Annotated in this window: 55 protein-coding genes (1 of these 55 running past the window's edge); 17 read left to right on the top strand and 38 right to left on the bottom strand. The window is 58.9% G+C overall.

The features are described from left to right. The 26 genes from HFD92_RS03835 to HFD92_RS03960 form a co-directional block, all read right to left on the bottom strand. Positions 1–911: type VI secretion system Vgr family protein (locus HFD92_RS03835; protein WP_167428353.1), on the bottom strand; the 911-nt coding region annotated here is incomplete at its 3' end. 16 nt (positions 912–927) lie between these two features. Further along, positions 928–2430: a serine/threonine-protein kinase gene (locus HFD92_RS03840; protein ID WP_167428354.1), complete on the bottom strand. Its 1503-nt coding sequence runs from the start codon at positions 2428–2430 to the stop codon at positions 928–930. Positions 2431–2457: 27 nt separating this feature from the next. Next, the gene (gene tssH, locus HFD92_RS03845) at positions 2458–5067 is read right to left on the bottom strand and encodes a type VI secretion system ATPase TssH (protein ID WP_167428355.1); all 2610 of its coding nucleotides are present in this window, start codon (positions 5065–5067) and stop codon (positions 2458–2460) included. A gap of 54 nt (positions 5068–5121) precedes the next feature. Then, positions 5122–6168: a type VI secretion system baseplate subunit TssG gene (gene tssG / locus HFD92_RS03850; protein ID WP_009090735.1), complete on the bottom strand. Its 1047-nt coding sequence runs from the start codon at positions 6166–6168 to the stop codon at positions 5122–5124. Further along, positions 6165–8036, bottom strand: coding sequence for a type VI secretion system baseplate subunit TssF (gene tssF, locus HFD92_RS03855; RefSeq protein WP_167428356.1), 1872 nt, complete (start codon positions 8034–8036; stop codon positions 6165–6167). Before tssF ends, tssG begins: the two co-directional genes overlap by 4 nt. A gap of 2 nt (positions 8037–8038) precedes the next feature. Further along, positions 8039–8614 (bottom strand): type VI secretion system baseplate subunit TssE, encoded by a 576-nt coding sequence (tssE, locus tag HFD92_RS03860; RefSeq protein ID WP_009090738.1) that lies wholly within the window; start codon positions 8612–8614, stop codon positions 8039–8041. Then, positions 8604–9431 (bottom strand): type VI secretion system accessory protein TagJ, encoded by an 828-nt coding sequence (locus HFD92_RS03865; RefSeq protein ID WP_167428357.1) that lies wholly within the window; start codon positions 9429–9431, stop codon positions 8604–8606. The genes tssE and HFD92_RS03865 overlap by 11 nt, the downstream gene beginning before the upstream one ends. A 16-nt stretch (positions 9432–9447) precedes the next feature. Then, positions 9448–10428 carry a hypothetical protein gene (locus HFD92_RS03870; RefSeq protein ID WP_140028380.1) on the bottom strand — a complete coding sequence of 327 codons (981 nt, stop codon included), beginning with the start codon at positions 10426–10428 and terminating at the stop codon, positions 9448–9450. Between the two features lie 10 nt (positions 10429–10438). Beyond that, positions 10439–11230, bottom strand: coding sequence for a PP2C family serine/threonine-protein phosphatase (locus tag HFD92_RS03875; RefSeq protein ID WP_046101647.1), 792 nt, complete (start codon positions 11228–11230; stop codon positions 10439–10441). Continuing rightward, positions 11227–13098, bottom strand: a complete 1872-nt coding sequence (gene tagH, locus HFD92_RS03880; protein WP_167428358.1) for a type VI secretion system-associated FHA domain protein TagH — start codon at positions 13096–13098, stop codon at positions 11227–11229. Before tagH ends, HFD92_RS03875 begins: the two co-directional genes overlap by 4 nt. Positions 13099–13264: 166 nt before the next feature. Beyond that, entirely contained in the window at positions 13265–13861 is a 597-nt protein-coding gene (locus HFD92_RS03885; protein WP_167428359.1) for a hypothetical protein, read from the bottom strand. 54 nt (positions 13862–13915) lie between these two features. Beyond that, the gene (locus HFD92_RS03890) at positions 13916–14290 is read right to left on the bottom strand and encodes a T6SS amidase immunity protein Tai4 family protein (protein WP_167428360.1); all 375 of its coding nucleotides are present in this window, start codon (positions 14288–14290) and stop codon (positions 13916–13918) included. 173 nt (positions 14291–14463) lie between these two features. Then, on the bottom strand, positions 14464–14883 hold the full coding sequence (locus tag HFD92_RS03895) for a hypothetical protein (RefSeq protein ID WP_167428361.1): 420 nt from the start codon (positions 14881–14883) through the stop codon (positions 14464–14466). A gap of 14 nt (positions 14884–14897) precedes the next feature. Beyond that, entirely contained in the window at positions 14898–15293 is a 396-nt protein-coding gene (locus HFD92_RS03900; protein ID WP_255461694.1) for a lysozyme inhibitor LprI family protein, read from the bottom strand. Positions 15294–15309: 16 nt separating this feature from the next. Further along, positions 15310–15723 carry a hypothetical protein gene (locus HFD92_RS03905; protein WP_058958466.1) on the bottom strand — a complete coding sequence of 138 codons (414 nt, stop codon included), beginning with the start codon at positions 15721–15723 and terminating at the stop codon, positions 15310–15312. A 97-nt stretch (positions 15724–15820) separates the two neighbouring features. Then, positions 15821–16303 (bottom strand): type VI secretion system tube protein Hcp, encoded by a 483-nt coding sequence (locus HFD92_RS03910; protein WP_009090751.1) that lies wholly within the window; start codon positions 16301–16303, stop codon positions 15821–15823. A 662-nt stretch (positions 16304–16965) separates the two neighbouring features. Next, positions 16966–18465 carry a type VI secretion system contractile sheath large subunit gene (tssC, locus tag HFD92_RS03915; protein WP_009090753.1) on the bottom strand — a complete coding sequence of 500 codons (1500 nt, stop codon included), beginning with the start codon at positions 18463–18465 and terminating at the stop codon, positions 16966–16968. Further along, positions 18462–18995: a type VI secretion system contractile sheath small subunit gene (tssB, locus tag HFD92_RS03920; protein WP_009090754.1), complete on the bottom strand. Its 534-nt coding sequence runs from the start codon at positions 18993–18995 to the stop codon at positions 18462–18464. The genes tssC and tssB overlap by 4 nt, the downstream gene beginning before the upstream one ends. Before the next feature lie 79 nt (positions 18996–19074). Continuing rightward, positions 19075–20097, bottom strand: a complete 1023-nt coding sequence (tssA, locus tag HFD92_RS03925) for a type VI secretion system protein TssA (RefSeq protein ID WP_167428363.1) — start codon at positions 20095–20097, stop codon at positions 19075–19077. A 10-nt stretch (positions 20098–20107) separates the two neighbouring features. After that, positions 20108–20824 (bottom strand): type VI secretion system-associated protein TagF, encoded by a 717-nt coding sequence (gene tagF / locus HFD92_RS03930; RefSeq protein ID WP_009090756.1) that lies wholly within the window; start codon positions 20822–20824, stop codon positions 20108–20110. A 14-nt stretch (positions 20825–20838) separates the two neighbouring features. Further along, positions 20839–24468: a type VI secretion system membrane subunit TssM gene (gene tssM / locus HFD92_RS03935; RefSeq protein WP_167428364.1), complete on the bottom strand. Its 3630-nt coding sequence runs from the start codon at positions 24466–24468 to the stop codon at positions 20839–20841. A gap of 3 nt (positions 24469–24471) precedes the next feature. Then, complete coding sequence (locus HFD92_RS03940; RefSeq protein ID WP_046101641.1) at positions 24472–25710, bottom strand: DotU family type VI secretion system protein; 1239 nt, start codon at positions 25708–25710, stop codon at positions 24472–24474. 17 nt (positions 25711–25727) lie between these two features. Beyond that, positions 25728–27068, bottom strand: a complete 1341-nt coding sequence (gene tssK, locus HFD92_RS03945) for a type VI secretion system baseplate subunit TssK (protein ID WP_009090759.1) — start codon at positions 27066–27068, stop codon at positions 25728–25730. A gap of 5 nt (positions 27069–27073) precedes the next feature. Further along, the gene (gene tssJ, locus HFD92_RS03950; protein ID WP_009090760.1) at positions 27074–27568 is read right to left on the bottom strand and encodes a type VI secretion system lipoprotein TssJ; all 495 of its coding nucleotides are present in this window, start codon (positions 27566–27568) and stop codon (positions 27074–27076) included. A gap of 23 nt (positions 27569–27591) precedes the next feature. Continuing rightward, complete coding sequence (locus HFD92_RS03955; protein WP_167428365.1) at positions 27592–28185, bottom strand: SH3 domain-containing protein; 594 nt, start codon at positions 28183–28185, stop codon at positions 27592–27594. 1067 nt (positions 28186–29252) lie between these two features. Further along, entirely contained in the window at positions 29253–30773 is a 1521-nt protein-coding gene (locus HFD92_RS03960) for an aldehyde dehydrogenase family protein (protein ID WP_009090762.1), read from the bottom strand. Positions 30774–31005: 232 nt separating this feature from the next. Between HFD92_RS03960 and HFD92_RS03965 the strand changes: the two genes are divergently transcribed. After that, positions 31006–31569, top strand: a complete 564-nt coding sequence (locus HFD92_RS03965) for a class I SAM-dependent methyltransferase (protein WP_009090764.1) — start codon at positions 31006–31008, stop codon at positions 31567–31569. Here HFD92_RS03965 and HFD92_RS03970 read toward each other — a convergent pair. After that, positions 31557–32279 (bottom strand): glutamine amidotransferase, encoded by a 723-nt coding sequence (locus HFD92_RS03970; RefSeq protein ID WP_167428366.1) that lies wholly within the window; start codon positions 32277–32279, stop codon positions 31557–31559. The two genes, HFD92_RS03965 and HFD92_RS03970, sit on opposite strands and share 13 nt — an antisense overlap. 163 nt (positions 32280–32442) lie before the next feature. On the opposite strand from HFD92_RS03970, the gene HFD92_RS03975 reads away from it, so the two are divergent. The 4 genes from HFD92_RS03975 to HFD92_RS03990 all read left to right on the top strand — a co-directional run bounded on the left by HFD92_RS03975 (position 32443) and on the right by HFD92_RS03990 (position 35581). Then, on the top strand, positions 32443–33327 hold the full coding sequence (locus tag HFD92_RS03975) for a DMT family transporter (protein WP_167428367.1): 885 nt from the start codon (positions 32443–32445) through the stop codon (positions 33325–33327). A gap of 43 nt (positions 33328–33370) precedes the next feature. Then, positions 33371–34750 carry a CoA transferase gene (locus HFD92_RS03980; RefSeq protein WP_167428368.1) on the top strand — a complete coding sequence of 460 codons (1380 nt, stop codon included), beginning with the start codon at positions 33371–33373 and terminating at the stop codon, positions 34748–34750. Positions 34751–34874: 124 nt separating this feature from the next. Further along, positions 34875–35135 (top strand): type II toxin-antitoxin system RelE/ParE family toxin, encoded by a 261-nt coding sequence (locus tag HFD92_RS03985; protein ID WP_154928059.1) that lies wholly within the window; start codon positions 34875–34877, stop codon positions 35133–35135. A gap of 80 nt (positions 35136–35215) precedes the next feature. After that, on the top strand, positions 35216–35581 hold the full coding sequence (locus HFD92_RS03990; protein ID WP_046101636.1) for a helix-turn-helix domain-containing protein: 366 nt from the start codon (positions 35216–35218) through the stop codon (positions 35579–35581). Between the two features lie 81 nt (positions 35582–35662). Here the strand turns inward: HFD92_RS03990 and HFD92_RS03995 are convergent, their stop codons facing one another. From HFD92_RS03995 to ghrA, 3 genes are read right to left on the bottom strand one after another with little or no spacing between them, the layout of a single operon-like run. Then, a complete protein-coding gene (locus HFD92_RS03995) occupies positions 35663–36229 on the bottom strand; it encodes a molecular chaperone (protein WP_111209097.1) in 567 nt (188 codons plus the stop codon). A 28-nt stretch (positions 36230–36257) separates the two neighbouring features. Beyond that, the gene (locus tag HFD92_RS04000) at positions 36258–36995 is read right to left on the bottom strand and encodes a phosphatase (protein WP_111209085.1); all 738 of its coding nucleotides are present in this window, start codon (positions 36993–36995) and stop codon (positions 36258–36260) included. 39 nt (positions 36996–37034) lie between these two features. Further along, a complete protein-coding gene (gene ghrA / locus HFD92_RS04005; RefSeq protein WP_167428369.1) occupies positions 37035–37976 on the bottom strand; it encodes a glyoxylate/hydroxypyruvate reductase GhrA in 942 nt (313 codons plus the stop codon). Between the two features lie 210 nt (positions 37977–38186). Between ghrA and treA the strand changes: the two genes are divergently transcribed. The 3 genes from treA (at position 38187) to HFD92_RS04020 (ending at position 43111) form a co-directional block, all read left to right on the top strand. After that, positions 38187–39872, top strand: a complete 1686-nt coding sequence (treA, locus tag HFD92_RS04010) for an alpha,alpha-trehalase TreA (RefSeq protein WP_058958366.1) — start codon at positions 38187–38189, stop codon at positions 39870–39872. A 193-nt stretch (positions 39873–40065) separates the two neighbouring features. Next, on the top strand, positions 40066–42165 hold the full coding sequence (locus tag HFD92_RS04015) for a TonB-dependent siderophore receptor (RefSeq protein WP_111209083.1): 2100 nt from the start codon (positions 40066–40068) through the stop codon (positions 42163–42165). 262 nt (positions 42166–42427) lie between these two features. Further along, positions 42428–43111 carry a class I SAM-dependent methyltransferase gene (locus HFD92_RS04020; RefSeq protein ID WP_167428370.1) on the top strand — a complete coding sequence of 228 codons (684 nt, stop codon included), beginning with the start codon at positions 42428–42430 and terminating at the stop codon, positions 43109–43111. 88 nt (positions 43112–43199) lie between these two features. Here HFD92_RS04020 and HFD92_RS04025 read toward each other — a convergent pair whose 3' ends face one another. Further along, positions 43200–43448 (bottom strand): GlsB/YeaQ/YmgE family stress response membrane protein, encoded by a 249-nt coding sequence (locus tag HFD92_RS04025; RefSeq protein ID WP_009090782.1) that lies wholly within the window; start codon positions 43446–43448, stop codon positions 43200–43202. A 208-nt stretch (positions 43449–43656) separates the two neighbouring features. Here HFD92_RS04025 and HFD92_RS04030 point away from each other — a divergent pair, with 208 nt between their 5' ends. After that, on the top strand, positions 43657–44391 hold the full coding sequence (locus HFD92_RS04030) for a flagellar brake protein (RefSeq protein ID WP_033736567.1): 735 nt from the start codon (positions 43657–43659) through the stop codon (positions 44389–44391). A 96-nt stretch (positions 44392–44487) separates the two neighbouring features. Then, positions 44488–45618: a mechanosensitive ion channel family protein gene (locus HFD92_RS04035; RefSeq protein ID WP_167428371.1), complete on the top strand. Its 1131-nt coding sequence runs from the start codon at positions 44488–44490 to the stop codon at positions 45616–45618. 65 nt (positions 45619–45683) lie between these two features. Here HFD92_RS04035 and HFD92_RS04040 read toward each other — a convergent pair whose 3' ends face one another. From HFD92_RS04040 to HFD92_RS04050, 3 genes are read right to left on the bottom strand one after another with little or no spacing between them, the layout of a single operon-like run. Next, positions 45684–47171: an FGGY family carbohydrate kinase gene (locus HFD92_RS04040; protein WP_167428372.1), complete on the bottom strand. Its 1488-nt coding sequence runs from the start codon at positions 47169–47171 to the stop codon at positions 45684–45686. Positions 47172–47173: 2 nt separating this feature from the next. Continuing rightward, positions 47174–48118: a transketolase family protein gene (locus HFD92_RS04045; protein ID WP_009090787.1), complete on the bottom strand. Its 945-nt coding sequence runs from the start codon at positions 48116–48118 to the stop codon at positions 47174–47176. Next, the gene (locus HFD92_RS04050) at positions 48111–48941 is read right to left on the bottom strand and encodes a transketolase (RefSeq protein WP_009090788.1); all 831 of its coding nucleotides are present in this window, start codon (positions 48939–48941) and stop codon (positions 48111–48113) included. The genes HFD92_RS04045 and HFD92_RS04050 overlap by 8 nt, the downstream gene beginning before the upstream one ends. A 398-nt stretch (positions 48942–49339) precedes the next feature. Here HFD92_RS04050 and HFD92_RS04055 point away from each other — a divergent pair, with 398 nt between their 5' ends. After that, positions 49340–50290: a sugar-binding transcriptional regulator gene (locus tag HFD92_RS04055; protein ID WP_167428373.1), complete on the top strand. Its 951-nt coding sequence runs from the start codon at positions 49340–49342 to the stop codon at positions 50288–50290. A 36-nt stretch (positions 50291–50326) separates the two neighbouring features. On the opposite strand, the gene emtA is transcribed toward HFD92_RS04055, so the two are convergent. Next, entirely contained in the window at positions 50327–50956 is a 630-nt protein-coding gene (emtA, locus tag HFD92_RS04060) for a membrane-bound lytic murein transglycosylase EmtA (protein ID WP_167428374.1), read from the bottom strand. Between the two features lie 166 nt (positions 50957–51122). On the opposite strand from emtA, the gene ldcA reads away from it, so the two are divergent. Then, positions 51123–52046, top strand: coding sequence for a muramoyltetrapeptide carboxypeptidase (gene ldcA, locus HFD92_RS04065; RefSeq protein WP_185185189.1), 924 nt, complete (start codon positions 51123–51125; stop codon positions 52044–52046). Between the two features lie 22 nt (positions 52047–52068). Next, positions 52069–52731, top strand: coding sequence for an MBL fold metallo-hydrolase (locus HFD92_RS04070; RefSeq protein WP_058957480.1), 663 nt, complete (start codon positions 52069–52071; stop codon positions 52729–52731). On the opposite strand, the gene HFD92_RS04075 is transcribed toward HFD92_RS04070, so the two are convergent. The 3 genes from HFD92_RS04075 to HFD92_RS04085 all read right to left on the bottom strand — a co-directional run bounded on the left by HFD92_RS04075 (position 52732) and on the right by HFD92_RS04085 (position 53920). Continuing rightward, positions 52732–53145: an N-acetyltransferase gene (locus tag HFD92_RS04075; RefSeq protein ID WP_167428376.1), complete on the bottom strand. Its 414-nt coding sequence runs from the start codon at positions 53143–53145 to the stop codon at positions 52732–52734. Between the two features lie 21 nt (positions 53146–53166). Continuing rightward, positions 53167–53550, bottom strand: a complete 384-nt coding sequence (locus HFD92_RS04080; protein ID WP_167428377.1) for a hypothetical protein — start codon at positions 53548–53550, stop codon at positions 53167–53169. 190 nt (positions 53551–53740) lie between these two features. Next, entirely contained in the window at positions 53741–53920 is a 180-nt protein-coding gene (locus HFD92_RS04085) for a hypothetical protein (protein ID WP_009090798.1), read from the bottom strand. Positions 53921–54134: 214 nt separating this feature from the next. On the opposite strand from HFD92_RS04085, the gene HFD92_RS04090 reads away from it, so the two are divergent. From HFD92_RS04090 to HFD92_RS04105, 4 genes are all read left to right on the top strand, one after another. After that, the gene (locus HFD92_RS04090; protein ID WP_009090800.1) at positions 54135–54464 is read left to right on the top strand and encodes a hypothetical protein; all 330 of its coding nucleotides are present in this window, start codon (positions 54135–54137) and stop codon (positions 54462–54464) included. A 61-nt stretch (positions 54465–54525) separates the two neighbouring features. After that, positions 54526–55083 (top strand): hypothetical protein, encoded by a 558-nt coding sequence (locus tag HFD92_RS04095; RefSeq protein ID WP_140028352.1) that lies wholly within the window; start codon positions 54526–54528, stop codon positions 55081–55083. A 23-nt stretch (positions 55084–55106) separates the two neighbouring features. After that, positions 55107–56117, top strand: coding sequence for a Ppx/GppA phosphatase family protein (locus tag HFD92_RS04100; RefSeq protein WP_009090803.1), 1011 nt, complete (start codon positions 55107–55109; stop codon positions 56115–56117). A gap of 156 nt (positions 56118–56273) precedes the next feature. Beyond that, a protein-coding gene (locus tag HFD92_RS04105; RefSeq protein ID WP_046101619.1) for a YqjD family protein crosses the window boundary here: on the top strand, positions 56274–56363 show its 5' portion. Its footprint extends 159 nt past the window's final position; only the first 90 of its 249 coding nucleotides appear in the window; its start codon is at positions 56274–56276; its stop codon lies off the right edge, out of view.

Raw genomic sequence — 56363 nt, forward strand, 5'->3', positions numbered from 1 at the left:
AAGGTGTACCCCGGCGCGATGCCGGTGGCCGTGCCCGACCCGCTGACGCGGTGGTGCTCCGCCTGCCACACCTCCTGACGGATGCGCGCGTAGGACTCGCCGTGGCTGTGGTCCACAAAGTGTCCCGGCCAGTCGTAGACGTCCACCGCGCCCGGCACCGGCGACGCCGGGTTCTGCCGCGCCTGCAGCATCCACGCGTTCGGCTTGCGGAAGTCGTAGTCGTCGGTGCTGTACATCCCCGGCGTCACGCTCTCCGACAGCGACCACTGGCTGATGCCCTCCTCCGTCACCACGCCCCCCGACGGCGTGACGTGGTAGGCGATTGTCCCGTAGCCCGGAAACGCCTGGTGCTGGTCCGGCGCGTCGCACAGCACCAGCGTGTGTTTGTCCGCCTCGTGGCGGAAGAAGTAGTACATCCCCTCCAGCTCCATCAGGCGGCTGATGAAGTCCAGGCTGCTCTCCTGATACTGCACGCAGTACTCCCACACCCGGTAGCTGCCCGCCAGCCGCGTCTCGACGCTCACCCCGTACTCCTTCAGCAGCGTCTGCACTATCTGCGGCACCGTCTGGCTCTGGAAGATGCGCAGGTTGCGGTCCCGCTTCATCGGCCACAGGTCCGGCTCCACCGTCAGCTCATAGCACGCGTAGCGCGTGCCGTTCAGCTCCTGGCTGCGCACCGCCACCCGGGTGATTTTACCGTTGAGGTAGCGCGGGCTCAGCGCGCTCATCAGGCCGTCGGTCGGCAGCGTGAACGTCACCGGCTGGCCCAGCAGGGCGTGACGGTCGATGCGCGCGTCGGTGGAGAGCAGCTCGGCGGTGAGCACAAACGGGTGCGACAGCGCCTCGGTGCCCTTGAGCGTGTGGAACAGCAGGCCGTCCGCCGGCAGCTGTGCGGTAATGCGTGAGAACATAAGTAATCCCTGACTATTAACTGTGTGGATCAAGCAACCAGACGCCTTCTTCGCTGACGTTCAGCGTCTGCTGACGGGTGCCGCTCTGGCCACTGATGGCAAAGGTGTAGTTGCCCGGCGCCAGCTGCAGTGTGGCAAAGCCATTGACCGCAGGCACCAGCGCCTGCGGCTGACCGTTCACCTGAACCCGTTCACCCTGCTGCAGGCGAATGTAGACCTGCGCCACCGGGGCGGCTGGCGGGGCCGGTTGAGGATCGGGTTCACGTGCGGCGGTCTGCGCTGGCGCGGTTGTCTGAGCCGGGGTGCTGGCAACGCTATCCGGCGGGGTCTCAGCCTGCGTCGGTGGCGCAGCCACCGGCTGATTAACCGGCGCGACGGTGACAGCAGGTGCGCTGTTTTGCGCGGTCTCCGCCGGGGCCGTCTGTTCATCACCACGCGACATCAGCAGACCGGCGCACAGCCCGACCAGCACGCCCGCGGCCACCAGGCCCGGCAGGGCAAAGCGGTGGCCCAGCAGCGTTTTCAGTCGCGAGTCGGGGCTGACCGCCTCCTCTTCTTCGATCGGCACCAGCATGGTGCCCGGCCCGCTCATTTTTGCGCTGAGCAGCGGCTCCGGTTCACGTTCCGGCAGCGCCATCAGCGCCGCAAAGTCATCAATGCTCTGCGGACGATCTTCCGGTTTCAGCGCCAGCGCACGATCGACAGCGCTGAGCAGCGCAGAGGAGTACCCCGCCAGACGACGCTGCACCAGCGGCTGGTAGTTATCTTCGATGCTGCGCACCACGCTCACCGGCGGCGGCGCGCCCGTGATCAGCGTGTGCAACACCGCGCCCAGCGCGTAGATATCGGTCCATGCGCCCTGCTCGCTCTCATCGTTGTCGCTGTACTGCTCAATCGGCGCATAGCCGGGACGCAGCATGGTCTCGCTCTCATCGGAGAGGTTGCCGATGGTTTTACGCGCTGACCCGAAGTCCAGCAGGATCGGCTCACCGCTGCTCTGGATCTGGATGTTATCCAGCGAGATGTCACGGTGCAGATAGCCCGCTTCATGGATGGTTTTAATCGCCCCCAGCAGCGGTGGCAGCAGGCGGCGGATCCAGGATTCATTCACCGACTGCGGCTGACGTTCACGGAAGGTCGAGAGCGTGGTGCCGCTGTAGAACACCGTGCCCATATAGGCGGTGTCGTTCTGCACCCAGAACCGCAGCACGTGCAGCAGGTTGGGATGATTGAAGCGAGCCAGCAGCCGCGCCTCCTGGATGAAACTGTTCAGCCCGGCGTGAAAGGTTTTGCTGAAACGCTCACTGCGCAGCACCAGGTTGAGATCATCGCTGCGCACCGCCAGCGAGGCGGGCATGAACTCTTTGATGGCGATATCGCGTTCCAGCTGGTGGTCCCAGGCGCGATAGACGATGCCAAAGCCGCCACCGCCGATGACCTCTTTAATCTCAAACTCATTGAAGCGGTAACCCAGCGGCAGGGCATTGGGGACATTCAGGGGTTGATCATGTTCCGACATATTCGAAAACTCTCTGATGACTAGGCTTTAAACAGCGAACTGGCAGACAAATTCGCCCTGCTCACAGCGCACGGCAACGCGGCGATAGCGTTCATCGCGGGCGTGGGCGCTGAGCAGTATCTGGCTCATCTGCGGTAACAGCGTGTTGGTGAGGATGGCGTCGACCATGCGTCCGCCCGACTCCACTTCGGTGCAGCGCTGCACGATCTGATTCACCACCGACTCGTCGATCTCCGCCTCAATGCCGTGATTGTCGGCGAGACGACGCACAATGCGCGCCAGCTGCAGCCGCACAATTTCCGCGAGCATGTCATCGCTGAGCGGGTAGTACGGCACCACCAGCAGACGACCCAGCAGCGCAGGCGGGAACACCTCCAGCAGCGGTTTACGCAGGGCTGCGCTGAGGGCGTCGGGATCGGGCATCAGTTCCGGATCGGCGCACATCGCGCTGATAAGCTGCGTGCCAACATTCGAGGTCAGAATGATGATGGTATTGCGGAAGTCGATGTGACGCCCTTCGCCATCCTCCATCCAGCCCTTGTCGAACACCTGGAAGAAGAGCTCATGCACATCGGGATGAGCTTTCTCAATCTCATCCAGTAGTACCACGCTGTAGGGGCGACGGCGCACCGCTTCGGTCAGCACGCCACCTTCGCCGTAACCCACATAGCCCGGCGGGGCCCCTTTGAGCGTCGAAACGGTGTGCGCCTCCTGAAACTCGCTCATATTAATGGTGATGATGTTCTGCTCGCCGCCATACAGCGACTCGGCGAGCGCCAGCGCGGTCTCGGTTTTGCCCACGCCCGACGGCCCGCACAGCATAAAGACGCCTGCCGGTTTGTTGGGGTTATCGAGGCGCGCGCGCGTGGTGCGAACCCGCTTCGCGATCAGCTCCAGACCGTGACGCTGACCGATAACGCGCTGGTTCAGGGTGTCCGCCAGATTGAGTACGGCGTCGATCTCATTCTTCACCATCCGGCCCAGCGGAATGCCGGTCCAGTCAGAGACCACAGCGGCGACCACGCCCGCATCGACGGCGGCGAAGAGCAGCGGCGTGTCACCCTGCAGCGCAGTCAGCTGCTGCTGTGTGGCATCGCGCTGTTCACGCAGCGCCGCATCCTCTTCGGTGGCACAGCGGGCGCGCAGCGCAATCAGCGTCTCGACCAGTTCGCGCTCCTGCAGCCAGCGCTGTTGCAGCGCATCATGTTCCGCTTCCAGCGCCGCACGCTCTCCGGCAATCGCCTGCTGGCGGGTCACATCACCGAGGCCGACGCGGATTTCACGTTCCACAATCTCCGCTTCAATCTCCAGCGCGGCCAGACGGTGCAGACAATCCTCCAGTGCCGCGGGCTGCGCGCCCTGACTGACCGCCACGCGCGCACAGGCCGTATCCAGCAGCGCCACGGCTTTATCAGGTAACTGACGCGCCGGGATGTAGCGATGCGAGAGTTTCACCGCTGCGCTGACCGCATCATCCAGCAGCAGCACCCGGTGATGCTTCTCCAGTGCGCTGACGGTGCTGCGCAGCATCAGAATCGCTCTGGCCTCATCTGGCTCCTGCACCTGCACGGTCTGGAAGCGTCGGGTCAGCGCCGGATCTTTCTCGATATACTTTTTATATTCCGCCCAGGTGGTCGCGCCGATGGTGCGCAGCTGGCCACGCGCCAGCGCCGGTTTCAGCAGGTTGGCGGCGTCGCCGGTGCCCTGCTGCCCCCCCGCGCCGACCAGGGTGTGGATCTCATCCACAAACAGCACAATCGGCGTCGGGCTGGACTGCACCTCATTGATCAGCGCCTGCAGTCGCGCCTCAAACTCCCCTTTCATCCCGGCACCGGCCTGCAGCAGACCGATATCCAGCAGCCAGAGCTGCACGTCGCGCAGCGGCGCAGGCACATCGCCCGCCGCGATGCGCAGGGCAAGGCCCTCGACCACCGCCGTTTTGCCGACGCCCGCTTCGCCGGTCAGCAGCGGGTTGTTCTGGCGGCGACGCATCAGGATATCGACCATCTGGCGGATCTCGTCGTCACGCCCGGTCACCGGATCGATACTTCCCGCACGGGCGCGTGCCGTCAGATCCTGGCCATACTGCGCCAGCGTGCTGCCGCTGGCGGCTGGCGGTGTGCCTGCGGCATCCTGCGGTGCGCTCAGCGCCTGCTGCGCTTCTTTGCTGTTGCCGAGCAGCGTGTCGAACTCTGCCAGCAGGGCATCGGCGTTAATCCGGGCAAACTGACCGGAAATGCCTTTCAGCACGCTGGCGAGGTTAAAGGTTTTTAGGATGCCGATGAGCAGATGACCGCCGCGAATGCGGGTTGCGCCATATTTCAGTGAGGCGTAAACCCACGCCCGCTCAACGGCGCTGTCAATATGCTCAGAGAGGTCGGAGACCGCACTGGCACCGCGCGGCAGGCGATCCAGCGCAGCGACGATGTCCTGAGTCAGGGCCTTTTCATCCAGTGAAAAATGTGTGATGACCTGCTGTAAGTCGCCATCCTGCTGCTGCATCAGCTGATGCAGCCAGTGCACCAGTTCAACATAGGGATTGCCGCGCAATTTGCAAAAGGCGGTGGCGCTTTCCAGCGAGGTAAATAACAGCGTATCCAGTTTGCCGAACAGGACGGCACGGCTGATTTCTGACATAGGGGACTCTCTTCAATGAAAGACGCAGGCTGTGTAACAGGGAAAGCGGCTGGGCTAGCGCGAGGCAGCCTCAACCTCAAATATAAAATCTTCGCGATCCTGCGGCTGCGGCATCTGCCCCAGCCAGCTGGTATAACCAAGCCGGGCACCGCCACCCAGTGCCACGCCCCCGACCTCGTCTGCGGCGAGGATCAGACTGAGATCCCACTGCATTTCGATGCCGAGGTAGTGACGTACCCAGTCGCGCACTTCGCGCGCACCGGGTGCATCGGGCAGGAAATGGGCATACTGCGCGGCGCTGAGCGGCCCCAGGTGGAGGCGGAAACGGTGCTGTACGTCGCGTACCGCCACGCCGAGAAAAGCGGAGGCACCCAGCCGGGGCATATGGCGTCCCGCACCCAGGCGGGCCTGATCGCGGCTGTCCAGCGTAAGCCAGTGCGGCAGGTTCTGCGTCAGCCTGACCGGCACGCCGAAATAGTGCTGCAGAATGCGCACCAGCCCTTCTGCGTCGTGACCGTGACGGCTGAGATGCCCCACCAGCATCAGTCGCGCATGCAGGCTGAGTGAGCTGGCCTGCTGCTGGGCCGGCAACCCGATGCCGGCGAGGCAGGCAAGATAGTTCAGAAAGCGACTGTCGTCGGGCCGATCCAGGGAGACCGTCGGCTGCGCATCCGCCCAGGCGCGATAGAACAGCAGCGTGGCGCGATGATGAAACAGGTCAGCAAATGCCGACAGGCTGTGATCCTGATGATGCACGATCCGTTCGTGCACATATTCGGTCAGATGGGTCGGCAGCGGACCATTGGGGCCAAACAGACCAAAGCTGTAAATCGAGAGATCGTGGCGTCCCGTCTCCTCCCGCGGCGCGGCGCTGGCGACGGTAGAGGGAGCAAACGCCAGTGACGGCGTCTGCCCGATGCGCACCGCTTCAAACTTCGGCAGCGGCGCACGGCCCAGCGGATAACGCTGTCCGCCCTGCGCATCCAGCCGCCGCAGCAGCTGGAACAGATCGTAGCGCCACGGCGCGGCCATCACCTTCTGCCAGAAATCGTCCGGCAGGCGGGTCAGTCGTGGCAGCGTAATGACTTTTTCGCCACTCATATCAGCGCCTTCCGGCCCATGCGCGGCGGCCAGTAGCCGACTTCGCCGCGCTGCTGGCTGTTGAGGGTGAACTCGGTGAAGCTGTTCAGCGCCACAAGGCGGCTGCAGACCCGCTCCAGTACGCTGCCGAGCAGCCACGGGCTGGCACCCGAAAACGCCTGCTCATCCACCTCCAGCGTGATACTGACACCGCGCGCAAACACCACCGGGCCTGGCTCCGGTACGCGGCGGTTAACGGCGCTGAGCGTGCAGTGGCGGATGCCGTCAATCTGGCGGGCAACCGGTGCTTCCGCCAGGTTGGCGTAGAGACTTAACAGCTGACGCAGCGCCGCCGCGCCCTCTCCGTCGCTGCTGTCCATCAGGCTGAGGTAGTTCATCTGCAGATGGCTGATCAGCCGCCATGCGGAAAGCCCCTCGGCCAGGGCCGGACGCGGCGGCGTCGGGCCTTTGCACAGTTTCAGCTCCGCCACCGGAATGGAGTCCGGCATGACGAAGTTGCCCTGATCCTGCTGCAGCATCAGCGGCAGATCGCGGCTGGTACACATCACTTCGGCGGAGAGATAGCGCATCTCATCGCGCCACGGCGCGTGATGCTCATCCACCAGCGAGAGAAAGAGTTCTGAACCGATGTAGCCGGTGCGGGTGCCATAGCGCTGCGCCTGTTCAGACAGGGTGCGCTGCTCGCGGCGCAGCGAGAAGTAGGCGCCATAGTCGCCCTGATCGCCACTGAAGGTGCTCCAGAAGGGGCGGAAAACCTGCTCTTCACGCTTGCCCTCAATAGTGGCGAACAGGCGCTGCACCGAATGCACTTCATAATCCAGCGGCCGGATGTTATCCACCACCAGGTGATATTCATGCTGACTGTCGCTGACCTTCAGGCGCTCTGCCGTTTTCGGGAACAGGTTGATGACCGGGGTGCAGTGCAGCGCCAGGTGGCTGTGATCGACCACGCTCTCCAGCGCGCTGTCCGCCTTGTCGAGCAGAATGATGATGTCGAATGCCTGGGCGCTGTCGCAGCGGCGCAGAAACGGCGCGAGCTGGTTCAGGCTGATAAACTGGAAGCGCGCCGGGAACGCGAAATATTCCTGCAACAGACGATAGCCGTCGAAGTTGCGCAGATCGTCCGGCAGCAGCGCCTGCTCCGGCGCGAACCCTTCCTGCTGCAGGGCATCATCTGAAAGCACCTGACGCTGAGGGTGTTTCTCAACGGACTGCAGCACGATGCCCACCCGGTGCGCCATCAGCAGCTCAAGCAGTTTCAGGGCCTGAATATCCGGGCCACTGAGAAACAGCATCAGGTTATCCACGTTCAGCTGACTCAGCGAGGAGATCCCCTCACAGCTGATGCGGATGCGCAGTGCACTGGCTGCCCCCAGGCCGCTGAGTTTCAGCTCCCCCGTGGGCAGATCGCCGGGCACCCCGCCAAGCGTGACTTCGCTGATGCGCAGCGGATGCAGCATCACATCCTGGGCGGTGCTATAGCTGCAGGTGACGCCGGTTTTTTTCAGGTTCTGGCTTTCCATCATGGTGCCACGCGGCACATGGAATCCCTGCGTGATGTCCCCTTTCCGGCTGTCCGGGGTCAGCTGGGCGATCGCCATCGACGGCGTCGGCGACAGATAGGAAGGCGCAATCATCTCCAGCAGACGCTGCGAGAAGCGCGGAAACTCCGCATCCATCTTCAGCTGCACGCGGGAGGTCAGAAAGGCGAATCCCTCCATCAGCCGTTCGACGTAGGGGTCTGCCACATCGATGCCGCGCATGCCCAGACGTCCCGCCACTTTGGGATAGCGCGCCGCAAACTCCGCCCCCATCTCACGCAGATAGGCCAGTTCGCGGTTGTAGTAGTCGAGCAGATTGCTGTCCATGATTACCCTGCATCCTGAAGTTCGAAATGGCCGCTCTCCAGATCAACCTGGGTGCGGAACAGAAACGCCAGCGGATAAGGCACACACCAGAGCCGCCCTTTGATTTCAATCGACAGCACGTTGTGCAGGCTGAGCGAACTGAGATCGCTCACGCAGCGCACCTGCAGGCCCTGCGGCAGAATGCGCGGTTCGAAGTGGAGAATGGCGTTGGTCATTTTACGCTGGATATCCTGCCACTCGATATCGGAGACATTCTGTCCGGCCAGGGGTGCCACGCCGAAATTCCAGACCGAGCGCTGCACCTGATCAAAGCCGCTGAGATCCTGCTGCGCTTCGTTATTGATGGTATTAAACAGCCACTGCAGATCGCGCAGAACGTGGCGGCGCAGCGTGCTGTGCGTAATCAGCATGCTGTTCTCCGCCTCCTGCTGCTTCTCCGGCGCGTTGTCGGTGAGACGATCCAGCAGCGAGGATTGCAGTTTGTCGCGGGACGTTAACGCATCGCGCTTTTTGCGCGCACGAAAGCCGCCATGCAGCTGGGCATAGCCGTCATTCTGCCCGCCTGAATCATGACTCATCAGCACTCTCAACGTTATCAAACAGGACCTGCTGCAGACTCAGCAGCGAAAACTCTGCGCTGTCGGTGAGCCACATTTTTTGCCCCTGACCGATGAACTGATCCGGATCGTCGCCCAGCGGCTGCCATTCGGTGGCACTGGCACGCAGAAAACGTTCCTCCGCCCCCGCCAGCAGCGGATAGCGCGCCGGGATCTGGCACACCTGCTCACTGCCATCAATCAGCTGCACCCGCGTATGACGCCACACCAGATCGGTGACGCTGGCGGGCGCCTGAAACTGCATTTCACGGATCGCCGCGAACGGGATCCAGTAGTAACGGCCCTGACTGATGACTTCACACACCGGCCCGAAGCGGCTGTCGCCATCCATCAGCCAGCTGAAGGCCGAAGGCTGATCCTGCTGGGTGGCGCTGCCGGGATTCGCGGCTGCGAGTTCGAGTGCTTCGGCACGCAGTGCAGAGCCACGTGCGGCATCGCCCTCTGCCTCCGCCTGCAGTGCGGCCAGCAGCGTGTCGCACCAGTGCCAGGCACTGCCGGGCAGCACCGGCTGCGCCTCGCCACGCAGCACGGCGTCGCGCTGCAGCTCACCGGCAATCGCCTGCTGCAAAAGATTCACCGTCGGCTGCGCCTGCGGGCTTAACGCCAGCCAGGATTGCAGCTGGGTCTGCGCCCGCGACCAGTTGCCTGCCAGGCAGAGCAGCTGCACAAACGCGGCCCGCAGGTCAGCGCTGGCCGGAGAGGACTGGATCTGGCGGGTAACATCAGCCAGCGCTTCGCTCAGCGAGGCATTGGCCAGACGATGCTGTAAGGTTTCCATGCAAACTCCTTTTGCGTCAGTTGAGGGTGCGATAGACCGCAGCGGCCGGATCTTTCAGTTCAGGATGCAGCTTTTCCACCAGCTTCACGCTCAGCGCCGCATTGCCGCTGATCCACGGCGACCAGACTTTGCGCACCTCCTGCAGACGTGCCGCGACCGCGCTCTCATCCGCAGCTTCGCTGACCGGCATCTGTACGACGACCTGCGGGCTGGCCTGCCAGCCGTTAAACCGGTTGCTGAACGGCAGTATCAGCCAGCTGTCCGGTGATTTTTCGTTGCTCAGCACCATCCGCTCGCTGTTAACCGTAGTGATGTGCAGTTCGGTGGTCGCCGACTGATTGCTCAGCCCCATGACCGGGAAGCCCTGCAGGAAGGTCACACCCACCTGCGCCGTCGCGCCGTTACCCTGCTGCGTCAGGCTGCTGTGTCCGCTGAGCCAGCCATCCGACCCGCAGACCAGCCCCTGCTTTGCCGGAACAAACAGCGCGCTACCCTGAGCCGGGTGCTGCCACCAGGTGCGGAAATGGCAGCCATCCAGCAGACTGAACTGCAGCCACGGCGAGGTGTCGGCCTGCGCGGCGTTGACCAGCGGATCGGCAGGCACGGCGGCGGCCGTGGCGGCCGGTGTCGCAGGCGGTGTCGCAGGCGGCGTGACCACGGTTTTCCACTGCTGCGCTCTGGCGGCGCTGCCGGTCGCGATTTCACTGCCCTGCGCGTCGGTGAGCTGCCAGTGCAGCTGTTGCAGCGGTTTACACTGGGACGCCATCAATCCGGCAACGCGCGGCAGGAAGGTTTTCAGCACCGCCGGGTCTTTTTCACCCAGCGTGACGATCCGCAGAGAGATCGTGCTGTTACACCAGCTCGACAGCTGATTGTTTTTTACGTTATCGATCCAGACATCCAGTTTCTGTGCCGGGGACTGGACGATGCGATAGTTTTCAGCATAAGCGTGCGTGCTGAGCAGCAGCGCTGCCAGACCCAGTAATCCATATTTCATGTTGGCGTTCTCAATCTCGCAGAGGGAAGAACTGCGCCGCTTCAGAGAGCGAGTGCAGTAAAGTGGTGTCCTGAGGTGACCCAATCCAGACGGCCAGCGCACTGAAGTTATCCTGCTGTCCTGCATCCGGCTGGTCGTTTTTAATGATCTGCTGCATCAGCGTCAGCCACTCTTCCGGCGTATTCACCATGTGCAGCGACTGCTGCATCTGCTCCAGCGACACGCCGTGCCAGAAACCGTCGGTGCAGAGCAGAAAGGCATCGCCATCTTCAATCTCCACCACGTCGCTGTAGCTGGCGTCGCGCTGCTCATCACCCATCCCCAGCGCAAAATAGAGCAGATTGCTGTTGATCCCTTCGGTACGGTGTCCGGCATCCTTCATCTGCTGCACCAGACTGTGATCGGTGGTGACCAGATAGAGATAACCGCGCCGGAACAGATAGAGGCGGCTGTCCCCGGCGTGGGCCCAGCAGGCCAGATGGTAGTCCCGGTCGATAAACAGGCTGACCATCGTGGTCCCCATCCGGCTGTGTTCACTGCTGACTTTCTGCTGCTGACGAATGGCGTGGTTGGCGTGATTGACATAGCGGCGAATCGACTGCGCATCAAGATGCGCATTGCCATCAAAGGCCTCCAGCAGGCTGCTGCGGGCGATCGACGCGGCAATCTCGCCGCCGGGAAATCCCGCCACGCCATCACACACGACAAAGCAGGCGGAGCGCTTGCCGATCACATCACCGATCTGGTCCTGGTTACTGGCGCGATCGCCCTGATTCGACGTCGAGGCAATAGTGATATTCATGCGTCATCCGTGTGGGTTTGTGAGTCTTTGTACTGATTGACTTCCAGGTCATAGGCGTGCAGGAACGCTTCGCCAAACAGGGTGTGAAAATCGTCCTCGATTTCGCCCGCCGTCTCGCCGTAACGCTCAACAAAATGTTCCCACAGGGCGGCTTTGCGGCTGCCCGGCAGGCCGATGCGTGACACCGATCCCGCCTGGCGCGCCTCCTCCTCCAGCTGTTCCGGATTAAAGGATTGCAGCATGGAGGCGATGATGGCGCGGATCCCGGCGATCATTCCCAGCTGGTGGGCCTGCAGGTCGATCAGCGCATCGCGTACAGCCTGACGCGGTGGCATAAAGCCCGGCATCCGGCTGCCGAACATCTGCATCAGGACGGTCTTGCCTGACGGCAGCAGCTTGAACGGGTTGTTGGCGTCGTCAAGGATCACCGTCATGTCAGCTTTGACGCCGCGCTTGAGGATCGAACGCGATGAGAGCAGCGCGACCGTTCCCTGTGAGAACATGCTGAGCATCTGACCAAACTGCAGCATCTGTTCCCGGTCAAACTGAGGCGTCGGCTGCAGGTCACGCAGACCCATCCCTTCCAGCAGCGCATCCAGCAGTTCCCCCTTCAGGGCGTCGCCGCTGTTCTGGCCGGCGGTCGACGGCTGTTCCGTGGCGGCAGGCTGATATCCCGAGGCGACCGGATCGATACGCAGCCGCCCTTTTGGCGTCGGTGAAGGTGCGCGCTGTACGGCCTGCGGCGTAGGCAGCGTAATCCCGCCATACTCATTTTGCGGCGTGACCGCGTCGGGCTGAGCGGCGTCTTCATCTTCGATCAGGAGCGTCTGGCCCGGCGCTTCAGGGTGAGGCTGGCTCTCTGCTGCCTGCTGAGGTGGTGGTGCGTCACTGAACAGCATCGAAAAATCCTGCGCATCCGGCGTGGCAGGCACCGCTTCCGGCGGACGTCCGGTCGCCGGTTTCACGCTGGCCGGGGCTTCCGGGGGCACATGCAGGGTGGCCGGTTTCGCGGTCTGCGGCTCCGGCTGTGCCAGGGGCACCGCGTTGCCCATCATCAGTCCCAGCGGATCGTCATGGTTGCGCGCATCCATGCTGCTTTCACCCTCAAACAGGCTCAGCGGGTCCAGTTCAGCGACGGGCTTTTCAGCCTGAGGTGCCGCCGTCTTCGGCTGAGCAGAGAGCGTGCTTGGCGTTCTGTCGTCAAAAATGCTTTCCCGGGCGAACAGCGCATCGCCTTCATCAAACAGGCTGCTGTTTTTAGGCTGCTGACCAAAATCGAGCGGCGCGTCATTAGCCAGCTGGGAGAGCGGATCTTCCGGGTTACGCTCCGGCGCGGCAGGCGCGGTCAGCGGATGTGCCTCCGGCACTTCCGGCGCGGCTTTGCGCTTAGAGAGATCATCCGAGATCGAAAACTCTTTCGCCAGGCTGTCCCAGATTTCGCTGGGAATGGCCGCCGTCGCGGTTTTTTCCACCGGCGGCTCAGGCACTACCGCCGCAGGGCGCACCGGCTCAGGGCGCGGAGCCGTCCTCTCCGTCTGCGGCGGCTGCGCACTGTTGAGGTCACTGACCCGCAGCTGATAATCATCAATGCCCAGAATGTCCCCATCCTGCAGCTCGACCTGACGGCCACGCTCAAGCGGAATATCGTTGAGCAGCACCCGCGTCACATTGCCACGGTTGGTCAGGCGGCACTCACCGCTGGCGGTGATATGCACAATCGCCTGCAGTCGGGAGAGTGTACGGTCGTCATCTGGCAGGACCAGATTGTTGTCCACGCCGCGACCAATGGTGCCGCCGGGCGGAAAGAAGTCACAATGGGTCTGCGGCGGCTGTTGGCCCGGTTTAGTCGTTATTATCGTAAAGCGCATAACGGATTCCTGCGGTTAGCGGTTCGGCATCTATAGTGCGCACCTCTCAGGGAAAGGTGCGGGGTATAGGGAGCAATGAGATGTTACGGGCGATGGGCGAGTATCAATGCGACGCCTTGTGGTACGAAGCCGGTTCAGATTGATCAAAAGTGAACGTTGCAGGGTGTCAGTTAACCGGTTCAAGACGATTCGCGGGAATATAGCCTGATAACGGCCCCGTCAGACCTGGCTGACTTTCGTCATATGTCGCCACATAAAACCACGCCTGATTGATACTCTTAATTTTAATTAAAGATGTTTGTGAAGAGACCTTAGCGACAGACTGACTCCCCTGTTCCGGCCGACTCAGGAGTTCACTTTCCTGAATCCCCTGTTTTAACCGCAGGGTTATTAACCAGGGATAACTATCACAGCCCTGCTCAGCCCAGGCTTTTTTTATCGGCTGTGCTGTAAAAGAAACCAGATCAGCCTGATATACGTGATCATCACACTCGGTAGTAACCGTGAGGTTATTAATCTTCACCATGCCATATTGTTCAGCATGCCCTTCTTTATATTTAAAGAAGCCATCGGGGATCTGAGTGAAATGCCTGGCAATAAATTCACGCGACACATCAGACCTATTGATGTTAATAATTTTATGCGCGCTGCTTTTATCATCTGCAACAAAGCGTAGCTGAAGCGATGGAGAATTAATATTGCCATGCCACTCCGGTAACCAGTAAGCCTGTAACGTACCGGACTTAACATTATCGTTTGCCATGACACTCTGGCTTAGCGATAAGCACAACAGTAAAAAATTTAAGACGCCTTTCATTTATTCTGCCTCATGTGAAGCTGAGTACTTTCTGTAAACCGTTTCTGCGTCCTGACTTTGCGAGAGCAGTGTGCATTTCAACATACCGAAGTTTCCAGCGCTCGAACCGGTCAGGTCCATCTTCAGATAATCATCAATTAACCTGTCGCCTTCACTGAAGGCGTCAACAGGGAGATGGCTTGCTTCCAGCCAGACTGAGGCACTTTTAAAGGCATCATCAGTAAACGCCTTATCCGAAGAAATTTTCCCTGCACATCGATTCAACAGCCAGTTACTGAAAATCTGCGGTTGCGTATAGGCGTCTGTTGCAGGTGGCGATATCGCCAGGGCGGCATGCGATATGACCAGAGCAAATAACAGGAACGGTTTTTTCATTTCAGCACCCAGGGGGAAGCGTCACAGGAAATAACTTTCAATCTCAGCACCCCTTCAGGATAAGAGGCACAAAAAATGCGCCCCACCCTAATATCCTTTTACGGGCATCGCTTCAGCTATTCTCAGCACAACGAATTTCGACTCAAATTCTGCAGGCAACTAAGCACAGACGATTAAAAGAAATGGCGCCAGATAACAAAACCCATCCCACCGCCAATCATTAAGACACCCGTAAGCATATTTAAATGATGAAGGCGGACCAGCCAGCCAATTTCATCTTCAGGCAGCGACTGAATGAACCTGTATGTTTCACGGCTTACCGGCTGATGCCTGCTGCTATTCATCCGCACGCCTTTATAGAGGCGAGCAAACCAGGAAATCTTCAAAGGGTGAAAAGATGAACCTAAAAAGGAGCTGGTCTGAGTGAGTATATCCAGTTGCAGATTCCGCTTACGAAACTCACTTATCAATGCATCATAGTCTCTGGCATGACGCCTGAAGATGACATAACCGACAAGCTGTAACGGGATTGAGATTAAGAATGCACCCACTGATAAAAAAATAAGCACATCAGAAAAAGGTATCGTGTTCATTTTCTGGCACCCATTCAGTAAGGCAGTTTCCTGAGAAGGTCAGTACGCCCTTTGTCAATACGGATAACACAGAGGTTGGTTGCCACCGCATTGGCATTACTATTCTCTTCAGCGGCAAAGGCTTCAAGTCTGCATTGACCATCACGATATTTAAGCCAGTTACGCTGTGTATCGACCATAACAGCGACATACTTATCCGCCACTTTTTTCTGCGCGCCATACAGCTGAAAAATGCGTTTTTTTGCCGTCTGGTACTCCCTGTTCAGCTCCTCTTCTGCCAGCTTTTTCTGCTGAACAGTACACTGATACAACGCCCCCTCTGAAGGCTGTTTTACACAGATATCATCGGCAAGTGCTGAAGCACTAATGAAAAGAGAGGCTGCGGCAAAAACGCACTTAAAGAGCTTCACAGGTATCCTGCGACATCTAGTTGAGCACATAAATAAATATGGACATAAAGAAAACCCAGGCAAAAGTCATGCAGAACGTAAACTGATAAAGATGAAGCGTCTTCTCCATCCACGCCACATTTTCCTGAGGTTGTTGCTGCACGAAGTCATAGGCTCTGATGCTAACCTTTTCCGTTTGAGAAAAGCGCATCTTGCGCCCTTTTCTGAGATTCATGAAAAAAGCGATTTTCTGATAGTTAGCATAAAAACCCAGGTTATTTGCAAATTTCGTTGTCAGATCTAACTGCAAGCCAGCCTTCTGATAGCGGTCAATAAAATCCTGATAAGCCCCCTGATGAGCTTTAAAATAGCAGGCAGCATAGATATGCATAACGATGACTAACGCAGATAAAAACAAACAGCCATACATGAAAAAATCATACAAACTCATAAAATCTTATCCGTCATTGCAGGTCGATGAGTTTGCCTTCATTAAACGCATGTCAGTTCCTGCTTTTAAAATACGCCCCTGGCAGGGGCGTACCTGATTACGCTTCTTTGTTGCCTTTGATGTCCCAGCCGGCGCTGCTCTCTGCGCCCTTGCCGCCGGAAGCACTCTGCTCCCAGTACTGCTGCTTCACTTTAGAAGCCTGGAAGGAGTAGGTCATGCCCAGCGTATCGCCGTTGTCAGAACCGTTGTAATTAACGGTGGTTACCAGCACATCTTCCAGAGTAATGCGTGCATACTCAACCTGAGTCCCACCCGCTTTACAGATAGAGAGTTCAACTTTAGCGAGATGCTTACCGCTGGCACAGTTCTTCAGCAGTGCCGTGGTCGATTTGTCGATCAGGGCGTTAACGTGCAGGTCGTTAAAGTTAACTTTACCGGCACCGCCGCCGCCGCCAACAGACATGTTGCCTGGCTGAGAGGCACCCCATGAGAAAGAGGTAATATCGGTCCAGCCAGTGTGGTTAGAGTCTTTAGACTCGCCGGTGACACCGTCAACCTTCATAAACATATCAATAGCCATTATCTTTCACTCTTTATTGGTTGAGATTATTGCTTTCAAAAAAGCAAGGATATGGCAAAAAGAAAAGCATGGGGCTGAATAAAACAGTCCATATTTTACCTTTGCCTTGCTTCTGAAATAGCGTCATTAACGCTATTTCAGACTTCTTGCTGCCCGTTTTATTAAATCGGGCAAATACTTTTATTTTTCGCTTATTCATAGCGAAATCTGACATGCGAATGAATGTTCTTCCATTCGCCTGAGATTGCAGCCGGCCATTCTGTAGACAGTAATATCATGCAAAGTTTATAGTAGCGGGCCTGTCAATTGCTCAAAAAAGGAATGAGCGTGAAGAAAATCATCTTACTTTTCCTGGCCATATTAATGTCACTACTTTCACTTTATTCGATCACTGATCTTATCGGGTCGCTATATCTCATTTCTCGCTATGAGCATTTCAATGCCTGTTCACTCGGATTGATTGCCGGTAAAGCCGTTTTCATCGCAATTTGCGTCGCGGTGACTTTTATACTGGTAAAAATCGTACGCAGACGCACTCAGTCTGAAAAAGACCGGGCATAGCATTGCACACCAGGCTCAGGCAAACATCCGGTTAATAGCCTCATCAGCAGGGAAGCGCGCGATGCGGATTCAGACTCCAGCATCGCGCTCCTTCTCACCCTTTAGGCGTTGTCATTTTTCAGTGACGGCAGCTTAGAAACCAGACGCAGTGACACCGTCAGTCCTTCCAGCTGGTAGTGCGGACGCAGGAAGAACTTCGCAGCGTAGTAGCCCGGATTATCCTCCTGCTCTTCCACATTGACCTCAGCCGCCGCCAGCGGCTTACGTGATTTGGTCTCCTGGGAGGAGTTAGCCGGATCGCCATCGACATAGTTCATCACCCAGTCGTTCAGCCAGCGCTCCATCTCATCGCGCTCGCGGAAGGAGCCGATCTTGTCACGCACGATGCACTTCAGGTAGTGCGCGAAGCGGCAGCAGGCAAACAGGTAAGGCAGGCGCGCCGCCAGACGGGCATTGGCCGTGGCATCCGCATCGTGATACTCCGTCGGCTTCTGCAGTGACTGCGCACCGATAAAGGCGGCGAAATCAGAGTTTTTGCGATGCACCAGCGGCATAAAGCCGTTTTTCGCCAGCTCCGCTTCGCGGCGATCGCTGATGGCGATTTCGGTCGGACACTTCATGTCCACGCCGCCGTCATCACTTGGGAAGGTGTGGCACGGCAGGTTTTCAACCGCCCCGCCTGACTCCACGCCGCGAATCGCGGTGCACCAGCCATACTCTTTGAACGAACGGTTGATGTTGGCTGCCATCGCGTAGGCAGCGTTGCTCCACGCGTAGTTGCTGTGATCGGAACCGTCGGTCTGCTCTTCAAAATCGAAGCTGTCGACCGGGTTGGTGCGGATGCCGTAGGGAAGACGCGACAGGAAGCGCGGCATCACCAGCCCCAGATAACGGGCATCTTCCGATTCACGCAGACTGCGCCAGGCGGCATATTCGGTGTTCTGGAAGATCTTGGAGAGGTCACGTGGATTCGCCAGCTCCTGCCAGGACTCCATCTGCATCACTTCCGGCGCGGTACCGGTAATAAACGGACAGTGCGCTGCCGCTCCGATACGTGCCATCTCACCCAGCAGCTCAACATCCTGCGGACTGTGATCGAAATAGTAGTCACCTACCAGACAGCCAAATGGCTCGCCGCCGAACTGACCATACTCCTGCTCATAAATCTTCTTAAACAGCGGGCTCTGGTCCCAGCCAGCGCCTTTGTAGCGCTTCAGGGAGCGACCCAGCTCCTGTTTGGAGATGCTCATGAAGCGGATTTTCAGCATCTCGTCGGTTTCGGTGTTGTTCACCAGGTAGCTCAGGCCACGCCAGGCACTCTCCAGCGACTGAAAATCCGGATGGTGAATAATCTGGTTTACCTGCTGCGACAGCTTTTCATCAATCTCCGCGATCAGTGCCTGGATGGTGCGATAGGCATCGCTGGAGACGGTCACGGTATTTTCCAGGGCCTGCTGCGCCAGGGTTTTTACCGCGCTTTCCACGGCAGCGCGCGCCTGATCGCTTTTTGGCCGGAACTCTTTGTTCAGCAGCGCGCTGAACTCATCCTGACTGAAGCTGGCCGCGCCCTGGGACTGCGGCTGTTGTGAAGTCTGGGTCATGCTTTAGGCTCCTCTGCGTCAGTGGTGTCACCCTGCTTTGGCAGATGGGTCAGAGCCTGTAACAGTGTCGGGTCCTGCAGCACTTTACCAATCAGCTCTTCCGCGCCGTTTTTGCCATCCATGTAGGTCAGCAGGTTGGCCAGCTGGGTACGCGCTTCCAGCAATTTGCTCAGCGGCTCGACGTTGCGGGCCACGGCATCCGGCGAGAAGTCATCCATGCTGTCAAAGGTCAGATCAATATTCAGTTTGCCTTCGCCGTTCAGGGTGTTATCCACCTGGAAAGCGGCGCGCGGCTTCAGGGCTTTCATGCGCTCATCGAAGTTATCGATGTCGATCTCAAGGAATTTACGCTCGTCGATGCCCGGTTGCGGCTCCAGCGGTTTACCCACCAGATCCGCCAGCACGCCCATCACAAACGGCAGCTGAATTTTGCGTTCCGCGCCATAAATTTCCACGTCATATTCAATCTGAACGCGAGGCGCGCGATTGCGGGCAATGAACTTCTGCCCACTGGATTTGCTTGTTGCCATGGTTTTCTCCATTAATGATGCGCGGATAAAGTGTCACAGCAGGCGCGCAGGTCCCGCTGTGTGAGTGCGTTATGTCTGCTTAATCGCGACGGCCGAAAATGGTTTCCAGCTGATGCACCCCATCAGGGGCCAGTTCACGGATGATCTCCAGAAAGTCGCGTTCGATTAAACGCTGAACCCGGTCGATCATCAGCGGTGCCGGATGGCTCGGCTCGTGCTGGGTAAAATAGAGCTTTACCTTTTCCAGCATCAGCTGAGCGTCGGCCCGCGAGCCAATCTGGACACTGCGCCAGTCAGTGGCTGCACGGGGTGCCGCCGGCACAGGCGCGGCTGCGGTTTCAGCCGGCTGTTCCGTCGCCGCTGCCGTGGGGACCAGGGCGCTGAGATCGGTGGCCTCGCCGCGCTCGGCGATCAGTGCAATCTGCCTGCGCAGCTGCGTCAGTTCCGGCACGGCGGCGTCGCCCAGCCGTTCGGCCACGGTTTCGCAGATGGTCTGCAGCCGCTCATGAATCTGCAGCACCGCCTCAATGCCGGGCTGATCGCCCCGCGCCAGTTCGTCGATCAGACGCGGCAGGCCACCCGGATAATCAGCCACCTCCGTTTTGCTGCCGTCGCACAGCGCAGCGGCATCACGCAGCGTGATCCCATCTGAGGGGTAGCGCAGCAGCCAGCTCTGGCGCACCGCGCTGCTCAGGGGCGACTTGTCACCCAGCAGCGCCAGCGCGTTGATGCGGTAGAAAGGATCCTGTTCGCCATACTCTTCCAGCCGCGGCCACAGCGGCTCCCAGTAAAGCAGTAAAGCCTGCTCAATCAGTTTCAGGCCCTGTGCGTAGCCCGGCAGCCCTTTCAGCTCGGTCCAGGCGTGAGTCAGCGCCAGCATCACCCGCAGATCTTTGCTGCGTTCCAGCAGCGCGATCGCCAGTTTCTCCACTTTGTTCCAGTCCGCCGGTTCCGCCGGAATGATCGTGCTGCCGAACTGCTGCTCCGCTTTACCGGCGCTGGCCTGCTCCATCGCCTGAAAATCGGCGTGATACTCCAGGTTATCCCCACCGGGATTGTCGTCGCTGACCGGAGCCAGCAAAGCCTCAATATTGGTCGTCATGCGTATCGCCTCAGGATTCAAACATCGGGGGATAAAGTCCGTTTCGTCCCGGCTTTGCCCCACCGGCCGGATCAAACAGCAGGGAAAAAAGCTGGGCGGTGAAGTTACCGCTGTGCACCTGGGTATAAAGCGGAAACCCGTCGCTCTGGTTCGTCCACCAGAAGCTGGTGTAGAACTGCGGGTCAAAGTTCTCGCCCGGCAGCGTCCAGTTCAGCGTCGAAGGGGTATCGCCATGCCCGATCACGTTGAGAATGTCTGACGATTCGTCTGACGCCTGAGGAGGCTGCGGCTGCGGGATACTGAGCAGCGCCTGATCCAGCTGTTCCGGTGAGCCGCCGCCCTGCACTACCCGCAGCAGTGTATTGCCCACCTGCTGATACCACTCACCGGAACGCGCCAGCAGCGCGGGTGACCACTCGGCCGGGGTGAAATGACGCAGCGCACAGAGCGGGTAGTTACGCCCCACGCTGTCACGCGCGGCAATCAGGCAGCCCATCTGGATGAGCTGGCTGCCGAGCATCGGGGGCACCACAAAGTTCCACACCGGCGCGTTGAGAAACGGCCGTGAAGGCGCGTTATCGCCTTCCTGATTGCTCTGCCAGTGGTGGAGCCCCACCTGAAACCAGCTGGACCACTGGCGATAGAGCACGTCCGGAAAGCGGCGCTTTACAAAGTCACCCGCGCTGGGCAGTTTGCCGTACCAGCAGGGTGCAGCGTATTGAGTCATTGTCGGATCCTGTTTCAGGGGCAGCTAAAGCCGGGAAGCTGGAACGGGTTACGAATGCTGCCAGGGGTAAACGACAGCGTCACCTGATGGCCTTCCACGCTGAACGTTGCTTCGCGGGTCAGTCCGCCAGCCGCGGTCACCCGGGCACGGTCGAAGAAGCGATTGAGCGCCCACGGGCCGCTGGTAACCAGGGTGGACGTGGTGCCGTTGGTCAGACCGAGCTGCATCCGCACCTGGCTGGTGCCGCCGGGACCCGGCCAGCTGACCAGCTGCACCGCCTGCGGGCCGTGGCTGTAACGCAGAATCTGTCCATCCACATCCAGCGTCAGGTTAAGAATATCGTTGTCCATCCTGACGGTGCGCAGCGTCACGCGGAAGCCTGGGGTGGTTGCGCCGTTGGCAAAGAAGGCATCGCGAATCGACTGCGCCTGCTGGAAGGGACGCAGCAGGGCTTCGCCGCCTGGCAGGGTTTTACCGTCGATGCCCGGCGTAAAGCGCCAGGCCGCGCGGGTGGTGTCCACCTTGCTCGCCAGGTTGTCACGGAAGAAGCTGTCCATCATGCCGCTGCCTGGCGCAAACATCCGGGCCAGGTCGTCAGGGGTTACCTCGCTGCGCGCAGAGCGCACCAGCGGATAGCGACCGGCAATCGCCTGACGGCAGAAGCTGCCGACCTCCATGGTGATGCGTTTGCGGACATTATCCATGTCGCGACGCTGAGCATCGCTGCTGGCCCCCACGGCCATGCTGGAAACCATGTTCTGCAGCGACCCCGGCAGGCGACCGGCGCTGGCCTGCAGACGGCTGATCGCATCGCTGGCCGGTGGCGGCATCCCGCTGTTGGCGGCATCCTGCACCGCCGTGAGGTAACGATAAAGGTCGTCAATCTGATGCAGGAAATCATCGACTGCCAGCACCTTGCTGCCCTGCTGTAACGGCTGCGCCAGCTCCAGAATCGGCGCAAAGTGCAGCGCCACAGCCTGCTCCGGTGCGGCCTGCGCGGCAGCCTGGCCCCGTGCGGCGCTGGCGTCGGGCGAGGTAAACAGCGCTTCCAGCGTGCGGGTGGCGCTGTTATCTGATGGCTGCTGCGGCTGCGCGGTTTTCTCATCAGGCTGTGCCCGGTTCAGCGTCAGCAGTTTACTGAGGTTGATGACCATCTGGCGCAGCGGTGAGTGATTGCCAGAGAGCAGGCGTGCCGTGTTGATGCGCTGTGACAGATCGGCGCTGCTGTTGAGCTGGATATCGCTGAGGAACTGCTCCCACTGGCGGATATAGTCCTGCACATAGAGCTGGCGCACCGCGAGGTCGATCTCCTCACTTTTCTGCTGGGGCGCGGCCCCATCCAGCACCCAGAGATCGTCCTTATAGAGCGCCTGCGTGACCGGCGCGATCTGCTTATCTACCTGCTGCCAGTAGCCGTCCGGCGTGTAGAGCCCCTCTACCCCGTCGTTGACCGACTTGCCGCTTTTGCGTGAAAACACCAGCTCGCTCTGCGGCCCACCCAGCGCCGACAGCGTGACCGGCTGTAGCGTGCCGTTGCGCTGCAGCAGCCGCTTCAGTCGGCCATAAACCCGCTGTGAGAGCGGCATCTGGTTAATCAGCGTCTGTTCGCGCCTGACCAGCGCCTCATCCTTCGCGTAAGGCGACGACTGGATCTGCGTCTCCAGCAGCTGTTGCAGGTGCCATGCCAGCTGTTTTACCTGCTGCTGCGTGACGTTCTGCGGCAGTTCGCGGGAGAGGTTAAGCATCAGCCACGCCTGCAGGAACTTGCCATCGTAATGCTTTGGCTGGTAGAGCATCTGATACGCCTTCAGCGCCTCATAGCTGTAATCAGCGTCGCTGCCATTGTCATTGCGCAGCCAGCGGGTGATATTCTGTGCCACCTGCGGCAACAGCAGCTGCTTCAGCGCTTTGTCGTAGAGCGCCCGGGTTGCATCGCTGACCTCGGTGCCGCGATAGAGCCCCATCCGGCGCGTCAGCGGTGGCGAGTCGAGCGAGAAGTCGGCGCTCTCCGGCAGGTGCAACAGGGTGTTGAGATAGGGCACCAGCGCAAACAGATCGCTATTGACCTGCTGCTGTAACCGATCGCCCAGCTGCTCCACCTGCGGCGTTTTGGCAGCCATCTCCTGCAGATAGGCTTTGTTTTTGCTGTAGCTGGTGAGCCACAGCGCGCCAGCCACCAGTAACAGCACCAGCAGGGCCAGATAGCCCGACCACAGACCGGCGCGGTTGCGCAGCTCCCACCAGCGGTTACTGCCCGCCAGGCCTGACTCCTGGAAAATCACATTTTCCAGCACCCCTTTCAGGAAGAAGCTCTGCCCTTTGTTCTGCGGGATCGGCGCCTCTTTATCGACATGGTCCCAGCTTCCCGACTCACCCGCCTGCTGGTTCGGCAGATTGAGTGCGCGGTTCAGCTCCCCCATCACCCGGTCAAACGGCAGACCTTCCTGGGTGCCGCTGGCAAAATAGATGCCGCGCGGGGCGAACTGGGTTTCAAAATCAGAGCGGGCAAACAGCGTGTCGAGCGCCTCTGCCAGCACCGGACGCAGTGCCGCAAACTCCTGCGGGAACAGATAGCTCTCGGCCCGCGCCTGCGCGTCGCTCTCCGTCAGCAGCCGATCCGCCAGCCCCGCTTCCAGCCGCTGCTGCAGCAGGGAGTACTCCTGCTGAAACTGGTTATTCAGCTCAAAATCGGCGGCGGAGGCCTGCGCCCACGGGAAGGTGAACCCCCACACCTGTTCACGCTGTGCTTTATCCAGCGCGGCAAAGTAGCTGCGGAACCCTTTGAGCAGGTCCGCCTTGGTCACCAGCACATAGACCGGGAAGCGGATGCCGAGACGGTCATGCAGCTCCATCAGGCGCTGACGCAAAGCGAGCGCCTGGTTGCGCAGCGCTTCAGGCGACTGGGTCAGCAGATCGGAGACGCTGAGGGTGACGACCACGCCGTTGATCGGCTGACGTCCGCGATATTTGCGCAGGAGTCCGAGAAAGTGGTGCCATTCGCTGGCGTCGCGCTCCTGCTGACTCTCCTGGGTGCTGTAACGCCCCGCCGTGTCGAGCAGAACAGCTTCATTGGTAAACCACCAGTCGCAGTTGCGTGTGCCGCCAATCCCGCGCAGCGCCGACTTCCCGAACTTATCCGCCAGCGGAAACTGCAGGCCGGAGTTGACCAGCGCGGTGGTTTTACCGGCACCGGGTGCGCCGATAATCATGTACCACGGCAGCTGGTAGAGATACTGGCGGCCAAAGCGCTGCGCCCAGAACGGTGTCCCTTTGCTGCTGTGACGCTGGAAGTGCGCCTTTTTCAGCATCTCTGTGGCTTCTGAGAAGCGCCCTGCCAGCACCTGCTCTTCGCTGGTCAGCCGCTGCCGGTCCGCTTCCGGGGCGTCACTCTTGCCGGTTTCCAGGCTCGACATCAGCTTGCGGTTAAGCCAGAAGTTATAGAACCGCGGGATCGCCTGCCCCAGGCCCCACACCAGATAGAGCAGCGCAATACTGATGATGCGATTCTGCTCCGGCTCAAGCGGACGCGAATCCACGATAGAGAAGACCGGGCCGATGACCCAGATGATAAAAGAGAGCGCGGTGATGCCGACAAAGCCCCACGCCAGGCGGCTGGTCAGTACCGCAAACAGGATATTCAGCATGGATCAGTTCCCTCTCGCCAGGCCGTTAAGTTCGGCATGGGTCGCATCCGGTGCTACCAGCAGCGTGATTTCAACCCGACGGTTACGTGCACGATTTTCTGCGCTGGTGTTTGGCACCAGCGGATTGCTTTCACCGCGCCCTTCCGCTTTCACCCGTGAGGGCTGCGCCAGCTGCTGTTGCAGCAGGCTCTGCACCGACTCGGCACGCGCCAGAGAGAGTTCAAAGTTGGAAGCGAAGCGCGCACTGCGAATCGGCACGTTGTCGCTGTAGCCAATCACCTGAATCTGGCCGCTGACGTTGTTCATGGCGGCGGCGATACGCCGGATGACGTCGGTATAACGTCCGCGCACCTCGGTGGCCGCCGATGCAAACAGCCCGTCCCCTTTCAGCGTCACGACGCTGCGGTCCGCTTCGTCGCGCACCGCCACCAGCCCGGCATCAATTTCCGGTTTCAGGAAGGCGCGCAGGTTCAGCGTGGCAGGCGGAGGCGGCGCCGGATTACCGATCTTCACTTCCGGCAGGGCCGTCTGGTAGATACGCGCCAGCACCGGCGAGGTGTAATCGCCCAGACGCCAGTTGAGCACGATATAAAACAGGCAGGCAGCCAGCCCCGCCACGGCCGCGCAGGCCCACAGCGGAATCATTGGCCGCCAGAGTTTGCGCAGTACCGGCTGATCGGTCGGGTGCGGTGACAGCGCCGCCGCGTAACTGCCGCGCACGCTTTTAATCATCTGCAGCAGCCGCTGTTTAATGGTCTCCAGCTGCGAACGGCCGTTGTCCAGCACCCGATAGCGCCCTTCGAATCCCAGCACCAGACAGAAGTAGATCAGTTCCAGCATCAGAATGTGACGACGCGGGTTCTGTGACAGCTTCGCCAGCAGCTGGAAAAACTTTTCGCCGCCCCAGGTTTCGTTGTGAAAGGTGACCAGCAGACCGTTGCTGGTCCAGACGCCGCGACTGCCCCAGGGGGTCAGCGCCGCCGCCTCATCCAGCGCCGTGCAGAGGCAGTAACGCGCGCCGATAATCACTTCATAGCCGAGCCCCGACTGCTGGCAGCTCAGTTCAAAGCGCCGGATCTGGTCGATCAGCTGCTGGCGCAGTTGGGCCGGATCGTCATGGGTGACGGAATGTCGGATCTGGGGAATGGCATTAATCAGGGGATTCGCCGCCGCGACCAGCACATTCTGATGGCTGGCATCCGGCGCAATGTCGCTGTGTGATTTTTCGTGTTCCTGCATCATGCTGCGTGCTCAGTTTATTATTCTGACTGACTGCGGATGGCCCAGAACTCCATGTTCAGGCCCGGAAACTCACCGGCAAGGTGCAGCGCAAAAGCGCCTGAGCGCTCCATCTCTTTCCATAGCTCGCTGTTCTTATCCAGTTCGAAATAGTTGTAACCGGCATGCCACGGGATCTGCGGCGGCGCGCCGGGCATTGCCCTCAGGGCCAGCCCCGGCAGTTGCAGCTGCACCAGATCGCGGATTTTGCTGACCGGCGCGACTTTCATCTGCGCCGGGAAGTGAGTCTGCAGGGTGTCGGCGGGGACGCTGGCTTTAACCGCCAGCACAAAGCCAAACTCATGCACCATGCTGCTTTCCGGCACGGTCGCGACATTGAGGCCGTGTGAGCGCTGGATCAGCGGCAGCTGAATGGCGCTCTCCTCCATCACCTGTGACAGCCCCTGACGCAGCAGCAGTGACAGGCGGCTGAAGCAGCCCTGCAGATCGTCATGATCGTAAAGCGGCAGCCCGTCCGGGGCGCGGGCGGGCGTCCAGGTGCTGAGTTCTGCCGCCAGTTGCACCCAGTGGCTGTAAAGCGTCTCCGGATGAAGCAGCGGCAGATGCTGCAGATGGCTGTGCAGGCCAAGCTGACGATTGAGCAGCGCCAGCAGCATAAAATCGACCATATCGGCGCTGTTGAAGCGGCCTGTGCCGGGCGCCCGCTGGCTCAGCTGCTGGCTGCGTTGCTGGATCAGCCCGTGCAGATCGTTGAACATGTTCTGCAGCGGACGGCTGCTGTTGAGGGTCAGCATCGGTGGAATGTAGTCGCTGTCTAGCCGGATATGGTTGTCGCTGCGTTTTTCAATCACCTGCGCCACGCCCATTGCGGTCCACTCAGCGGTCAGGTCCTGCTCCAGCATCAGACGCAGGCGCAGTTTGCCAAACTGCACGGTCGCGCTGCCCACCGCCTGAGCGTTGTCATCTTCCACTTCCGCTTCCCAGGCCAGATAGCGCGCCAGAGAATCCTGAGACTCCTGGAAGGCAACCGCCTCACGTCCGTTGCGGCGGGCCGGTATCGCCAGCACGACCTTGCTGCGGTCAATCGTGGCAGGCAGATCGAGCGGTGCCGGGCCATGCCGGGGCTGACTGAACGCAAAGAAGGTGCCGTCCGGCAGGCAGCCGCTGGCGGCACTCAGAGCCAGTTTGCCCTGACGCATCAGCGCCTCATCAAACTCCAGATCGTAAAAACCCCAGGTGAAGGGGCGCTGGGACTGACCCCATTCCCGCAGGGTACTGAGAAGATAATTTTCTGACTGCTGGAAATGGTGAGGACGCAGAAACATCCCCTCGGTCCAGACCACCTTTTCGGCTCTGTTCATAGGCATCACTGTTTTTCCACTCGTAGGCCGTTAACGCCCGCGACGATGCGGGCATTCAGCTCGCCATCGTTACGTTTCCAGAACGCCCAGAATGCGGGGGCATCGCCTTCCGGGACCGGCAGCGACAGCCGCCAGACTTTGCCATCCAGCGCCTGGTATTCCGCCATGATGCCGATGAAGCGCGCCTCGGGCAGACTCCGGATGCGCAGCGTTTTGCTGCGCTGGTCCGGCGTCAGGAAGAACTGTTGCGTATTCAGTTGCGCACTACCCAGCGCGGTCGCCGGCTGGTTTTGCAGGGAGTAGAAATCGGCCGACATGAAATCCGCGTCGGAGGTCAGCAACATGACCCGCACTTTCAGCGGCGCACCGCCGTTAACCTGGTTCTGCGCCTGCACATCCAGGTTGTAGTAGGCCACTGGCGGCGTACTGCTGCTGCAGCCTGCCAGCAGCCAGGCCATCACGCCGATCAGCGCCGCGCGCAGTTGTCGTGTCATCATCATCCTGCCCTCCCTGCTCAGTGCGATTAGTTAATGATCCAGGTTCCGCTGCTGCTGTTCTGGCAGGCGGTGCTGTCACCGTTGACCGCGACGCAGGTCTTTTTCTTGCTGCTGCTGCGTGCACGGCGTTTTGGCTGATCGGCTTTCACGGTCTGATCGTAAAGCTCGCTTTTCACGACGGCGCGGAACGGCACATAGCCTGCCAGCTTAACGGTGGCCTGTGGCGCAGCCGGTGGCGTCGCCTCTTTCGCGCTGGCGGCATCCTTTTCCGGTTCCGCAGCGGCCTGGTCCGGTTCACCCAGCGCCAGCCAGTTGTTCTCTACCTGACCAATGACGGTGTAGCTGTCACCGCTTTTCAGGGTCTCAACCACTTTGCCGCCAAAGCTGGGCTGGCTCATTACCGAGGCAGGATAGAGCGCACGGTAAGGCTGATTCACCGGCGTGAACTGGGCTGGCGGTTTAATCGCATAGCGGTGGCTGATCGCCACGCCATCGACTGTGCTGGTCACCAGCGTGTCATCCGTCATTTTTGGGGGCGTCTTACAGCCCGCAAGAGAGAAAACAACCATCAGGCCTAATGCAATGCGGAGCTTCACCATATTTTTCATGTTGTGTTCCATTCGTACCTAGAAGAGTGGCCAGGGGCCGGGTGTCAGTAATGAAAATCGGAGGGTGTTAAATGTCTGGCCGCTGATTAGTACCAGACCAAAAAGCAATCATTAAGCAGATTGCGCTGAATTAGCGTCTGCACTGCTGAAAAACGATCAACAAAGATTAAGTATGAAAAGCGACTTCGGCAGGCTAAGGCAGAGACGGGAAGAAATTACGCCTGAATGTAAATGATCAAATTGTTGATCTATTTCTTTCCGACAAAATTCCTGAGGCAGGGTAAATCCAGAGATTACTTAAGCCATCCATGACAGAAAAACTTTCGCGCTGACAATTCAGATGTCGCTGAAAGTTTAAGCAGACCGCACCAGCCACCCTTCCCTGACCGCTGTTAGTTGTTCATTTTAAACACTTTATCAATCCATGATCTCTCATAGCTACCGCACGAGTCAGGAAAATCCTGCCCGTGAGCCTGAAACCAAAATCCATTTGTAAATATTAGCTGCAAGTTTACATAAGACTGACGAAAATTCAACGGCACGGTTTTGGTGCAAAAAACATCAGTTTTCATTAACTAATTTTGTTAATACAAATCTGCCTCACTTTTAACCATCTACATAGGAGTAATCTTAACAAGTTGCGTTAATATGAAGTATTTTTACTCAAAAATATGACAGGGCTGAAATCAGCATTAACACCCCTCATGTAATGAGTGGCGCTATTAAGGAAAGATCAGAATGATTCGTACCCCGGAAGCAGAGAGGCATCGGGCGTCGGTTCGCAAAGGAGGATTCGTATAAATGCCAGTTTATCAATACGTTAATATATTGATGTAGTGCCTGGCTGCAGCCAGGCACCCGGCGTGAGGAGGGAAAAGTAAGCGAAACGTTAAATAAACATGTTAAATTTTTTAACAGACTGATTAATTGTTCTTTACCGGGCCGTCTGACGGTTCCCGAAGGCAAAAATCACCCGGCACATTACATCCTCTAATCGTACAAAAACCACGCCGTAGCGTGGTTCAGCGGTGATAACGGAGAGGAATGAGAGCCGCAGGCAGCGGCTCCCCGCGTCAGGTTCAGAAAAAACCGAGCGGTTCGATACTGTAGCTGACCAGCAGGTTTTTGGTCTGCTGATAGTGGTCCAGCATCATTTTATGGGTCTCACGCCCAATCCCCGATTTCTTATAGCCACCAAAGGCCGCGTGCGCCGGATAGAGGTGATAGCAGTTTGTCCAGACGCGTCCGGCTTTGATTGCCCGGCCGACCCGATAAGCACGGTTGATATCGCGGGTCCAGACGCCTGCCCCCAGCCCATAGATGGAGTCGTTGGCAATGCGGACGGCTTCGGCTTCATCCTTAAAGGTGGTGATGCCGATAACCGGGCCAAAGATCTCCTCCTGGAATACCCGCATGCTGTTGTTGCCTTTCAGCAGGGTCGGCTGAATGTAGTAGCCACTGTTGAGGGAATCATCCAGTTTCTCGACGCCTCCGCCCACCAGCACCTCCGCGCCCTCCTGCCGGGCCACGTCCAGATAGGAGAGAATTTTATCAAACTGCTGCTGTGACGCCTGGGCTCCCACCATCGTCTCTGTATCCAGCGGATCGCCCCGTTTGATAGTTTTCACCCGCTTCATGACGGCCGCCATGAACGGCTCATATATCGACTCCTGTACCAGCGCCCGTGACGGGCAGGTACAGACTTCGCCCTGGTTCAGGAAGCCCAGCACCACGCCTTCGGCTGCTTTCTCAATAAAGCTCTCTTCCGCCTGCATGATATCTTCAAAGAAGATATTGGGTGATTTACCGCCCAGCTCGACCGTAGAGGGGATCAGGCTCTTCGCCGCCAGCTCCAGAATATGGCCGCCGGTGGCGGTTGAACCGGTAAAGGCAACTTTGGCAATGCCGGCGTGGGACGCCAGCGCCTCACCCGCCTCTTTACCATACCCGTGCACTACGTTCAGCACCCCCGGCGGCAGCAGGTCTTTGATCAGATCGACAAACACGGTGATCGACAGCGGCGTCTGTTCAGCCGGTTTCAGCACCACACAGTTCCCTGCGCCCAGCGCCGGGGCCAGTTTCCAGGCCGCCATTAACAGCGGGAAGTTCCACGGGATAATCTGCGCCACCACGCCCAGCGGCTCATGGAAATGGTAGGCGGCGGTGAACTCATCGATCTCCGCCGCACTGCCCTCCTGCGCCCGGACGCAGCCGGCAAAATAACGGAAGTGGTCGACAGCGAGGGGCAGATCCGCCGCCAGCGTTTCGCGCACGGGCTTACCGTTATCCCAGGTTTCATAAACCGCCATCGTCTCCAGATTCGCTTCAAGCCGATCGGCAATTTTGAGCAGCAGCAGCGCGCGTTGCTGCGGAGAGGTTTTGCCCCAGGCTTCTGCGGCCGCCGCGGCCGCTGCCACCGCGTTATCCACATCAGCCACGTCTGAGCGCGGGAACTCACCGGCCTCAGACCCGTTTACCGGCGAGGTATTGGTGAAGTAGTTGCCGTTAACCGGCGCGACGAATTCACCATTAATAAAGTTGCCATAATTCTTTTGTAACGTGATCAGAGAACCCTGTTCTCCCGGGGCGGCATAACGCATGGTCATTCTCCTGACAGGTGACTGATGTAACAATGACGAAACTTATTATTAACATGAATGATCATCGCCAGCCTGTCAGTTCCGATGACCGGAAACTGTGACCGCGCCGAAGGAATCGTCGCTTCCGCTTCGTTTATAGAAAATTCCGACTTTTTTCGGAAAGGCTGGCAAATAAGAAACTAGTGCGTCACAAAGGGGTCAACGAGAGGATGAATTCATTCGGGAGATAAGCATGCTGGCTTCGGCTTTTACCCAGATGCGCGCTAAAGCCAATTTCGTGCATCAGTTTATCCGCAATCCGCGCATGATGGGCAGCATAACACCGTCCTCAGAGGCGTTATGCCGCACCATGATTGCCTCTGTTGCGTGGCCTGAAACGTTACGGATTGCCGAGCTGGGCGCGGGCGATGGCGTCCTGACACGGCGGATACTGGCAGAGATGTCCCCTGACGCCACGCTGGATGCCTTTGAGATCAGCGCTGCGCTGGCCGACCAGCTCAGCGCGCTGGACGACACGCGCATGACCGTGCGCACCTGCTCCGCGGAGTACCTGAACGGGGAATATGATGCGATCTTCTCCGGCCTGCCACTGCTGTCCTTACCGCCCGCGCTGCGCGAAGCGATCCTGCGGGCGGTGTTTAATGCCCTGGGTCCGGATGGGATCTTTGTGCAGTTTCAGTACACCTCACTGACCCAGCCCGACCTGTCGCGTTACTTCACCTGGGAACGCGAGCGGGTGCTGAAAAATGTGCCACCCGCTTGGGTTTATCGCTGCCGGCGTCACTACGCGCCCTGAGCCTGCGCTGCGGCCGGGCGCGTCTGTTGCCAGAACTCCACCAGCAAGGCACGCGCCCAGTCTTTCCCCTCGATAACGTCCCCGCCATCAGAAAGCCCTTCCGGCAGACAGACGTTCATAATGTGCCGTGAAAATTCGGGATGAAACTGCACCGACAGCGCCTGCGGAGCGTAACGCAAAATCTGGCAGCCATCCTGCGCCGACGCCGCCAGCACCTGCGCCTGAGGCGGCGGAGTGATGACCGACTGCCGGTGTGACAGCCAGACGCTGAACCCGGCTGGCAGACCCTGCAGCAGCGGATCGCGCTGCGCCTGAGCGCTGCAGCGGATTGGGAGCAGGCCGCGTTCCCAGCCATGCGGATTATCCGCCACCTCGCCACCCAGCGCATAGGCCATCAGCTGGTGACCATAGCAGACACCCAGCAGCGGCAGCTCCTGCTCAATGGCTGCCCGGACCCAGGCCGCGCTGCGCTCACTCCACTCCTCATGATCGGTGACCATCGCCCAGGAGCCGCTGAGGATCGCCCCGGAAATTTCATCAAAAGCCGGTAACGCTTCACCGAGATGGGGCCGCACAATCAGGTACTCATGGGGTTGCAGATCGAGGGCCTCGATAAACCAGCGTGGCTGTTCACCAATCTGCGAAACAACGTTAGCGGGCGGGACTTCAAGCTGAATCAGGGCAAGGGGTAAAGCGGGCGTCTGGGTCATACCGAATCGGGTCCTTTTCAGAAGTCGTGTCAAATCAGTCTGCCAGCATCACGTCCGAAAGTCTCACTGCTGCGCGCAGAAAATTTTTTCCGGCATTGGCTGGAATGCCGCAGTTCGTGCCATCATTAGCGGGCTAAGCAAAAAACATCGAAAGGATATTATCGTGGCTGTGCGGCATTTTTTTCTGATTCTGATGGTGGTCTCTGTCTGGGCCTTCAACAATGTGGCGGTGAAATGGGGCCTGCTGGAGCTGCCGCCCCTGTTTCTGACCTTTATGCGTTTTCTGGTCGTCGCCGTGGTGCTGGTGCCGTTTTGCCGTATTGAACGTAAGCAACTGCCCTGGCTGCTGCTGCTGGCTTTCACCTTCGGGTTTATGCACTTCTCGCTGCTGTTCGTCGGCCTGCGCTATACCGATGCCGGCACCGGGGCAATTGTGGTGCAGCTGGGCACGCCGATTGCCATGCTGCTGGCGATGCTGGTGCTGAAAGAGAAGCTGAAGCTGGTGCAGATCATGGGCATTATGATCTCGCTGAGCGGTGTGGTGGTGCTGTCAGGCAGCCCGACGATTCCGTCGTGGTGGGTGCTCTGCCTGCTGTTGTGCAGCGCCACCGGCTGGGCTGTCAGTAACCTGATTGTAAAGAAGTCGCCGCCGATTAAGCCACTGACCATGACCGGCTGGATTGCCTTTCTGGCGATGCCGATTGTCGGCGCCTCCAGCCTGGTGATGGAGTCGAATCAGCTTTACGCCCTCGAACATGCAGGCTGGCACGGCTGGTTCGCCATTCTTTACAGCGCCATCGCCTCGTCAATTATTGCCTACACGCTCTGGTATGTGCTGCTGAAGAAATATAACGTCAACCTGATCATGCCCTACTCCCTGCTGACGCCGGTATTGTCGGTGCTGATGGGCATCATCGTACTGGGGGACAGTCTCAACCGCTTTAAGATTATCGGTGCCTCGCTGGTGATCCTTGGCACGGCCATCGCCGTGCTTAACCTGCGTAACCTGCGCATGCACGCCCGCTTCCCGCGCCTGCGGCGGCGTTAATCCGGCGTGCTATGCTTGAGAAAACGTACTCAGGGAGCACAACATGGATTCAGCGCGCACCGCCTCACTCTGGCAACAGATGGTGCAGGGATTGCAAGGCAGCGATAACGTCTGGCCTCTCCCCGCTTTTATTGATCGTTCAACATTCTCTTCCGCGTTTGCCGTCAGTGAACTGGCGGCCACCAGCCTGGGTCTGGCAACCCAGGCGGTGGCGGCGCTTCTCGCCACCGCCCGCCCGACTTATCCCTCCCCACCTGTTACCGTCAACGTCAGACAGGCGTCACGCTGGTTCCAGCAGAGCTTTCATCCGTTAAACCGCCCGGGCCCGGCAATGTGGGATGCTTTTGCCGGAGACTACCGCAGTCGCGACGGCTGGATCCGCCTGCATACCAACGCGGCTCATCACCGGCTGGCGATGGAGCAGGTACTGGGCACCCACGCCGATCGCCCGGCGCTGGCGCAGCAGGTTGAGCAGTGGCAGGCCAGCGAACTGGAACAGGCAATTATTGAAGCGGGAGGCTGTGCCGCCAAAATGCGCAGCGCCGAAGCCTGGCAGCAGCATCCCCAGGGTCAGGCGGTGCAGCGCGAGCCGCTGTTTGACTGGCACACGACGGCTGCAGCGCCTGCGCCCGCGTGGCCGCTGGCTGAAGCGCGTCCGTTACAGGGGATCAGGGTGCTGGATCTGACGCGGATTATTGCCGGCCCCGTCGCCACCCGCTTTCTTGCCAGCCTGGGTGCCACGGTACTGCGTATCGATCCCCCCGGCTGGGCGGAGCCGACGCTGGATGAGGAGATGAGCTGCGGCAAGCGACGTGCGGTGCTCGACCTGACACAGCCGGTCGATCGCGACCGGTTTATCCGCCTGCTGCGGGACGCCGATGTTCTGGTACACGGCTATCGGGCCGATGCGCTGGAACGGCTCGGTTTTGATGCCGAAACCCGCCAGTCACTCTCACCGGGGCTGGTCGATGCCAGCCTGAATGCCTGGGGCTGGCAGGGGCCGTGGCGCAACCGGCGCGGTTTCGACAGTCTGGTGCAGATGGGCTGCGGCATTGCCGAACGGGGCATGCAGTGGCAGCAGAGCGATAAACCGTGCCCGCTGCCGGTCCAGGCGCTGGATCATGCCACCGGCTATCTGCTGGCGGCCGCGGTGCTGGAGGGATTACGGCGGCGTCTTACCGGGGGGCACGGCAGCCAGGTCCGGCTGTCACTGGCGCGCACCGCATGGCTGTTGCAGCAGCATGCCGCAGGCCAGCACACCGGCTCGGGCATTGTGCCTCAGGTGAAGGACAACCTGCCCTTCCTGGAGCTGACGCCATGGGGGATTGGCGTCCGGCTGCGCGCCGCCGCCTGGCTGCCCGGCACACCACAGTTCTGCGCAACGCCGGGGTGTGTGCCGGGTACGCACCCGGCGGCGTGGTGAACGGCACGGATGAGCGCCTGACAAACCGGGCATTAGATAATTAGAAAATAACCTTGAACACATTAGACTTTGCCATTATCCTCCTCCGGAACTCAGGGACGGTGTTTACAGGGTGAGGTGGATGATGGTCGAGGTGGTCTGGTCACGGCGTGCGTTAAAACACCTCATGAAGATCGACACACGCTTTCAAAAGATCATTCATCAGAAGGTAGGTGAACTGGTCAGTTTTCCGATCGTCTCACTCGATATCAGGAAATTGCAGGGCAGTGATAATCACTTCCGCCTGCGGGTGGGCAACTACCGGATCATTTTTGCCATCACCGGAGGGGAACCAGTGATACTGGAGATCAAAGAGGTGGCCAGAAGAACGTCGGTGACCTATTAAATACCTTATTGTGCCAGCCCGTCAGGATATGCCCTGCGCTACTGTTGCATTTGCTGCACAGAGAAAATCCCGGATAAATTATGTCAAAACAATATATTTATGATGAAAGCGGTAAACCACAGTTTGTGGTTCTGCCCGTTGCGGAGTATGAAAAGTTGCTTTCAGCCAGCGAGGGCGAATGGGAATCGCTTTCTGCTGAGGCCGATGAGCATGATGACGAAACGATCCCCCATGACGTAGCAGGGATCATGATTGAGCAGGAAGTGAGCCTTCAGGCAGCCTGGCGCATCTATCGGGGTATGAGTCAGCATGAGGTGGCTCAGCAACTGGGCACGACACAAAGTGCGATTTCGCAACTCGAACGACCCGACAGTAAGCCCCAGAAGAAAACACGCGAGCGACTTGCAAAGTTATACGCCTGCCGACCCGAGCAGCTGATTCTTTAAACTGCTCGGATAACGACCACAGGGCGTTAGCATAAACTCACATTCTCAGGCAGTCACGGCAGAACCCGGCGACGCAGGCAATCAGGCGTCGGGCTGCTGTTCGTTACTCTCAAGCAGCTCGTTGTACATCACCTGAATGGCTTCGCGGCTCAGCATCGCCAGCGTGCGGTAAAACGCGGTGGTGGCATGCGCTTCCACTTTGCCCAGGAAAGCCCCGCACCACGGCAGCAGATACTCTTCGAACAGCGCCAGCTGCGCCGCGCTCTCATCTTCCGCCGACTGATCTTCCAGCCATGATGCAGAGAGCAGCAGAACACCAAAGTGATCCGCGGGCGCATCGCTTAGTGGCATACCGCGCGAGGAGAGAAACGCCCGCACTTCCGGCTCGGTTTTTCCTTCAGGCCACTGTGAAGCGTAAGGCGGCACGTTACAGTCGCTGCCGACAAACAGCGCGTTGTAATCAGCGGCCAGCGCCTGAGGATCGCTGTTCTGTTGCAGACGGGTCAGCAGCTCATCCTGCTCCAGCGGCCACTGTGACTGCAGCTTACCCTCGCGTAGCAGGGTAAACAGCGGGACCAGCAGCGGGTCCTGCGGCTGACGATTAAACAGAGAGCCGAGCACGCGGCACAGAATGGAAAACTCATTCATGAGTCAGATTTCCTTGAGGCAAAGTAAGTTAAAAGTCAGCCAGTTCAGCAATATGTTTGCCGCTGCGCTGCTCCAGAAAGTCGAGCAGGCGGCGCGGCGTGACATTTAACACCCGATCCTCCGGAAAATCCACTTCACGGGCGATGCGCAGGCAGTGTTCGAAATGGCCCAGCGTAAATGCAGTGTGGGAATCGGAGCCAAACGCCAGCCGTCCACCGGCGTCGCGCACCGCGGCAGCAATCGCGCGACAGTTAGGTTCACTACCGGGACGCGAGTGGGTAAAGGAGGAGTTGTTCAGTTCCAGCGCCACGTCATAATGTGCGGCAGCTTCAGCGATAGCCGGGATATCGACCGGGAATTTCGGGTTGCCCGGATGGCTGATGATGTGAACCTGTCCGCTGGCCATTGCGGCGATCATCGCGTCAGTGTGCTGTTTTTTGTCGCGCGGCGCATAAACCGGCTCGTGAAAGCCGGCAACGATCAGATCCAGCGCATCAAGCATCGGGCCGGAGCAGTCGATCTCCCCCTGCTGATTTTTAATGTTGGCCTCAATACCGCGCAGAATCGCCACGCCATCGATCACCCGCGGCCAGATGCGCATATTCACAAAGTGCCAGTAGTGCGGCGCGTCAGCCATGTCAGGGCCGTGATCGGTAATGGCAAACAGTTTCAGGCCCGTTTGCTTCGCCTGAGCCACATAGTCGTGCAGCGTGCTGTAAGCATGTGTGCTGGCAACAGTGTGCATATGCAGATCTACCGGATACATTCTTCTCTCCTCCTGAGCGGCCCTGACAGGGCCGGTTAGTTAATAGCCGCGCTGCCGATCCACCCTGCCCGGCGGCGTTTCGCCTGCCTGGTCCTGAGTAATGGCGCGGGCAATATAGTCGATCGCTTCGTCGATCAGCGTGACCGCCGCATTATGGGGGGTAATTGTGACGCGCGGATGGGACCAGAGCGGATGCGCTTCAGGAAGCGGCTCCACCTGAAACACATCCAGTGCCGCCGCTTTCAGCTGACCACTCTCCAATGCCGCCAGCAGATCCGCTTCCACCACCTGTGCACCGCGTGCGATGTTGAGGAAGAACGCGCCGTGCGGCAGCTGCGCTAAAAAGTGCTGGTCGATCAGGTTAATCGTCTCCGGCGTACTCGGCAGCAGGTTGATTAACACCTGCGTCCCCTGCAGGAACGGCTGCAGAGCATCGCGACCGGCGAAGCTGGTGACGCCGTCAATGGTTTTCGGCGAACGGCTCCAGACGCGCAGCGGGAACCCCCAGGGCTTCAGGCCCTCGGCGACGCTCTGCCCCAGCACGCCCGCCCCCAGAATACCGACGGTAAAGGTTTCACGCGCATAGGGAGGCAGCGGCTGCCAGCACGCCTGCTGCTGCTGAAGCCGGTAGTCATCAAAGCGGCGGAACCAGGTCAGGACGCTATGGACAGCATACTCCTGCATCTGGCGCGCCATGCCGGTATCTTCCAGCCGATAGAGCGGCACGCTGTCGGGCAGCATCTCCGGGTGCTGCTCCAGCTGTTTCAGAATCTCATCGACGCCCGCGCCCAGGGCAAAGACGCCGCGCAGGGTAGAACGTCCCCGCAGCATCTCTGCGGGAGGGGAACGGACCAGCGCATAATCGGCCGGCCCCTCATCGCCTGGCTGCCAGGCACGCACCCGCGCCTGTGGCAGACGCTGTTGTAAACCCCGAATCCAGGCCGTTGCAGACTGCGACGGGTGATACCAGATGATCTCCATCCTGCTCTCCTTTTTTTCTTTCAGCGTCAGGGAAAATCCCGGTCAGCGCAAGAAAAAACCCGCGTCGCGCAGGGCTTTTTACCCTAAAAATAATTCCCGTGGCTTCACATTTCCGGCTCGCTTCAGGGTGAAGTGTCGGGATACGGTCTAAAGTTGGTCCTGTGGTCAATGCGTTACGCGCGGCCGCATTTCGGACAAGGAGAAAAACCGATGACAAAAATTGAGGTAAACGCCGCCCCACGGCGTCAGCGTTATGCGCCCTTTCTGCTCACTCTGCTGCTGAGCGTACCCGCCTTCACTGCTCATGCCGACGACCACAGCCGCATGCTGGATAATCAGCCGCAGCCGCCAGACGTTCGTCTGGGGCCGCTGTTTAATGCCGTGCAACAGGCGAAGTTCTACCCGGACCAGAAAACCTTTGCCGATGCGGTGCCGAAATTTGATCCCGCGTCGATACTTGCCGACTGGCAGATGCAGAAGAAACAGCGCAATTTCGATCTGAAGCGTTTTGTTGATGCCAACTTTACCCTGCCCGCCGCAGGCGACAAATATGTGCCGCCAGCCGGGCAAAACCTGCGTGACCACATTGATGGCCTGTGGCCGGTGCTGACGCGCACCACCAGCAGCGCCGGACAATATGACTCGCTGCTGCCGCTTCCCAAGCCCTATGTGGTGCCGGGTGGTCGCTTCCGCGAGATCTATTACTGGGACAGCTACTTCACCATGCTGGGGCTGGCCGAGAGCGGACACTGGGATAAAGTGCAGGATATGGTGGATAACTTCGCCTCGCTTCTTGACCGCTACGGTCACATTCCCAACGGCAACCGCAGCTACTATCTGAGCCGCTCGCAGCCGCCATTCTTCAGCCTGATGGTCGATCTGCTGGCGACGCATGACCAGGGCAAAGCGTACAGCCACTACCTGCCTGAACTGCAGAAAGAGTATGACTACTGGATGGCGGATAGCGACAAAGTGGCGGCGGGCGCGGCCAGCAAGCGGGTGATTAAGCTGGCGGATGGTACGCTGCTTAACCGCTACTGGGATGCCCGTGACGTGCCGCGCACCGAGTCCTGGATGGATGATATTGCCACCGCGCAGAAAGCACCGCAGCGCAATAAAGCGGAACTTTACCGCGAGCTGCGCTCCGGGGCAGCGTCGGGCTGGGATTTCAGTTCACGCTGGTTTACCGATGCGCATAACCTCTCCACCATCCGCACGACGCAGCTGGCCCCGGTTGACCTGAACAGCCTGCTGTTCCATCTGGAGCAGACGCTCTCTAAAGGGTACCAGATGAACAAACAGAGCGATCTGGCGAAGCAGTATGCCGATCGCGCAGAGAAGCGCCAGGCGGCGATTAACCGCTATCTGTGGGACAGTAAACAGAACTGGTATGCCGACTATGACTGGCAGAAAAAGCAGGTTCATCCGCAGCTGACCGCGGCCACACTGTTCCCGCTCTATCTGCAGGTCGCCAGCGATAAGCAGGCGGAAAGTACCGCCAGCGCGGTAGAGAAACAGCTGCTGAAGCCAGGCGGGCTGGTCACGACTACCGTGAACAACGGTCAGCAGTGGGACGCCCCTAACGGCTGGGCACCGCTGCAGTGGGTTGCAGTGGAAGGACTGGAGCATTACAACCAGCCAGAACTGGCTAAAAAGGTGGGATTACGCTTCCTGCAAAATGTCCAGAGCACCTATGACCGTGAGCATAAGCTGGTCGAGAAATATGTCGTTGAAGGCAAAAATCTCGGCGGCGGCGGCGGCGGTGAGTACCCGCTGCAGGATGGCTTCGGCTGGACAAATGGCGTGACGCTGAAACTGCTGGATAAGTACTGCCCGAAAGATAAAACCTGTAACAGCGCCCACGATATTCCTCAGGCGTCAGCCTCTCAGCCCTGATTAGTCTCTGAATACCTCTGGCCTGGCCGGAGGTATTCTTTCCTTACTTCAGCGAATTTTACTTGACGTTCTCTCATCCACAGGCAAAATTGCAGCGTTTTTACAAAAGGTAATAATTCTCATTATGATAATGAGATTATGTATCAACAAACTGACTACACCTGCCTGAACCTTTGTTAAGAAAGGAATTTCGATGAAACTGTCATTGCCGCTGAAAGGTTATGTTCCCCTCTGCACTCTGGTGCTGGCCGCGCCTGCCCTGAGTTACGCTGCCGATATGGTCGTGACTGCGCAGCCGCAGGAAGATGCGACCTCTCCCACCCAGGGCTATCTGGCAACCACCAGCCAGGGCGCAACCAAAAGCGATCGGCCGCTGGTGACCACACCGCAGTCAATTTCGGTTGTGACCCGTCAGCAGATCCAGGACCAGGGGGCACTGACCCTGAATCAGGCGCTGGGCTACAGCTCCGGTGTCTTTACTAACTTTGGCGGTGCCGCCACCCGTTACGACACCATCGCGCTGCGCGGCTTCCACGGCGGCGATGTCGATAACACCTTCCTCGACGGCATGCGGCTGATGAGCGACGGCGGCAGTTTCAACATTCTGCAGGTGGATAACGCCTTCCTTGAGCGCGTCGACGTGATCAAAGGCCCCTCTTCGGCCCTTTACGGCCAGACGGTGCCTGGCGGGCTGGTAAACCTGGTCACTAAGCGTCCTCAGTTCGCGGAAGAGGGTCACATTCAGCTGCAGGCGGGAAGCAATGCCACCACCGGCACAATGTTCGACTACACCAACGCCATCAACGACCAGTGGGCGTACCGTCTGACCGGCGTGACCCGCAACAGCGACACCCAGTACGATCACACCCGCGAAGAGAAATATGCGCTGATGCCGCAGCTGATGTGGCAGCCGGATGAAGATACCCATCTGATCCTGAAAGCCTATCTGCAGAAAGATCCCTCTGGCGGCTATCACGGCTCCGTCCCGGGTGACGGCAGCATCACCGAACACAACGGCTATAAGCTGAGCAAAGGATTCTATGAGGGCAACAGCGACCTCGACCAGTTCAAACGCCGCGAGCAGATCTACAGCTTCGACTTCGCTCATCGCTTTAATGACGTCTGGTCCTTCTCCTCAACAGGCAGCTACAGCCACTCGAATGTCGATCTCGATCAGGTCTATCAGATTGGCTGGGATAAAAATAATCCCGATCTGCTGAACCGCTACTATTCAGGTGAGCGCTCTTCTCTGGCGGCATGGGCTACCGATAACCGTTTACAGGCGGAGTTTGCCACCGGTGAACTGGAGCATCGCGTGACGCTGGGTGCTGAATATCACCGCTACAAAAATGAGATCTCCGCGGCAGGCGGCTCGGCTTCACAGCTGAATGCCCTGACCGGCGAGCAGGTCGGTGACATGCCAGCCTATACCTGGGCGGATAAAACCCGTCGTTACTACCAGACCGGCCTCTATCTGCAGGATGAGATGAAGCTGGACCGCTGGCATCTGGATCTTTCTGGCCGGTACGATCGCATCGTCGCGAATAACAGCGGCAGCGATCGCCGTCAGGATGATCACATCAGCGGGCGCGCCGCCCTGCTCTATGCCTTCGATAACGGCATCTCACCCTATGTCAGCTGGAGCCAGGCGATTACGCCCACCGCCCTCACCGACCGCAACAATAATCTGCTGAAACCGACCACGTCAGAACAGTATGAGGCCGGGGTGAAATATCAGCCGGTTGGCACACGCGATCTCTATACCGCTGCGATTTATGATCTGACGCAGAAAGATGTGGCGAACCGCGACGTGCTGACGGCGACCTATACGCCATCGGGCAAAGTTCATTCCCAGGGTATTGAGCTGGAGGCGCGTAATCAGCTCACCTCACGCCTGAGCACAGTGGCGAGCTATACCCTGAATCATCTGCGCTACAAGGATTCGGTAGATGGTAATGATGGTCACACGCCTTACGTGGCGCCAAACAGCATGGCGTCTCTCTGGGGCCACTATCAGTTTGATTACGGTCTGAGTGCCGGCGCGGGCGTGCGCTACATCGGCAAGCAGTGGGCGGACAACGAGAACACCACTCGTCTGCCGTCGGTCACGCTGTTTGATGCCTCCGTTCGCGCCGATCTCGGTGTCTGGAATAACAGCCTGAAAGGAGCCTGGGTGCAGGTTAATGCGAATAACCTGACCGATCGCACCTATGTGGCCGCCTGTTACGGCACCGGCTACTGCTACCGTGGCGCTGAACGCAGCGTGATGGCGACCGTCGGTTACGACTTCTGATAAGAGCCTTCGTGATGCAACCCTCCGGCCAGCCCGGAGGGTTTTCTCCTCTGATAACCCGCCTTTTTCAGCCTCTTTCAATCCGCTCAGAATTATCTTTCTCTGCCTGCAGACCTTTCCCTCCCGAACGTTCCTGAAATCCGCCCGGCCTTTTTTCTGCCGCTTCGCTCACAGATAGAACTATGGCCGAAATGGTGCGATGACACGCAGGCGGCCCTGACGTATAAAACAGAGGGTCCGGCGTTGAAAAGGAGTCTCTGACATGAACCCCTATGAACAACATTACAGGCAGCTTCTGGCAAACGGCGCGGTGGCCTGGGCAGGAGAAGGTTATCTCAGAGCCAAAAAACAGCAGGAAGAAATCTTTCAGTGGCTCCGTACTCACCACTATTTACCGGAGCCTGGCGCACCGGTACTGGAGATGGGATGTGGTAATGGCGCCATGGCCGCGCAGTCTCTCGCTGAGCAGGGATATTCAGTCTGGGGGGTAGACTGGTCAGAGACCGCGATAGAGTGGGCCGAAAAGCGTTTTCAGCAAGCCGGACTCACCGCGACATTTCTTGTCGGCAATGTCTGTCATATCGATCGCTGCCAGGCGGCAACATTTGAGCTCATTATTGACGGCAGCTGCTTACACTGCCTGATCGACGACGATCGGCAGCGCTTCTTTGCCGAGGTAAGAAGGCTGCTCAGCCCGGAGGGACGCTTTGTGATCGGTTCAATGTGCGGCACACCTCGTCATTCAGCAGACATTGCGGCCTATGATCCCTGCAGCCACCATTTATGGAAAGCCGGCAAGCCCTGGCGGACCCTGAAGCCGCTCCCTGATTTACGGCGTGAAGTCGAGAGTGCGCATTTCACTGTGGAGGCAGTCAGCGTTAATGAAAATACATGGTGGGATCACGCTACGATAGTCTGTTCGCAGCAAAAGAGGCTCATAGCATGATGGGCAAGGGCGTTAAAAAGCGATCCAATCTGAGTCATAAAAAAGGGGACGAATCACTTCGTCCCCTTTTTTGTTTAAACCGTTACGGTCAACTGCGTACCTTGCGGTAGATAAACAGCACCACGATGGCACCGATCACTGCGACCACAAAGCTTCCGAAGTTAAACCCATCGACGCGGCCGAAGCCAAACAGCGTACTGATCCAGCCCCCGACCACAGCACCGATAATACCCAGCACCACCGTCAGAATGAAACCGCCACCGTCTTTACCCGGCATAATCCACTTCGCCAGAATACCCGCGATCAAGCCAAAGACGATCCAGGAAATAATACCCATCTGTTGCTCCTTCCTTTTTTGATTACATCGTGAACGCCTGATTAATCAAGCGGTTTACTGCGCTAAGTATAGCGAGCTTTTCGGAAAGTGCCTGCCTGCCCTCACGATTTTTTCGGCGTACCCTGGCTAAAGCTTTTTTCCGCTGCGCCGATAACCGTAATGAGGTAGTCAGAACGTAAAAATAATAAAACCCCTTGTGGAGCAGGATGTGAAAGAAGCCGACCAGGAACAATATTTAAAACGTGGCACGCTGGCGGTTCTCGGCGTAATGAAAGATCTGCTGCGACTGCAGACACCATTACTGGTACGTTTTCCGCGCGGGCAGTTTATCAGCCGGATGCTGGCTGCCGACGCAGACCGCCTGCTGTTTGACCTCGGCAGTAATAATCTGGATAACGACTACGCCCTGACCAGCGACGATCTCAGCATCACGGCGGAAACCTACGGCGCAAAGGTTGAGTTCAGTCTCGCCTCGCTGGAGAAGGTCGATTTTGACGGCCTGCCCGCCTTCAGCGCGCCGCTGCCCGAGCTGGTGTGGCAGATTCAGCGACGGGAATTTTTCCGGGTCACTGCCCCGCTGGCGCCGGAGTTCTGGTGCCATACCGTGTGGCCGGATGGCCGGAAAACGCGTCTGCGCCTGCAGGATCTGTCGCTGGGCGGGATCGGTGTACTGGTGGACGAGGCGCTGCCGGAGGGATTGCAGAATGGCGACAGTTTCAATCAGTTTCGCGTGGAGCTGGGTGAGTATGGTCATTTTGAGGTGCCGGTTAAGCTGCTGCACATCGGCGAACGCACCGTCGTGACGCATAAAAATGAAACCCGTGTGACGCCCCGTCTCAGCTTCCGGTTTGCCACGCTGAACCCAACGCAGGAGCGGCAGCTTCAGCAGATTATCTTCTCCCTTGAGCGACTGGCGCGCGATAAATCGACCCGATTCCAGTAACCGCTTTCCGGATGCGCGCCCCCAGAGGGCCGCATCCAGGCTATGCTTCCTGCTTGATTTCTTTTAAACCGGAACCCAGCAAGGAGACCTTCCCCAATGGAAAACTGGCTCTCATCACGTCATTTTCACCCCCTCTTTTTTAACCAGACGTTCTGGCTCAACAGCGCCATCGTGGTGGTCGCCACCCTGGTGATCTACTGGGTGTTGCGCACCCTGATTCGCTTTATCTCCAACCGGATTGCCCTTTACAGCGAACACCGTCACGTTCGGGTCACTGCGATCCTGGTGGAGATCCTGCGAAGCACCAGCCAGACCCTGCTGCTGATCTTTTCGCTGCTGATCGCCCTGAAATTTGTCGATCTGCCTGCATCATGGAGCGCCACCATCGCCCACGGCTGGTTCCTGGCGCTGATTGTGCAACTCGCCCTGTGGATCGACAGTGGCATCCGGCTGTGGCTGAAGAGCCTGATGCGCGATCCGCTGCACGTGCGTAATCCGGTGACTACGGTGATCCTCGGGATTCTGCTGCGGGTCGTGGTCTGGATCATGATGTTCCTCGCCATTCTGTCGAACATGGGTATCAATATTACCGCACTGGTCGCCAGCCTCGGGGTTGGCGGTATCGCCATTGCACTGGCCATTCAGACCGTGCTGAGCGATGTGTTTGCGTCACTGGCGATTGGTTTTGATAAGCCTTTTGAGCATGGCGATTTTATTGTCTTTGGCGACATTGCCGGTTCCATCGAGCATATCGGCCTGAAAACGACCCGGCTGCGCAGCCTGAGCGGAGAGCAAATCGTCTGCTCAAACACCATTCTGTTGCAGCAGACCATTCACAACTACAAGCGTATGCAGCAGCGCCGCATCGTCTTTAAGTTTGGCATCAGCTACGCCACCCCGTCGGAGCAGGTTCGGGAGATTAGCCCGCTGGTTAAGGCGATCATCGAGGGTGTGGAGACCACGCGTTTTGACCGCGCCCACTTCCTGGCGTTTGAGGATTCGAAGCTGACGTTTGAAGTGGTCTATTACGTGCTGGATGCGGATTACAACAAATATATGGATATTCAGCAGGAGATTAACCTGCAACTGATGGCGGCCATGGAAGCGCGCAATATTCGCTTCGCCTTCCCGATCCGTCAGGTCGAGTTCAGCGGCGGCAATCTGCCGCCGGTGGATCTGGTTGCCGTGAAGAATGATAAGGGCGAGGTACGTCAAATGGCGCGCTGAAGTGTTGCCTGGCCTCAGGTGGTTTCAGGCCAGGCAAACCGTCACGCCGCTGCGCGGGATCGCGCTTAACGCGGCTGAAAACGGCAGCGGGCAACAGCGTCGAGCCAGCCTTTGTAATTTTCCTGCATAGCGTGCGCGCGCGCGTCACGGGGCAGGATAACGCTGCCCCCCTGCAGCGCCTGCATATCACTGCCCTCCTGCCACCATCCCAGCACTTTGCCGGCCAGTAACGCTGCGCCCAGGGCGGAGACTTCGGCGGTGGGCACCCGGTAGAGCGGGCGCTGTAACACATCGGCCTGTAGCTGCATCAGCCAGCTGTTTTCCGTGGCGCTGCCATCCACACACAGCGCCGGAAGCTGCTGACCGCTCGCCTGCTCCATCGCAAAAAAGACATCGGCGATTTGCCAGACGATCGACTCCAGCGCCACCCGCGCCAGCACCGCGGGGGTGGCGGCATCCGTCAATCCACACACCATGCCGCGCGCCTGTAAATCCCACCAGGGCGCGCCCAGTCCTGAGAGCGCCGGGACGAAGTAGATGTCCTGATTGTCATCGCAGCCCTGCGCCAGCGCGGTCAGTTCTCGTGGGTCCTGCACGCCGAGCAGCTTACCCAGCCAGGCCGCGCCTGAGCCGGTGTGGGTAATATTGCCTTCAAAGGCATAACGCAGCGTACCGTCGTGCCAGGCCACGGTAGTGCTGAGGCCATTTTCGGTCAGTAACGGCGTCGCCATGGACATCATCAGGGAGGAGCCGGTGCCGTAGGTGGCTTTTACGACTTCAGCGTCTCCGCGTCGCTGCGCCTGCAGGGCGGCATGCGAATCGCCGATGCGCGCCAGAATGGGGGTGCCCGGCGCTAAGCCGGGAATGGTGTTCACCGCCACCACACCCTGCTCACTGGCGGAGGCGATGATGCGCGGCAGCGCGGCTCGCGGCAACTGAAACAGCGTCAACAGCTCGTCGTCCCAGTCGTTCAGGTGCAGGCTGTAGAGCTGCGTACGGGCGGCATTAGCATGATCGGTCACAAAGCATTCGCCCGCGCTGAGCTGCCAGCTGAGCCAGCAATCAACCGTGCCGATGCAGAGCTCGCCGGCTGCGGCCCGTGCCGCGCCATCGGGAATGGCAGCCAGCATCCCGGTCAGCTTCGCTGCCGGAAACATCGGATCGACGGCCAGCCCGGTCAGGCCGCTGATCCGGGGGGCTTTGCCTGCCTGGTGCAGATCGCGACAGAACGACTCAGAACGGCGATCCTGCCAGCTTATCAGCGGCGTCAGTGGCTGCCCGTCGCGCCGCTGCCAGATCAGCACCGATTCCCGCTGATTACTGATCGCGACGGCGGCGACAGGCGCGCCCCGGCATGCCGCCAGACACCGGGTGATCGCCTCCCTCACCGCCTGCCAGATTGCCATCGGGTCCTGCTCAGCCAGCCCCGGCTGGGGATGGTGCAGGGTTAAACTCTGGCTGCCACGCGCCACCACCCGCCCGGCACGATCAACCGCTATCGCCTTGGCATTAGTCGTGCCTTCATCGATTGCCAGAATCAGAGGTCCCGTCATGTTCACACTCCTGCGCAGATGCGCGCTGCACTCTTCACCACGCTGCTGGCGTCAATGCCGTGACGGGCCCGCGTGGCGGCCCGATCGCCGGCAATCGCATACTCCCCATCGGCAATGCCGAGCCGGACCAGCGGAATGCTGCAGCCGCCTTCTGCCAGCACTTCCGCGACCAGGCTGCCGACACCGCCATTGACGTTATGCTCCTCCACGGTCACGACCGCCGGATAGTGATTTAACAGGTTGCGCAGCTGTTGGGTATCACAGGGTCGAATCGATGGAACCGCGATCACGCCCGCTGAAATACCCTGCTCAGCCAGTTGCGCAGCGGCGTGAACCACCTCATGAACTGTGGATCCCATCGCCACCAGGGCGATGTCGCGGCCTTCACGTAACAGGTCGATCGCGCCGGGTCTGAAGCGGTAGGTGTCATCATGCAGCTGCGGCAGATCTTTGCCATCAAGGCGGATATAGACCGGGCCGACGTGCTCCAGGGCGTAATCAATAATCTGACGACACTCCAGCGGACAGGACGGTGCGTAGATCTCGATGTTGCCAAAGCCGCGCATCACGGCGATATCGTCAATGCTGTGATGGGTGCTGGCTAACGGGCCATAACTGGCACCGGCATTCAGCCCGAACAGTTTGACGTTGGTGTTGTTGTAGCAGACGTCGACTTTTACCTGCTCATTGGCGCGTGAAACCAGAAATGGCGCGGCGTTGCAGGTCACGGCGATTTTGCCGCCCAGCGCCAGGCCTGCTGCCGTTCCCACCAGCGTCTGCTCCGCGATGCCGACGTTAATCAGCCGGTCGGGAAACGCCTTGATAAAAGGCGCGATTTTGGCGGTAGAGGTGGAGTCCGCGACCACCGGTACCAGATCGACGCCGCGATTAACCGCGTCGATAAAGGCCGTAACCATGACGTTTGCCAGGTGTTGTGCATTACTCATCTTTCAGTTCCTCCAGCGCCAGCGCGATCTCTTCGCCTTTCGGCACCCGGTGATGCCACTCCGCCTTGCTCTGAATAAAGGAGACGCCGAAACCTTTCTCGGTATGCGCCACAACCACCTGCGGCTTGCCGTTCTGCGGCAGATTTTCAAGGGTGCTGACGACCGCCGCCATCGCATTGCCGTTACATTCGCTGACCTCCAGCCCGAAAGCGCGCCATTTTTCCGGCAGCGGGTCCGTGTTCATGATGTCCCGGGTGGCGCCCGCCAGTTGCAGTTTGTTCTTGTCATTGATGATGATCAGATTGTCGAGCCCATAGTGCGCCGCCACCAGAGCGGCCTCCCAGTTGCTCCCTTCCGCCAGTTCGCCGTCACCGGTCACGACAAAGATGCGGCGGGAGCTGCGATCTTTTTTCGCCGCGAGGGCGATGCCTACCGCCACCGGCAGGCCGTGCCCCAGCGCACCGGTGTTCAGCTCCACGCCCGGTGTCTTCTGGCGCACCGGGTGGCCCGGCAGAGGAGAGTCAGCGTGCTGATAGGTGGTAAGCCACTCGGTCGGGAAATAGCCCGCTTCCGCCAGTACGCAGTAGTAGCCCCCTACCGCATGCCCTTTGGACTGAATGTAGATGTCGCGATCGTTATCCTCTGTGCGATCTGGTGCGCAGTTCAGAATACGGAAGTAGAGCGCGGTCAGGATCTCGACCTGCGACAGGTCAGCACCGGTGTGCCCGCCTGCCGGACTGCCCGCGTTAAGCTGGATAATGCGGCGGCGTATCGCCCGCGCCCGGCGTTCAAGCTCATCGACTGAAAGATTGAAAGGGTTCATGTTCTGCCTCTGAATTTTAAATCGACCGTGAATATATATTCACGATGGGTAAAAAAATTAACCGTTAACGTATCCGGTCCGGAATCGGCCGCCTGTCATCCTGTATAAATGCGTCGTTAAACAGCGTGTCAGATCGGTTCATCACCTGACGGGTATCTCCATCCCCCCATGATCCCTACAGCCTGACAACCGGCACGATGGGGACAAAAGGGCCTGCTCACGAATTTCAATGAATATATATTCAATGACGATTTTATATGCATAATGACTATGCGCCTCTGCTGAGGCATCGTCCAACAGGCGATCGTCAAAAAGCGAAAACGATCACAAATTCGCCTGCGTTGTGATTTTGATGATCCTGGTTAACAATACCGGGCAGACTCTGAGAGGGAAAACTGATGGCCAAACAGGATGAACAGCGACTGATGGTGAAGATCGCCACCCTGTACTATATCGAGGGGATGAAGCAGTCGGAGATCGCGCAGTCGCTGTCCCTGTCGCAGTCCTTTGTCTCACGCATCCTTAATCGCAGCGTAAAAGAGGGCGTGGTCAAAATCAGCGTTGTGCCGCCGGCCAATGTCTATCCTGAGCTGGAAAAAGCGATTGAGCAGACCTACCACCTGCCCCAGGCGATTGTGGTTGATGTGCCGGACCAGGCTTCTCCGCTGCAGATCAAACAGGCGATTGGATCGGCGGCAGCGCACTATCTCGAAACCCGCCTGCGCAACGATGAACTAATTGGCATCTCCTCCTGGAGCGGCACCATCCGGGCGATGGTCGATGCGCTGCATCCGCTCAACATCGCCTGCAAAGGGGTTATCCAGCTGCTGGGCGGGGTTGGCGCTAACGGCAATGTGCAGGCCACCATTCTGACGCAGAATCTGGCGGCGCTGCTGAACTGCCCCGCCTGGCTGCTGCCGTCTCAGTCAATCGAACATTCGGTCAGCGATCGCCAGCGGCTGTCAGCCAACGCGGAGGTGGCGGAGGTACTGGATCAGTTTGAGCAGGTCGATCTGGCGATTGTCGGTATTGGCGACCTAGAACCGTCAGCTCTGTTGCGCAATTCGGGCAACTACTACGATGGTGAAATGCTGCAGACCCTGGCGGCACGCGGTGCCGTGGGGGATATCTGCCTGCACTACTTCGATGCCTGCGGACAGCCGGTGCTGCAGCCGGAAGAAGATCCGGTGATCGGCATGGAGCTGGCGCAGGTTAAGCAGTGTCCGCAGGTCGTGGGACTGGCTGGCGGACGCGAGAAAGCGCCGGCGATTCGTGCGGCGCTGCTGGGCGGCTACATCAAGGTGCTGATCGTCGATTATCCGACGGCGCGGCTGCTGCTCGCGCCGTAAGGAGTGCGCCCGCCGCCATGCCGGGGCGCTTTCCGGTCAGATCGTGCGATAGGCGGTGGTAACCTTCCACAGATAGCGCGGAGCCTGCGCCGCCGGATGTTTGTTCTGGACATGCTGGTAAAACTCATCCGGCGACATCGCATTAATCATCGCAATGGCACGATCGCGGTCGCGGGAGAAGGTTCGCAGCAGCGCACCGGCACCATTGGCATAGGAGACGATAGTGGCATAACGCAGCGTCAGCGGATCGCGAATCCCTGACAGAGCGGAATCCTGCAGGATGCGGATATAGGCGGTGCCGATATCGATATTTTTAGCCGGATCGCGCAGTTCGGCATTCGATGGCTGACCGCGGCGACCCTGCGTCCGGTAAACTTCACGCCCGGCGGTCGAGGCTTTGATCTGCATCAGGCCCACCGCATTCGAACGGCTCACCACGCCAGGATTTCCCCCCGACTCGACACTGATAATGGCGCTGATAAGCTTCTCATCAACGCCATAATGACTGGCGGCATCTTCGGTAAACATTGACCATGCGCTGTTAACGCTGGAAGGCGGTGCCTGAGTGAGAGGCGTATTACGCTGTTTCACTGCGTGGTGCGGTGGCTCGCTGGCACAGCCGGTCAGGAGTAACGCTGAGAGTATAAGGTATCGGATTTTCAGCAATTTTTCGTCTCATAGCGGTAGTGGCGAATGCTATCATACCCAGACAGCCTGAGAGCAAAATTACCGTTTATCCTAAATGCACGAAAAAGCGGCCCGTGTCGTGACTTCAGGGGTGTATTTCGTCATCATCGCCTCAGGTCAAGGGCGCTAACAGCAGGAAAGTATGATGATTTCACGTTCAGTTCGTCTTATCTCCCCCTCCGGTTACTGTCACAATCAGCCTGCGGCGCTGTGCGGCATTGCGCGACTGCGCGAGGCGGGCCATCGGGTAGAGAATGAGCAGGTCATTACCCGGCGTTTTCAGCGCTTCGCCGGGACAGACGCCGAACGGCTGGCGGATATCAACCAGCTTGCCACACTCAGCACGCTGCCCGATGTGGTGCTGGCGGTGCGTGGCGGTTATGGTGCCAGCCGGTTACTGGAATCGATCGACTATGTCGGCCTGCAGCGTCGCCTGCTGAATCAGCCGCTGGCGCTGTGCGGGCACAGTGATTTCACCGCCATTCAGCTGGCGCTGCTGGCGCAGGTCGGCTTAATCACCTTCAGCGGTCCGATGCTGGCCGGCAACTTCGGTGCCGCGACCTTATCTGAATTTACCCTGCATCACTTCTGGCAGGCTCTGACATCACCTACAGTAGACGTGACATGGCAGAGCGAAACGCCTGATGAGGGTGAGTGGCAGGGGACGCTATGGGGCGGTAATCTGGCGATGCTCTGCTCGCTGACTGGCACGCCGTGGATGCCACAGATTGAAAACGGCATTCTGGTTATTGAGGATGTGAATGAACATCCGTTCCGCATAGAACGTATGCTGATTCAGCTGCAGCAGAGCGGCATTCTGGCGCGCCAGCGGGCGCTGGTCACCGGCAGCTTTACCAGCACCGCACTGACAGAGTATGACAACGGGTTTGACTTCAGCACCGTCTGGCAGCGGGTGCGTGAAACCACCGGCCTGCCGGTGATCAGCGGTCTGGATTTTGGTCACGCGGCTGACACCGTGACCCTGCCACTGGGGGCCAGCGCACGATTAGCGGTCCGTCAGGGCCAGGCCAGTTTACAGGCAAGCGGGCATCCCGTTCTGCGGGAATAAAGAACGTTTCAGGAGATCGACATTGAAGCCGTTGTATGACGATTTGTGGATCTCAACCCCGGAATTTCCGGTGGAAGATGCCGTTAATGACCTGATGATGCATGGTTTTATGCTGCGTCACCCTCGCGGCAATCTGCTGATTGGCCGCGTAGAAAATCCGCTCGATCATGAAGTGCTGGCCGATAGCGGTGGCGTGATCCGCCACTATCTGACCCACTGGCACGAGTCTGCGCCGGGGGCGGCGGTGATCCAGCAGCGCTTCAGCAGCGCACTTTACTGCCATAGCCGGTCGCTGGGTCCCATCAGCCGCTTCGCGGAGCCTGATGACACCTTTTCGCAGCAGGAGACGCACTTCGGGGATTTTCATCTGCTGCCGACGCCAGGGCACACGCCGGGCAGCAGCAGTTACCTCTATACGTCGCCGCTGGGGCTGACCTATCTGTTTGTCGGGGATACGGTGACGCGGTCGCACGATAACTGGATTACCGTGCTGGTGCCGGACAGTAATCCCGCAGAGCTGAGTCAGACGCTGGAATTGTACCGTTCGCTGCGTCCCGACGTGGTGCTGATGAGCACCACGCGCGGACATCTCTCGTGGAAAAAGGTCACCCTGCAGAGCTGGCTGGCGGCGATCGATGAAGCTGAGCAGCACCCGCTCGATCTGCGTCAGCAGCCGCTGTTCTGATTACAGCGTTTTCGTCAGATAGTGGCGCTGGTGGTGGCGTGGATAGTTATCCAGGCTGAAACGCAGCGTATAGCCAAGCTTTTCATAAAACGGCCGCGCCTGAAAACTGGCGGTATCCACCTGGGCAAAGCGGCAGCCGCGATCCCGCGCCTCCTGCTCGGCGGCCTGAATCAGTGCGCTGCCCGCCCCCTGCCCGCGCAGCGCCTCACTGACCCACAGCATATCAATCCGCAGCCAGTTTCCGGCCGTTGACCCGGTCAGACCCGCCAGCTTTTTGCCCTGGTCATCACGGATAAAGACGCCAATCGAGCGGATCTCATCCACATTAATAAACTTACGGTTGAAAGCGGTCAGACCCAGTCTGATCTCATCCAGATCCTGTGCGGTAACCGTGTCGGTAATTTCAGGTTTCATCGTGGCTTCCGGTGTCAGGTATCAGGTGTCAGAGCGCGCTCTGTCGTCGTAGCGCTCCAGCGTCAGTGCATCCACATCGCGTTTTTCACTGCGGCTGCAGGGCAGCAGTTTATCGCTACCGCGATAAACAAAGAAGGTCGCCTGGGTGCGCTGATTCACAATCAGCTGATCGCCATTGCGAAAGCGGGTAATCGCCACTTTGTCGCCCGCCTCCAGACGGGTACGCTGCTGGCCTGCGGCAATCTGGAAGTGTCCGGGAGACCACATCAGCGTGGATAATCCATATTCGGCGCGTGAAATGGTCATGGTCGCCCGACCGGGACAGATGAGCTGAAATTCAGTTTCGCTCCATGCGGGCGCGACGTGGCAGGCCATCAGGCCCAGAGCAATCAATGCTGCCTTCATGCTGTGTCTCCACTGAAGAGGATTTCTACAGGAATGAATAGCTTAACATATCCCTGCCCCCTGATGAGGCACGGGCGCGTCGGGAACAAGACCACGAAAAGATAGAATCGGGGTGAGAAAAAGCGGAAAGTTGAGAAAAGATAAAGTAATCCGGTCAGCATATCGGCGCCGCATGCTGACCGGATAACGGTTATTCGGCGGCAACCTCTGCGGCCACCAGCATCAGCGCCAGCCCGGCATTCTCGCTGTCATACGCCTGCATCGCTGCGCGAATACGCTCGGAGCAGGCAACGACCTGTTGCTTCTTATCGGCATCTAACTGGTCAATCGCGTGGCGAATAATCATTAGACTGGCTTCTTCTTCTTTCATCATTTATCCCTGGATTTGCCTAAGTGGTGCGCAAAGGAGCCAAGAATACCGTTTATTGATAAGCAAAGTCACCCTTTTACATTCCTGTTGCTTAACGATTAAACAAATCGCAAACAGGAAGCGCAGCGGAAACTGCTATGATTAACAGAATGATGGTCTGGCAGAAGAGACGCCACGCCACGACACGCCCAGGGATTGAAGCAGGTAGAAAATCATGATGCGACTCAGCATTTTTATCCTCATCACCATACTGACTGGATGTTCATCTGGCCCGAAAGGGGTCGACTGTCCGGGTGAGGTTTCGACAATTTATGGTCAGCCGATGGGGCAAACGCAGGGACGGATTTTTGATCTGGTCAGCGCCTTCACCGTGACCCGGGATGACGTCAGCGTGGAGAGTGGGCCGCTGCAGTCGCTGGATCGCTTTAAATATGTCCCCTCCGCCGTGACGCGGGAAGGCTACTATGCGCAGCGCCTCTCTGATAAGCAGTTCCGGCTGATCAATCCCTACCAGGATACCCAGATCACCTGGACCTGTCCGTAAGGGGTGAATCCTGCTGCCAGATGGTTTATTGTCAGGAAACGTCAAGCAGCAGGTTTCCCCGATGGAAAAGCGTCTGGATAACAACGGTTATATCGACTTCCCCTTTCCGGCCACCCGCAATGCGGATGGCTCCGTCAATCCGTGCGGCATTGATTTAACGCTGGAAACCAGCCGGCTGGAGGAGATTGCGGTCCTGAACCGCTCAGAAAACCTGCGCCGTCTGGTCGAAGAGGTCAATCTGCAGGAGGGGCTGTTTATGACGCTCGCCTGCGACTGGCAGCAGCAGGCCGATGCGGTCTGTGGCTTTATCGATGTGGCCTTTCGTCCCGATCTGCCGCAGCACGGTCACGACGAGGCACTGACGCTGGAAGCGCATTTCATCCGCTACCTGGCCGGGCAGGAGAAGCAACATAACCTGCCTGCGGAAACGCTGGTAAATTATGCCCGCTCGGTTCTCGACTGGAGCTGGTCGCCTCTGCGCCAGCGTCAGCGCGACTATGAAAAGATCACCGTTCAGTTCTATTGTCCGCAGGCTGACGACGCCGAATGGTGTTTCGATCACCTGCGTCATTTTCTGGTGAGCGTTTATCCGGCCTGCGTCACGGCCCGCTCACGCTGATCCCCCTGGCATCCGGAGTCGCTATGCGTTCTGCTGCACTGTCTGCTGTTACCCTCTTCTGTTCGCTCTTTTTCGCCACGTCTGCCCTGGCCGATCGCTGCCAGCAAATTCGCGCCGGTCTTGATATCGGTTCCGGCACCACCAAAATCGCGGTGGCCCGCGTCAATGTCTGCCAGTCGCGCATTGAAAAAGTGCTCTATCAGGATCAGCGCGCCGTCGCCTGGAACGATGCGCTGGCACATGCTCCCGACAATCAGCTCACCCCGGCGATCGCCCGCCAGGGCGCCGCGGCGCTGCAGCAGCTTCTGGCCCATGCTCAGCGCTTTCATCCTCAGCGTATCAGCGGCGTGGCGACCGCCGTGTTTCGCAACGCCCGCAATGGCCAGGCGGTCATTGACGATCTGCAGCGGCAGACCGGGGCGCAAATCAGCCTGATCTCACAGCAGCAGGAGGCGAAGCTCGGCTTCCTCTCCGCCAGAGCCGCGCTGAATGATCCCGCGATCCGTGATGAGCAGTTGCTGGTCTGGGATATTGGCGGCGGATCGATGCAGATGACCGCCTGGCGACAGCAGGCCGGTCAGCCGGTGGCCGATATCTATCAGGGAAAACTGGCTTCCGTGACGCTGAAAAACTTTATCCTGCGCGTGCTGAAGAACAGCCCGGATGCCCCGTCACCCAACCCGATTGGCTCCTGGCGGCAGTCCGTGCTGCGTTTCGTGCAGTTTTATGCCACTAACGAGGTCAGCCCGCAGATTAAACAGGATGTGGCGGGTCGCCGGGTCATCGGTATTGGTGGTGTGCACGGGTTCTCCATCCGCAATCAGTTACCGGGCAGACCCCATCACTACACCCTGGCAGCATTGCGCCAGCTCTCTCAGCAGCAGGTCTGGAAGGGTGACAGTGAACTGTCTGGCGACTATCGCGCCACGGACGTCAGCAACCTGTTGCTGGTTGAAGGCTATATGGAGGCGCTGAAAATCAACGAGGTGACCATCGTGGAGGCCAGTCTGCTCCAGGGCGTGCTGCTGCAATAGCCCTGTCTCTGCCCTGCTCCGCCTCCGGCTGAGCCGCTGACACCGCGCCATTAACAGCCGGACATAATTTTTTAGCCTCTGATTTGCCTCTGACGGAGCAGGATTCACTATCTTTGCTACGCTTTGAGTGTCTCACTTAAAACCAAGGAGCAACAGATGTCAGGAAAAATAGAAGATAAAGTAAAAGAAGCCGCTGGCGCAGTTCAGGAACAATGGGGCGCAGCAACCGGCTCTTCTGAGCATCAG

The organism is Pantoea sp. EKM101V (assembly GCF_011800325.1).
GTDB classification, from domain to species: Bacteria; Pseudomonadota; Gammaproteobacteria; order Enterobacterales; family Enterobacteriaceae; genus Pantoea; species Pantoea anthophila.

Excerpts from the sequence above, each read along its gene's own strand:
- HFD92_RS04095 (WP_140028352.1), top strand. The coding sequence starts at position 54,526 with ATGGAAAAGCGTCTGGATAACAACGGTTATATCGACTTCCCCTTTCCG.
- HFD92_RS03910 (WP_009090751.1), bottom strand. The coding sequence starts at position 16,303 with ATGGCTATTGATATGTTTATGAAGGTTGACGGTGTCACCGGCGAGTCT.
- tssH (WP_167428355.1), bottom strand. The coding sequence starts at position 5,067 with ATGTCAGAAATCAGCCGTGCCGTCCTGTTCGGCAAACTGGATACGCTG.
- HFD92_RS03995 (WP_111209097.1), bottom strand. The coding sequence starts at position 36,229 with ATGAATGAGTTTTCCATTCTGTGCCGCGTGCTCGGCTCTCTGTTTAAT.
- HFD92_RS03960 (WP_009090762.1), bottom strand. The coding sequence starts at position 30,773 with ATGCGTTATGCCGCCCCGGGAGAACAGGGTTCTCTGATCACGTTACAA.
- tssA (WP_167428363.1), bottom strand. The coding sequence starts at position 20,097 with ATGACGACCAATATTGAGGCTTTGCTGGCTCCGGTCAGCGACGACAAT.
- tssM (WP_167428364.1), bottom strand. The coding sequence starts at position 24,468 with ATGCTGAATATCCTGTTTGCGGTACTGACCAGCCGCCTGGCGTGGGGC.
- HFD92_RS03955 (WP_167428365.1), bottom strand. The coding sequence starts at position 28,185 with ATGGAACACAACATGAAAAATATGGTGAAGCTCCGCATTGCATTAGGC.
- tssF (WP_167428356.1), bottom strand. The coding sequence starts at position 8,036 with ATGGACAGCAATCTGCTCGACTACTACAACCGCGAACTGGCCTATCTG.
- HFD92_RS04085 (WP_009090798.1), bottom strand. The coding sequence starts at position 53,920 with ATGAAAGAAGAAGAAGCCAGTCTAATGATTATTCGCCACGCGATTGAC.
- HFD92_RS04035 (WP_167428371.1), top strand. The coding sequence starts at position 44,488 with ATGGAAAACTGGCTCTCATCACGTCATTTTCACCCCCTCTTTTTTAAC.
- tssB (WP_009090754.1), bottom strand. The coding sequence starts at position 18,995 with ATGGCAACAAGCAAATCCAGTGGGCAGAAGTTCATTGCCCGCAATCGC.
- HFD92_RS03865 (WP_167428357.1), bottom strand. The coding sequence starts at position 9,431 with ATGGAAACCTTACAGCATCGTCTGGCCAATGCCTCGCTGAGCGAAGCG.
- HFD92_RS03985 (WP_154928059.1), top strand. The coding sequence starts at position 34,875 with ATGGTCGAGGTGGTCTGGTCACGGCGTGCGTTAAAACACCTCATGAAG.
- HFD92_RS03885 (WP_167428359.1), bottom strand. The coding sequence starts at position 13,861 with ATGGCAAACGATAATGTTAAGTCCGGTACGTTACAGGCTTACTGGTTA.
- HFD92_RS04050 (WP_009090788.1), bottom strand. The coding sequence starts at position 48,941 with ATGAACCCTTTCAATCTTTCAGTCGATGAGCTTGAACGCCGGGCGCGG.
- tssG (WP_009090735.1), bottom strand. The coding sequence starts at position 6,168 with ATGAGTGGCGAAAAAGTCATTACGCTGCCACGACTGACCCGCCTGCCG.
- HFD92_RS03970 (WP_167428366.1), bottom strand. The coding sequence starts at position 32,279 with ATGACCCAGACGCCCGCTTTACCCCTTGCCCTGATTCAGCTTGAAGTC.
- tssK (WP_009090759.1), bottom strand. The coding sequence starts at position 27,068 with ATGAACAGAGCCGAAAAGGTGGTCTGGACCGAGGGGATGTTTCTGCGT.
- HFD92_RS04040 (WP_167428372.1), bottom strand. The coding sequence starts at position 47,171 with ATGACGGGACCTCTGATTCTGGCAATCGATGAAGGCACGACTAATGCC.
- tssC (WP_009090753.1), bottom strand. The coding sequence starts at position 18,465 with ATGACCCAGACTTCACAACAGCCGCAGTCCCAGGGCGCGGCCAGCTTC.
- HFD92_RS03840 (WP_167428354.1), bottom strand. The coding sequence starts at position 2,430 with ATGTCGGAACATGATCAACCCCTGAATGTCCCCAATGCCCTGCCGCTG.
- tagF (WP_009090756.1), bottom strand. The coding sequence starts at position 20,824 with ATGACTCAATACGCTGCACCCTGCTGGTACGGCAAACTGCCCAGCGCG.
- HFD92_RS03895 (WP_167428361.1), bottom strand. The coding sequence starts at position 14,883 with ATGAACACGATACCTTTTTCTGATGTGCTTATTTTTTTATCAGTGGGT.
- HFD92_RS03965 (WP_009090764.1), top strand. The coding sequence starts at position 31,006 with ATGCTGGCTTCGGCTTTTACCCAGATGCGCGCTAAAGCCAATTTCGTG.
- HFD92_RS04045 (WP_009090787.1), bottom strand. The coding sequence starts at position 48,118 with ATGAGTAATGCACAACACCTGGCAAACGTCATGGTTACGGCCTTTATC.
- HFD92_RS04055 (WP_167428373.1), top strand. The coding sequence starts at position 49,340 with ATGGCCAAACAGGATGAACAGCGACTGATGGTGAAGATCGCCACCCTG.
- treA (WP_058958366.1), top strand. The coding sequence starts at position 38,187 with ATGACAAAAATTGAGGTAAACGCCGCCCCACGGCGTCAGCGTTATGCG.
- ldcA (WP_185185189.1), top strand. The coding sequence starts at position 51,123 with ATGATTTCACGTTCAGTTCGTCTTATCTCCCCCTCCGGTTACTGTCAC.
- HFD92_RS04000 (WP_111209085.1), bottom strand. The coding sequence starts at position 36,995 with ATGTATCCGGTAGATCTGCATATGCACACTGTTGCCAGCACACATGCT.
- HFD92_RS03905 (WP_058958466.1), bottom strand. The coding sequence starts at position 15,723 with ATGAGTTTGTATGATTTTTTCATGTATGGCTGTTTGTTTTTATCTGCG.
- tagH (WP_167428358.1), bottom strand. The coding sequence starts at position 13,098 with ATGCGCTTTACGATAATAACGACTAAACCGGGCCAACAGCCGCCGCAG.
- HFD92_RS04100 (WP_009090803.1), top strand. The coding sequence starts at position 55,107 with ATGCGTTCTGCTGCACTGTCTGCTGTTACCCTCTTCTGTTCGCTCTTT.
- HFD92_RS04025 (WP_009090782.1), bottom strand. The coding sequence starts at position 43,448 with ATGGGTATTATTTCCTGGATCGTCTTTGGCTTGATCGCGGGTATTCTG.
- HFD92_RS03870 (WP_140028380.1), bottom strand. The coding sequence starts at position 10,428 with ATGAAATATGGATTACTGGGTCTGGCAGCGCTGCTGCTCAGCACGCAC.
- HFD92_RS04090 (WP_009090800.1), top strand. The coding sequence starts at position 54,135 with ATGATGCGACTCAGCATTTTTATCCTCATCACCATACTGACTGGATGT.
- ghrA (WP_167428369.1), bottom strand. The coding sequence starts at position 37,976 with ATGGAGATCATCTGGTATCACCCGTCGCAGTCTGCAACGGCCTGGATT.
- tssE (WP_009090738.1), bottom strand. The coding sequence starts at position 8,614 with ATGAGTCATGATTCAGGCGGGCAGAATGACGGCTATGCCCAGCTGCAT.
- tssJ (WP_009090760.1), bottom strand. The coding sequence starts at position 27,568 with ATGATGATGACACGACAACTGCGCGCGGCGCTGATCGGCGTGATGGCC.
- HFD92_RS03940 (WP_046101641.1), bottom strand. The coding sequence starts at position 25,710 with ATGATGCAGGAACACGAAAAATCACACAGCGACATTGCGCCGGATGCC.
- HFD92_RS04015 (WP_111209083.1), top strand. The coding sequence starts at position 40,066 with ATGAAACTGTCATTGCCGCTGAAAGGTTATGTTCCCCTCTGCACTCTG.
- HFD92_RS04020 (WP_167428370.1), top strand. The coding sequence starts at position 42,428 with ATGAACCCCTATGAACAACATTACAGGCAGCTTCTGGCAAACGGCGCG.
- HFD92_RS04080 (WP_167428377.1), bottom strand. The coding sequence starts at position 53,550 with ATGAAGGCAGCATTGATTGCTCTGGGCCTGATGGCCTGCCACGTCGCG.
- HFD92_RS03890 (WP_167428360.1), bottom strand. The coding sequence starts at position 14,290 with ATGAAAAAACCGTTCCTGTTATTTGCTCTGGTCATATCGCATGCCGCC.
- HFD92_RS03990 (WP_046101636.1), top strand. The coding sequence starts at position 35,216 with ATGTCAAAACAATATATTTATGATGAAAGCGGTAAACCACAGTTTGTG.
- HFD92_RS04075 (WP_167428376.1), bottom strand. The coding sequence starts at position 53,145 with ATGAAACCTGAAATTACCGACACGGTTACCGCACAGGATCTGGATGAG.
- HFD92_RS03980 (WP_167428368.1), top strand. The coding sequence starts at position 33,371 with ATGGATTCAGCGCGCACCGCCTCACTCTGGCAACAGATGGTGCAGGGA.
- HFD92_RS03875 (WP_046101647.1), bottom strand. The coding sequence starts at position 11,230 with ATGAATATCACTATTGCCTCGACGTCGAATCAGGGCGATCGCGCCAGT.